This window comes from Streptomyces sp. S.PB5 (genome assembly GCF_030403745.1).
Classification (GTDB): Bacteria; Actinomycetota; Actinomycetes; order Streptomycetales; family Streptomycetaceae; genus Streptomyces.
Genome location: NZ_JAQMWP010000038.1, coordinates 1 through 45,361, shown reverse-complemented (window position 1 = coordinate 45,361; position 45,361 = coordinate 1). Strand labels below are relative to the sequence as shown.

The window sequence follows — 45,361 nt, the reverse complement described above, 5'->3', positions numbered from 1 at the left end:
CAAGAGCCCGATCGACTACGAACGTGACTACCGAGCCACCCTCACCGAGGGACTGGCCGCATAGATCGTCTCCACGCTGCGAGGGGATTGACATGCCGTACCGTTCGCTCCACGGTAGAGATCGTCGGGCTCATGTGCGGCCGCAGAGACGAGTGGGTCACTCTCGGACCCATGTACCTCCTGAACGAAGCGCAAGGCCACGGCACCGGTAGCCAGCTGATGAGCGAGTTTCTCGACTGGGCAGGGGACGCACCCATACGCCTGTGGGTGACGGCCTACAACGAGCGGGCCATCCGCTTCTACGAACGCTACGGCTTCACGCCCACCGGCGAGCAAGAGCTCTGGAAAGGAAGATTGCCGAACATACGCATGGCCCGCATCGACACCGCGATCGGGAAGATCACGGACCGCTCGCCCGCCTGAAGATCACGGTTTCGGCCATCGGGGCGGTGGAACCACATCCGCCAGGGCCATGGGGACGGCGGAGCGGCTCCGCCGTCCCCATGGCCCTCAAGACTCTCGGGACACCCCGCCGTGGCGGAGACGGTGGTCAAGTTCCCACAACGCTGTCCGGTTGGAATCCCAACGCACCGCCGACATGGCCGAGTCGACGGAGAACCAGCCGTACTCGGTGTGCTCGCTGGACAACACCAACTCCATCGAGTCGGCTCGGACACCGAACGCGTACTCGGGAATCACCAGGACGTCAGGCCCCCATGTGAACCCACCCGTGACGTGCAGCACCGGGACTGTCGCCCGCGAGTCAAGCGAGATGAACTCTCGGGCGCCGGCCAGGCCTGTCTCCTCGGACAACTCTCGCCTGGCAGCCTGCAATGGTGCTTCTCCCGCTTCACCACCACCAGCCACGCCCTGCCAGTAGGCGCCGTCCAGGCGACGGAACAAGGCGTAGAGCAGCCCTCCCTCAGTCTGCCGGTACGGCAACACCAACACCTGGAACGCAGCGCGACCCTGCACAACAGCTTCAGCCATCGCTCCACGGTAGAGCCGACGAGCCGCCTATGGCGTCGATCGGGGTCACCGCAGCCCGTCCCCGCCAGTCACCCAGTTCCACTGCGCCGATACCCGATCCACAGTCGCCCGCCAGCAGGGGCCAGGACGTCTTCAACGACGCCAGCAAGGGCTTCGGTCTGCCCGTTCAACGCCTCACGGACAGCGTGGTGCAGGCGCGCATTGAGGCCAGGTGCCGTGTCATCGAGGCGACGTGCCAGCCACTTCCCGCCACCACCCCATGACCCGCCAAGCGCCAGCGCCAGTTCGCCTGTCCGTCTCGCCAGCTCTGAGGCGATAAACAGCCGCTCACCCTGATCGGTACACCCAGCGAGATCGTCCAGGAGATCCGTGATCCCATAGCGGAAGTCCTCGATCTCCTCCGCTGTCGCCGCAGGCGGACCCGCGAGGGCCAGCTTCCTGGCCTCGGCAGCCACACTCGCGCCGAGCCCATCCACGTCGAAGAGCAACTCGCCGTCCGCGCACATCCACAGCAGCGGGGACCGGCGCTTGCGGATTTCCCGGTCCACGAATTCGTGCCAGGACTCTTCGGTGTGCACGAAGAGCTCCACGGGCCAGTCGCCGTACTGAAGGCTCTCTCTGTACGGAGCCGGCGGACCATGCAACAGCACCACGATGTCCAAGTCGGACAAGGCCGTGCGGTGCGCCGTCAGCACGCTGCCGCCCAGAAACGCCGCACGAGCGGCAGGATGACGTTCCTCTACAACGGCGCGGGCAACGACAATCGGATCCATGCAGCCACTATCCGTATCCGGGACGTCTCACGCATGTGGTTTGTTCCATCGCTCGTGTGACAGTCGTGCGCCATGTCCGATGTGCGCAGGGGTTGGTCGCCGAAGTTTTTCCACAGGGTGTGGATGGCTGCTGGCCCACCCTCGCATTCGACTGCACCCTGTGCGGGCGCGCTGTTGTCCATTGCCTCCTGTGACCGTTGATCGCGGTCAAGCTCTCTCGCGCAGGCACGGCAGACAAGGCGCTGTTCCGTCTCACCACGACAGTAGAGAGATCAACAGCGCCCACTGCATGCGCCACGCCAGGCCCGAACGAGAGCCGCAATCGACGCGAACCGGTCAGCAGGATTGCTCGCAGTGGCACGCTCGATGACCTTCAGCTGAGACGGCGAACCGCGCCACTTCCGCTCGTCATCTCCTGCATCCAGCAGCAGGCGCAGGACCCTGCCGAGTACGAACACCGTCGTGCGGATATCGATGGCCGAGCCTTTTGAGAACTCCTCCGGAGCCATGAAACGTCGTGAGCCCGGCAGCCGATCGGCCTCCAGGATGAACGGCCCCGGCCTGTACTCATCCAAATCGCACAAGGCCATGCGCTGCGCCTCAAAGTCGTAGAGGAGGCAGCCGTCGTACAGGTCGACCGCGACGAACCCGGCCTTCTCCACGGCCAGGTGCGCGTCGAGGATCGCGTTCAGGGATTGCAGAATCTCGGCGACAGGCAGACTGCGGAACCGAGCCATCGGACTCTCCGGAGCAGAGCGACCGCCGTGGTGGGCGACCGTGGGGTGGTACAGGAGCTTGCCCTCAACCCACGGATAGATCAGCGCCAAGCCGTCCTTGATCGGAAAGTGGTGGCGCAGAGGCACGATCGCCGGATGCCGTACGGCGCCGTGCACATCCAGAGCGCGACGCAGTGAAACTACTCCGGCCGAAGTGGCCGCACTCTTCACGAACCACTGCTCGCTCCCGAGCGCGACGCCGTACGACACGCAGCCCGAATCCTGCTCCCGGAATACCTGGAAGACGTGGCCCACGTCTTCCAGGTACGGCTCCAGCAGTTCGACGAAATCAACGTCCAGCAGCGGATGCGTCGGCATGGTGGACGATCCTGCCAGCGCACATGCGTAGCTGTGCCGGCATTGCTCGTTCGGCTTCCGACTACATCTGGTCGGGAGACTCGATGCCGAGCAGCCCCAGCCCGAGCTCGAGAGTCCGTGCCGTCAGATCACACAGGACCAGGCGGCACTGCTGGGTCTCGCCCTCCGAGCGAAGTACTGGGCACTTCTCGTAGAAGGTGGTGAACGCGCTGGCCAGGGAGTACAGATACGTGGCGAGTTTGTGGAACTCAAGCGTCTCGGCGACCGCGGTGACCACGCTGCCGAAGGCAAGCAACTCCAGTGCCAGTGCCCGCTCCGCGGGCTCGGTGATGACCAACTCCGCGATGTCCTGCGGCGGCTCAGCCCCAGAGCGCCGGAAGATGGAGCAGATACGGGCCCGCGCGTACTGCAGGTAGGGGGCGGTGTTGCCCTCGAACGCCAGCATCCGGTCGTAGTCGAAGACGTAGTCCTTGAGCCGGTCGGTCGACAGGTCCGCATACTTGACCGCCCCGATGCCCACGGCCCTCGCGACAGCGGCACGCGTCTCCTCATCGAGCCGCGGGTTTTTCACGGCGATGACCGCGGCCGCCCTGCTGACCGCTTCCTCGAGCAGATCGACCAGCTTCACCGAGGCGCCGGCGCGGGTGCGCAGCATCTTGCCGTCATCGCCGAGGATCGATCCGTGGCCCACATGCTCAGCCCGCGCCGGGAAGCCGAGCCATCCAGCATCCCGGGCCACGGCGTGGATCATTTCGAGGTGCTGGCTCTGCGGCAGGCCGACGACGTACAGCAGTCGGATCGCCTTCAGGTTCCGCAGGCGGTGACAGATCGTAGCGAGATCCGTCGCGCCGTACCCAAATCCGCCGTCGCTCTTCTTCACGATGATCGGCAGCGGGTCACCGTTGCGGTTCGTATAGCCCTCGGGGAACACACATTGAGCGCCATTGCTCTCCCGCAACAGTCCGAGCCCATCGAGCTCGTCCACGACCGACTGAAGGTGATCGTTGTAGTAGCTCTCGCCGAAGAAGTCGTCCTCGGTGAGCCGCACGCCAAGCATGCCGTAGACGATCATGAAGTACTTCTTCGACTCATCGACCAGCGTGTGCCAGAGACGCAGCGTTGTCTCGTCGCCGCTCTGGAGTAACACCACCCGCCTACGAGCGCGATCCTTGAACTGCTCGTCGGCATCGAACTTGCGCCGGGCCGCCTGGTAGAAGCCGTTCAAGTCACCGACGGACAGTTCGTGGGCAGCCTCGGACTCGCCGACGTCCAGAAGGTGCTCGACGAGCATGCCGAAGGGCGTGCCCCACTCGCCGATGTGGTTCTGCCGAATGACGGTGTGCCCCAGCCACTCCAGCAGACGCACCGCCGCATCACCGATGATCGTCGACCGAAGGTGCCCGACGTGCATCTCCTTAGCGGCATTCGGCGCGGAGTAGTCGACCGTGATCCTCTCCGGCACTCCGGTCTGAGGAACCCCGATCCGCTCGTCGCTACAGCTCACGGCCAGCAGCCGGCCCAGGGCTGTGTCCGCGATCGTCAGGTTGATGAAGCCGGGGCCGGAGACCTCCACCGCCGAGCAGAGGTCATCGAGTTGAGCAGCCTTCACCACCTGGGCGGCGATGTCTTGGGGGTTGCCACCGAACTTGCCGACGAGAGCGAGAACCGCGTCTGACTGGAAGTGTGCTCGTGGGGATCGGCGGATGGCCGGATCGACGGGGATACCCGCCACCGATTCGAACGCCGGAGCCAGCCTTTGATGCAGCAACTCTTCCAGATTCGCCATCCGGAGAAGCTATTGGGCCTGAACCGTGGCCGTCCATGGAATTTAGCCACCGACGCACTCCTAGACGCTGTGGACACACAGCCCACAACTCATCAGACACGGTGAGCGGCAACGACCACCGCTGTCTCCGCGAAGAAGAATCGTCCCTCAATTGCTGCCTGTTGAATCGCGGAGAACCACTCCTCGACCTCCACGGTGTCCACCCGCCCGAGGCCCCTCCTGGCGGTGGCCCGCAAAGCTCCCCGAATGTCGCCCACCCGACGGGCCGCGTGGCCAGCGAGCTCTGTCGACTGCGTTACCAGCGTCTCCACATGCGTCCGCTCCAGTGGAGAAGTCTGCACAAGCCCAGGTAGCTTTCGGCCTATCCGGCCGTCCGAGCTGTCCATCCACGGTGGTGCATCATCCGCGAATGCGTGGACGATCTTCCTGTCCAGGGTGATGGGGGCACCCGAGATCACCAGCGCGTCGAAGTCTGAGTGGGACAGCACGGCACGGCCACCGGGCCGCAACACTCGCCACACCTCGCGCAGCAGCGCATCAGGGTCGGGTAGGCACTCCAGGAGGTTCGAGGAAATGACCGCATCCACACTCGCGTCATCAAGCGGCAGCTTCTCGCGCAGGTCAGCGGACGCCAACTGAACGGATCCGCTGTGGTTGCGAAGCCGCTCCCGAGCCTTTGCCAGTGACTCGGCTTGCCGGTCGAAGCCGATGACCCGTGCTTTGGGATGCCGCTGCGCGAAGGCGGCCAGAGCAGGGCCGGCACCGCAGCCAAGGTCTACGACGGAGCCCTCCGCGGGGAGATCCGCCAATTCGATGAACCGGTCGTGCAGCGTCTCGTTCGTCTCGGACACGACCGCCTCCCCGACGCACCACGCGGTGCATGCCTCATAAAGCACACACCATAGGGCGTATCCGCTCCGGATGGCTGTAGGCCGACACCCCGCGTACGTAAGGAAGTTGGCTGGTAGGAGCGCGGCCGACGGTGCTGCGAGACGGAGTCTTCACCGCCTGGGCCGGGCACTCAACTGCACAGTCGTCAGAAGGCCATGCCGTGCGACGGGTGCCTCGTCAGGGGCTGTCTCGTCGAGCATCTGCGCAGCGCGGCGTTCCAGAGCAGAAACGTTGGCGGAGTTGTCGATGGTGGCGACGCCGTTGACGGTGACCTTGAGCGGCTCGGCGACGAGTGCGGCCAGGCGTTCGTGGAGCACCTCCAGGGCGACAGCCTTGGCGGAGTTCAGCCGCTCGTATCGGCTAGTGAGGTCGCGGGCATCGGTGTCGGGCCCGAGCTGGGCTTGGAGCCAGCGCAGTACATCGCTGTTCACACAGTTCCTCGAAGAGGCGGCGGGGAGGAGACACGGCATCTGTTCCTCCCCGCCGCGCGGGACGGCCCTAGGCGGGCTTCGCCTTCCGGGCAGACGGCTTATCGGGTGCGGCGTCACGCGAGGGCGGCTGTCCGCCCTCCCAGCAGCGCGGGTTGGTGATCTGCTCGGCCACCGCCGGGTCCGTCACAGGCTCGCCTGTGAGCAGCACCACCGGGATGCGATCGGCCGGGTCGAGAACATGGACGCTCGCGGCGAGCACGCCGAGCGACTTCACGGCGGCGCTCACAGGACGGTGGCGGTGATGTGGCAGTCAGGCGAGTACAGGACCGGCATCGCCGCGGCGGCACCCTTGGTCCAAATCTGCACCGGATCATCCTCGACATCACGGGTGATGACGATGCCCGGGGCGTCCTCCCGCTCGATCTGCGGGTTCGTCCCGCGGGACAGGGCCAGGGACTCGGTGGTGGTGCCGTACTGGGTCTGGCCCCACTTCGCACGGTCCGGCGGAAGCATGATCCACCGGTCCTCCGGCAGCACCCGCTTGGACACGTCGTCCTGCCATACCTGCGCCTTGTAGAACGTGACCGGCGGCAGACCGTAGTTGCCGCGCACCGAGTTGATCTGCTGCGGGTTCAGCGTCGCAGTCGGCGTCTGCCCGCCTGCCGGGGTGCCGTAGTAGGCCGCCCTGTACGCGCCGTTCGACGCCAGGTGCGACCACGCCTTTCGGGACGTGAGCACCATCTCCGGGGCCGGTGCGCCGATGGAGTCGAGATAGTCGATCCACCGCAGCTCATCCGCGATCGGGTCCGCCGCAGGGTCAGACCACGGCTTCGGCGCCGTCGGCATGTTGGCCTGCGGTACGCCGTAGTCGGCCTCGACCGTGAGGCCGTTCTCCCCGGTGAGGGTGAACTTGCCGTCAAGAAGGACATCGCCGGCGGCGAGTTCGAGACGGGAGCGGATTGCTTCGACGTGTCGCTCCACGTCGTCGTACAGCAGCTCCACCAGACGGTCCTCGTCAGCGCCGCGGGAGGCATCGAGGAGGAGCTGCTCCATCTCGCCGACGAGGAGCTTCTGACCGAGCGCCGGCAGGGTGCCTTCGGTCTGCGTGGACTCGGCCTGCCGCTTCGCGAACGGCACGCTCGTGTCGTACGCCCGGTACGAGGCGGCGTTCACGCGACGCTTGCTCTGCCGGATGCGCCACTTCACGTCCTGCACCTTGGTCTCGGCGAACACCGTCTGGGTGAGCAGGAAGTCGCTCGGATTCGGGATGGTGCGTGCGTAGACCGTGAGGTCGGCGACGGACACGTTCTTCAGAAGGTCGGCGACACTCACACGCTCACCGCCCCGAGGAAGCGGATCTGGGCCCCGGCCGGGCTCGGAGCGATCTTGGCCGGGTCAATACCGCCCGGGATCTTCGCTGTGTTCACGGTGCCGTGCCAGAACAGTGCGGCCGGGACCTTGGTGACGCCGGGAGTGAACGGCGCCTCGGCGTACACGAGGCCGGCGAACACCTCGCGGCCGTCCTTCGCCGCGGGATCGTAAGTGCCGAAGAGCCCGGAGGCCGCGATGCGGCCGACGGGGACACCTGAGCGGATGTAGCCGTGCGGCTGGGTGGCGGTCGGCTCGACGTAGTGGGTGTTCTTGGTGAGCTTCGTCAGATCGAGGGTGATGGTTTCCGTGGAGTCGGTGCCGTGCCGGGACGCAAGCCAGTCCCGATTGGCGGTGACGGTCACGGAGGTGGTGTACGGCTGGATACTCAAGCCGTCCTCCTGGTGATGCGGTGCGGTCGCGCACTCACCGGATGGTGGAGCCGTCCACGAGGAGATGGGGCGTGGTCCCCAAGAGCGCGGCTTGTCAGGCCAACTGGATCATTCGGCTGCCGAGAGCAGTCCACGCCGGCGGGCCATCTCCAGACCCGCCGCGCCTGCCTTGCGTTCCACGGTTCCGGGACGGGCAGGAGGGACTGATGCAGGGGCACCACCAGGTGCGGCCGCAGCTGTTCCGGGCCTCGTGTGGGGCGTCGGGCGGGCGAACAGTTCGGGCCGGCGGTCCTGCAGTGCCTGGACCGCATCGTTGAGGACAGCATCATCGGCGCCCTCTGGTACGCGCAGCAGAGCCACAGCGTCATCGAGGTCATGCCCGGCGACACCGGCGCTGGCCAGAACTGTCCGACGAGTTGCTTCCTGCTCCCGTGCCAGCGCCGCGGCCTCCCGAGCGGCTGCAGCTTCTTCGCGCTCCACGAGCAACTGCTCACGCCGCTGTGCCTCAGTGAGTCGCTCCTGCTCCGACTCGCGGGCGCCAATGATGAACTCTTCCAGCGCCGATGAACTCGAGAAGCCCAGCTTGTCGACCAGAGCACGGACAGCAGCCCGCCCACCCTGGTCCTTCTCCCGGGCCATCAGTGTGCTCAGGTGCTTCTGGCTGAGGCTGACAGCGGTCTCATCGTTCGAAGAGTCATCGGCGGAAGCACCGAGCACGGGATAAATCGGGCGGCCATCTCGGCGGTAGCCGAGCACAGTTGACGGTGCGGGCAGGCTACGGGTCATCAAGAGTGCTGCTCCCCAGACGGCCCCGCGCCAAGATCGAGTCTACGGAACGCAAGCCGATACTCCCCAGCACGGGCGTTCAGGACCGCAGGGCGCACGAAAACTGGCCCGGCCCTCGTGCGGTGCACGGGGGCCGGGCCAGAGGGAGCCAGCGCGCTAGATGCCGTGGGCTTGGTGGCTAGCCAGCGATGAAGGCGATGGCGTCGTGGCTGTGGATGCTCTCCAGGTTGCGGATGCTCACCGCGTGTCGAAGGCCCCGATCCCGGCAGGAGGCGCTGACCGTGCGGGCCATGTCCTCGACGAACACCGGATTGTCGTACGCCTGCATGGTCAGGACGCGCTCATCGGTGCGCTTCACCAACGGCACCACCGGAGCCGAAGCGCAGTACGAAAGCAACCGCACGGCGCTCTGAACCGGTAGAGGGTACGGGGTGTCGCCCTGGCCGGTCACGGTGAGCGTGACCTGGCTGCGCTGATTGTGCGCGCCATAGTCGGAGATGGCCTTCGAGCACGGGCAGAGGCTGGTCACCTCCGTGGTGACGGCCGTCTTCACCGTCACATCGCCGTTGTCCCAATGCCCTTCGATGCGGATGTCGTGAACCTGCTTCGATTCACGGCCACTCGCCGGGGCGACCACGGTCGTGCTGATGGGCATCGCCATCGCCACTGTGATGGCGGGCGCATCCAGGAGATCCGCACCGGTTTTGAGGACAGTCGGCAACTTGCGAGGATCGAACCGCTGCAGGTGCTCGTGCACGAGAGCAACCATGCGGCTCATGTGCGTGCCACGCCGATCGTGCTGGAGCCTCACCGTCACTTCGAAGTCGGCGATGCCCTCCTGACGGAGGTAGCCGTCCTCGAAGCTCACGGGGTAACGGACACCGTCGATACCGACCTTGTCGAGTTCGATACCCCGAGCGTCGGTCTCGTTCTGGATGTCGTGCATGCTCACTCGCCCCGGTACGTGCAGCCCGACGTGCACGTTTCCCGGACCGTCAGAGCCGAGAGGCCCGGCAGATTGGGCTGGAGGCGCTCCCAGATCCAGCGGGCCAGGACCTCGCTGGTCGGGTTCTCCAGGCCCTCGATGTCGTTGAGGTAGTAGTGGTCAAGCTGTGCCTCGATCGGCTTGAACGTCCGCTTGAGGTCGCCGAAGTCCATGACCCAGCCAGCCTCGGGGTCAACGGGCGCCTCGACGTGCACGATCACCTTGTAGGAGTGGCCGTGCAGCCGGGAGCACTTGTGGCCCTCCGGGACGTTCGGCAGACGGTGTGCCGCTTCGAACTTGAACTCGCGAAAGATTTCCATTTACTGAATTCCCAGATACTTGTGCGTCTGGAGAGAGAGGATCCAGCGCGGGTTCTTCATGCAGTAGTCGACCACTGCACGGGTGTTGGCCTCCAGGTGGGGGCCGTCCATTGCTTGAAGGCGGAAGAACCTGAAGTCCAGTTCCTCAAACTGGGCTGGGTCTCCGCCCAGTTGGGGGTAGACGAGCTTCAGCTCGTCGCCCTTGGTGACTACGAGTTCGGAGCCGATCTTGGGGCTTACGCACAGCCAGTCGATGCCCTTTGGCGGCACGCGCGTGCCGTTCGTCTCGACAGCAACCTCAAAGCCCCTGGCATGTAGGGCTTCGATGGCTGCTTCATCGAGTTGAAGGAGCGGCTCGCCTCCCGTGCACACGACGAAGCGATACTTGGCGGACTCCGAAGGCCAGGCTTTCTCAACGGCGTCAGCGAGGTCCTCGGGCGTGGCGAACCTGCCGCCGCCTACGCCGTCGGTGCCCACGAAGTCGGTGTCGCAGAACTGGCAGATGGCGCGGTGGCGGTCCTTCTCCAGTCCCGTCCACAGGTTGCACCGTGAGAAGCGGCAGAAGACCGCTGGGCGGCCCGCGTGGCTGCCCTCGCCTTGGAGGGTGTAGAAGATCTCCTTGACCAGATAGGCCATTCTCAGGAGTCCTGGTACTGCACGGGGTCGGTGGTACCAGCCTCGGCGAAGCCCTTCAGGCGCAGCAGGCAAGTCTCGCAGTGACCGCAAGCACGCCCCTGCTCGTCGGGGTCGTAGCAGCTAGAGGTGATGGAGTAATCCACGCCCAGACGCAGGCCCTCGCGCACGATGTCCGCCTTCGACATCTCCATGAGCGGCGAGTGGATGGTGAGCTTCTGCGTGCCTTCGACGCCGGCGCGGGTCGCCAGGTTGGCCATCTTGGTGTACGCGTCCATGTACTCGGGGCGGCAGTCCGGGTAACCGCTGTAGTCGACCGCAGTTACACCGGTGAAGATGTCACTGGCGTTGACGGTTTCGGCGAACGCCAGAGCGAACGAGAGGAAGATCGTGTTGCGTGCAGGCACGTAGGTGATCGGCACGCCGCCTCCCTCAGTGTGGTCCAGGGAGTCGTGCTTGGGCACGTCAATGTCGGAGGTCAGTGCGGACCCACCGAAAACGCGCAGGTCAATGTCAGCAATGACGTGCCGGGCCACACCCTGGGCCGCGACCACGCGCTTCGCAGCCTCAAGCTCCACGCTGTGGCGCTGGCCGTACCGGAAGCTGAGGGCATACGGCGTGTAGCCCTGGTCCTTCGCGATGGCCAGAACCGTGGTCGAGTCCAGACCGCCGCTCAGCAAAACGATCGCAGGACGTCCCATGCCTTACTCCCTAGTTAGACCGTCGTGTACGCGTGCAGCCTAGCGTGATAACTGGCAGGTAGAGTAACCGCCATCAGGTACTAGTTATGGCTGTCAGGAGTCGAGCTGCGTGAGGCAACTATCGCTGGTGGTTACGTGTACCGACCGCAAGGTCGATACGCCGGACGCAGCTCTGTACGCCAGGAACCTGCCGAAGGGCAGCGTGAAGGAACGCTCCAGTAACTGGCAGAAGCGCATCCAGACAGCGACCGCACGCGGCGGAGCCTCCCTGCCCTCGCTCACGGACCTCTACCGCGGTGATCACTGGACCCGATCTCGCCGACTGACGGTGGCTGCCTCGGCTGCAGGTTTCGAGACGCAACTGTGGGTGGCATCGGCCGGACTGGGCCTGCAGCCGGTGGAGCCGAAGACGCAGACTGCGCCTGCTTACGCGGCGACGTTCAGCACGCGGCACGCAGACTCCGTAGCCACATCTGCAGCGGAGAACGCCCAGTGGTGGGGCCACCTTCAAGCGGGATCCGGCCAAGCCAAACTCCAGGAACTCGGCCAGCGGGGGCCGGTGCTCATGGCGCTCTCCGAAGTCTATGCAAGCGCGATGGAGGAGGAACTCCTAGCTCTTGGAGCCCTCGAGGGTGAGGCGCTTCTCATTGGTGGCTTGCGCGAGATCCCTGGAATCCATCGAGTTCGTTCCGACGCTGGGCTGCGCCATGCGCTGGGGGGCACGTTGACGAGCCTGAATGTGCGCATGGCCGAGTCGTGGCTCCAGCACTCCAAGGACGGCACTCTCATCTCGCCGGCCACGCAGAAGGCGTGGAACGAGTGGGCGGCAGCCACCAGGAAGCCAGAGCAGTACAACCGACAGCCCATGTCGGATGAAGACGTGATCGTCTTCATCAAGCGGGAGACAGCGAAGCTGCCAGGCGTTTCCCGCACACGGCTATTGCGAGCCTTGCGCGATGACGGCAAAGCCTGCGAGCAAAGCAGATTTGCGAATCTATACAAGAGGACTATGGGGGAACGGTGACAGATAACGTCATCCGCCGCAGGGCACTTCGGATCGAGCAAAATCCGGGCATCCCGCTGTATGTTTTTGCGCTCGAAGCGGGAGAGATTGACCGCGTAGCCGACGTGGCCCGGATCTCTCGGGACGAGGCAGGCAGACTGTTCGGGTACCAGAGGGCGGAAAAGAAGCAGCATGTGCAGCAGATCCTGGAATACCTTGACAGCGAGAACGTGCTGTTCCCTAACGGCCTCATCCTTGCTCTGCCCACCTCGGTACGGTTCCGGGGGAGCCGCGGGCCGAACAGTACAGACGGCCTGTCCACGATCGGGACGTTGGAGATTCCTTTGCCGGAGTCGTCAACCGCGCCCAGGCCTGCCTTCATTGTGGACGGTCAGCAGCGAAGCCTTGCCCTCGCACGTACTCGGCGGGCCAAGCTGCCTGTCACGGTGGCTGGCTTCGTGGCTGAGGACATTCAGGTGCAGCGTGATCAGTTCCTTCGCGTCAACACCGTGTCACCCCTGCCCGGCAGCCTGGTGACGGAACTCCTCCCCGAGGTGCATACCAAACTCCCGACGAAGCTGTCCGCGAAGAAGCTGCCTTCCGTCTTGGTGAGTGCTCTGAATCAGGACGACGATTCCCCCTTCAAGGGACTGATCAAGCAGGCGTCAACCATCACAGATAAACGGTCCAACGCTGTGGTGAAGGACAATAGCCTGATCTCGGCTATTGAGGAGTCCCTAAAACCATCGGGCGCATTGTTCCCGTACAAGAATCTCTCGAACAATACGGTCGACACTGACGCAATGCGCAACATTCTTGTCACATACTGGAGTGCTGTGCGAGACACCTTCCCTGACGCCTGGGGCGTGTCTCCTACCAAGAGCCGCCTCATGGGCGGTGTCGGCATCCGCTCGATGGGGCGACTGATGGACCGAGTTATGGACCGCGTGCTAGCCGACGCAGAACCAGGTTCGCCGGAAGCCTATGAGAGGGCTAAGGCCGAGCTGGCGTTCATCGCGCCACACTGCCGATGGACCAAGGGGCGCTGGCCGGAACTCAACACCCCGTGGAATGAACTCCAGAACTTGCCGCGCCATATCAGCAATCTATCGAACCTTTTGATTCGCATCTACCTCCAGTCAAGGACGAGCGCGTCGTGAAGTTCTACTTCCCTGATAGTCAAGACCAGATTTATCCCAGGTATGACTTTATCCACGATGAGTACCCCGATGAGCGCCATCGTCAGCGGGACGACTTGTATGCCCATCAGGCGGTGAAGCCGGCCCCCTACGACGGGATACTGGTCAGCAAGGCCATCGTAGATGGGTCGATTAAGGGAGCGGGGAAGTACAGTGCTCCTCAGAGGGCACGGCTTTATCGCGACGGTGTGAGAACCTTTTTCGGGCTGCCTGAACCGATGGAGAGCCTAGGCGACTGCGGATCCTTCAATTACATCAATGAAGAGCGCCCACCTTACGAGACTCCTGAAGTTCTCCACTACTACACTGAGTGTCGATTCAATGCGGGAATCAGTATCGACCACGTGATCTTCGGGTACCGGCCCGACGCTCCCGACGAGGAGGTCGATGAGGCATGGGTAACGCGTCGCGACATGTCACTCGATTATGCGCAGAAGTTCTTCAAAGCCACTAAAAGTCACAATAGACTGATCGCTGACGGGAAACTGCATCTGGAGCCAGTCGGCGCAGCGCAGGGCTGGAGCCCGGCCAGCTACGCGGATAGTGTCGTGCAACTCCAGAAAATGGGCTACAAGCGCATCGCCTTGGGGGGCATGGTTCCGCTGAAGACGCCGGAAATCATTGCTTGCCTTAAGGAAATTTCCAAGATTCGCAAGCATGATGTCGGGTTCCATCTTCTCGGAATTACCCGCATCGACAGCATGGAACGCTTCGCCGATTATTACGTCACTAGCTTCGATAGCACATCGGCATTCCGGCAAGCCTTCATGGATGAGAAGAACAACTATCACACCGCCGATGGTTCGTACGTTGCGATTAGGGTTCCCCAAGTTGATGGAAACCCTACTCTAAAGCGGCTGATCTTGGCGGGTGTGGTTTCGCAGTCGGCGGCAATCAAAGCTGAACGTGAATGCCTCAAACTGCTGCGCCAATATAGAGACGATGAGGATTTCGACGTGCAGGAGGTCATCGATGCTTTGCGCGCCTATCACGCCCTCATCGGTGACCCCAAGAAACTAAAGAAGGTCGACGACTACAGGGAAACTCTTGTCGACCGCCCTTGGGATCGCTGCCGGTGTGACCTTTGCAAGAAGCACAAGATCGACATGGTCATCTTCCGCGGAACAGAGAGAAACAAACGTCGCGGGTTCCATAACATGACTGTGCTCGAAGCTAAGATGCGCAAGCTGCCGCTCACATAATCGCCCAGACCGCGCACAGCACTCAAAGTAACTCAAACAGGAGATGATGTGGCCGACCGCTACGTTCTGAAGGTTCCCGCCCTCAAGGTGCTCCAAGGCGACAAGGAGATCTACTGCTTCGCTGTCGATGGCAAGAAGTTGGAAGACTTTGCAGCCGTCTCGCGCATCCGCCGCGACAGCCAGAGGAAGCTGCAGGGGTACCAGCGGCCTGAGGTCCTGAGCCACATCCGCTCGATCCGCCGCTACCTTGAGTCCGAGGGCGCGATGCTCCCCAACGCCTTGGTTCTCGGCTTCGATGATCGCGTCACGTTCGAACCCGCGGTTCGCGGCGGCAGCGTGAGCTACTCAATCCCCGGCGAGTTGATCATCCCGGTCGACGAGTCACTGGCTGACGACGAGAAGCCGGCCTGGCTCGTGGACGGTCAACAGCGCAGCGCAGCGATCAGGGACGCCGACCTGGCAGAGTTCCCCGTCGCGGCTGTGGGCTTCATTGCGTCTCAGGAAGAGCAGCGGTCGCAGTTCATCTTGGTCAACTCGACCAAGCCACTGCCCAAGGGGCTCGTGTACGAACTCCTGCCAGAGACCACCGCCAAGTTGCCGCGCTCGTACGCGCGCCGCCAGCTCGCCGCGAAGATCATGGTCATGTTGAACATGGGAGACGGCCCCTTCTGCGGAAGGATCAGCAGCCCCACGTCGCCTACCGGCAATATCAAGGACAACAGCATTCTGAGCATGCTGGAGCACAGCATCTACGAGGGCGCACTCTTCCAGTACCGGAATGCCGAGGACGGCTCCGCGGACGAGGAGGCGATGCTGGCGCACCTTCTTGGCTTCTGGACAGCAGTCGAGAACGTCTTCGAGGGTGCGTGGAACAAGCCTCCCAAGGATTCCAGGCTGACTCATGGCGTGGGCATCCAGGCCATGGGCTATGTAATGGATCAGCTCACCACAGGCGTCCACTACGACAAGGTCAACTGGGACAAGATTCGCATCAGCCTGCGCCGACTCGAGAAGCACGTCGCCTGGACTCCCGGCGGCACGTGGAAGTTCTCGAATGGCGAGGAACGCAACTGGAACGGCCTCCAGAACACGGCCAAAGACGTACGGCTGCTCAGCACTCACCTGCAGACCCTGGTCAGCAAGTAGCCGAAGCCTTGCCCTTGGTGGTCTCCCCGGAAAGATCAGGGAGACCACCAGTGCGTTAGTGGTCTACTGCGGCTGCTCGGAGACCGGCCACTGCTGCTCGCAGCATGGACGCCGATCCGCTGCCGTCCGCGTAGTGGATGTGCTCGGTACGGGCGTGCTGCGTAATGAAGCCCGTCGCCGCGTGCTTCGCGCAGCGCGTCGCGATAACGACCAAGTCAGCGGAGCGTGCCTTCTGTCGAAGCTGAGCACTGCCGACGTGATCGCTAGCCTTTGCGGCGTCCACTGCGGGGGCAAGCTGCTTGATCTCCTCGGCGCAGCGCGAGAGCACAGCGTCGTCCAGGGAGTACAGCAGCACTTTCATGGGCGGAAGGTCTGAGAGCGACAGCTCACGCTCATCGTCGTCGGAGCCGACCCGGTCCTGCCAAGAGAAATCGACACCAAGCTCCCTTGAGAGACGCTTGGCGAACGCCAAATCAGCTTCGTTGAGGCGCCCTTGGTGCCGCCAGAGCGGCTCCAGCAGGTTGTATGCGAGCTTGCTGCGAGCGTCCACGTCTGGGCAGGCGACCAAGAACAGCCGGTCGACGAAGTCCAGCGCAATTGATGCCCGTTCAGGTGAGACCCATCGACTGCTGTAGGCGCCGATCTCGTCGAGAAGTTCGGCGTAGGTGTGCGCCGAAGGGCCACTTCGGAGTGCGATCTCTGTGAGGGCCTGGAGCGCGGCGAGGTCGCCGGGGCCGAACCGGTCGAAGGCGACCGCGTTCCGAATGAATGCATGGGCGGTGAGACCAGCCGGAGCAACATATCCGTCGGCGTCAATGAACGCTCCAACAGCCCGCCAAGCCTCCTCGGCAGCTTGATTCTCTAGCCCGTCCAGGAATCCGGCGAGGGACGCATCATGGACTGCGGGTGGAGCCCACGCAGTCCAACTGCGCTGTTCAACTGCTGACTTGCCTGCACAGCTGCCCGCGGCTACGGCAGCGAGGAAGGCCGGCCAGGAGTCGATCGGCGGAATCGTTTTCGACACATCGTCTTCAGGAACTTGTGGCACGGGCTCTGCCACGACGGGAGGCACTGCCTCGCCAACGCCTTCAGCAAGAACGCGTTGAGCGTCCTCCCAGACCAGCGGGGGCAGTTCGCCGATGCGATCTGCGTTCCGAACGGCTTTCACGAGACGACGCAGAGCAGGCAGGTCCTCAAGGATGGTGGCCGCCATCAGAAGTACAGCGACGGCCTGTGCGCCGAGCTTGCCAGCATCCGTATCCAGCAGGGCAGGGACGAAGCGGCCTCGTTCTTGGAGCTTCGCCCGTGCCGATGAGAGGTCGCCCTCTGTGAGAGGTTCCTCCAGCGCCGCGTACACGGCGGTCAAGATTGCTTCCTTGACCGGGAGGGGAGGGTCCTGCCGGATGGCGTCAGGCAGCTCAGGGAGTTGGAGAATCTCCTCACTGCGGCCGAGCCGGTCAAGCCGCTTGATCCTCAGGTTGGTGAGGTTGGCTGCGGTGACACCACCAGCAGCCGCTAGATGCTCAAGGACCACGTTCGAGGCGGCCTCAGCGCCCGCGGAGAGCGACGCGTCGAACTCGGCGAGGAGTCGGCCGATCGGTTTGGCCACCCGCCACATCCTGGGAGGACGTCGAGCCTCGGTCCTCTGCATCAACTCCAGGGCCCCGGCCAGGTTCCGGCGGTGCTCAAGCGTGCGCCCCGTCTCCAGACGGAAAGTAGTCCGCTCACCAGCGAATTCGCGGATGGCCTGCTCGATGGGATCATCAGGGTCCAGCCAGGCGGGCTGGATGCCAACCTGCTCGTCATAGGCGATGTACGTCGGGCCAGCGAAGGCGCGGATCAACTCGGCTGTTTTGGCACGCTCGCCAGGTTCGCGGGCAATGACGTACACGACGAAACGATCGCGGTCCGTATAGACGCGCGGAAGGACTACGGGCGCGTCGTCGCCGCGTCGAATGGCTTCGACGAACGGCAGCGTGCGGTCCTTGTGGCGGTAGTCCGCATCGAGGTTCGGCCAGACGCCGTTTCCTGGGCCGAAGAATCGGTGCAAGAACCCTTCGAGGGCCTCTCGCTGCTGATTCTGGGTCTGGGTCACGAGCCACTCCTCCACCGCTGAGCCAGGTCCAGCCGCGCCTGACCGGCATCTGGCCCGCCCACCTTGTAGGTGACCAACTCATCGTTCTTCGCCATACCGCGCACCGTGTAGTTCATCGACCCGGTGAGAATCCATTCCTGCCCGCACAGGGTCTTCTCGTGGACGTCGGGGTCGCGCTGGACATGCACTCGGTCCAGTTCTGGGGCCTCGATCCGACGCAGGAACGCATCGTTGTGAGGGTCCGGGCGCGTGACCACATGGATGTGGGCCCCGGCTCCAGCGATGCGTAGAAGGGCGTCTGAAAGCCGCCAACTGCTCGGCGGGATGTCGCCAAAGAAGGCGTCGTAGGTGCCGTGGCTGTTGTCGATGACCTGCACATCCGTGATCCACGGCGAGACCAACCACAAGTCGTGGCTCGGGCTGAGCATCTCTGCCATCAGCGCCGCGGACAGCATCGAGTCGATGCGCAGCCCTGTACGTGCACCTGTGCGCACGGTTCTGGTCAGATCCTTCACTGGGTTGCCTCCCGCAACTCCACCCGTACACGGAGCTCATCTCGATGCCTGGTGTAGCCACGGACCTCCCCGTGGACGCGCAGGACATCCCGGTCCACCGGCAGCGCCGGCACGCGGACCAGGGCTTCCGCCAGGGCCTGCGACTCGCCTGCTGGACAGACGAGCTCTGCGGCACCGTTGTCGGTCATGGCCTTCTGATAGGCAAAGACCCAGTCGCTCGCCGTGACGTCCACCTCGGGCAGACGGTCGTTGTGAGCCTCGCGCACGAGGAGGCGATCCAGCACTGGGGTGTCGGCATAGGGCTGGTAGTGCTGGAGGTCCTGCGTACGAGCCTGTCGTCCGCGAGGCCAAAGCATGCTGAAGGCTTGGTCGGCTGTCAGCTGCTTGGTCCCGCCGACGTTCAGTTGTTTGTCGCCGACCGCGAAGGCAATGACGTTCGCGTCGACCTCAACACCGAGCCTCTGCTCCAGTTCCGCCCACGCGTCCACCATGGTGAGAGCCTGCGCGTCAGTGTCGGGTCCGGACCCTGGCCGAAGAAGGCGGGTCGACAACGCTGAGACCGCAGTGACACGCGGACGGCCGTCCAACTGTTCCCACGCGGATAGGAGAGTGTTCAGGGCCTCCTGGGCCGCTTCGGCATCCTCGGCTCCTCGCAGTGCGCGCATGGCTTCTGCGGCACCTCCCCCCGGCTCGTCGGACAGGTGACGGAGCAACTGGGTGAGCGTGGCGTCTACATACTCGTAGTCGCTTGGGGCCAACGCACTGGTGACAAGCGCCCAGAAGCGGCGAGGGTCTTCCCCGTAGAAGCGCACCAGGCTTTCTACAACACCCAGTCCCCCTACAGAGGTTTCACTGAGCCAAACGACAGAAGGGTCGCTGCTGGTGGCACCAGGCGCCACGTCGACGATCAAGTCCCCGTCCTGTGAGTCGGGGCAGGCTCGCTGCGCGGCAGCGAGGATCGCCGCGGCCACCGTGTCGCGATAGGCGCGCTGAGCCAGGTCCTCAGTCCGGGCAGCAATATCCGGGTCGACGAGGTGTTCGGCCGCACGGTCGACGGCGGCGAGAACCCGTGCGTCGCGCAGCAAGTCCGTGAGCCCTTGAACCAGTCGCGCATTCTCGACAGCGTGGTCGGGGTCGCTGTTGTCGCGGTAGAGGACGCTCAGGATGCGAGGCAGCTCCCCAGTCCACGCTCCGTTAGCGAGTGCTGCTCGGATCTCCCCAGGAGTACGAGACCCCTTGAGGCCTTCGAGCGCGAAGGCGGTGAGATAGACCTGGCTGAGCCACGCACGCTGGAACTTGTTCGCGACATCCTCGAGAGCAGGATCCTCGGCGAAGGTGTACGAGAACGCGAGTGACCGCCACTGCGGAGACGACAGGTACTCCCTGACCGCAGCTTCCGAGGTGTTCAGGGGCCTGAGCAGGATCTGTGCAGCGTCGACACCCAGCCGGAAGCCGAGCGCAGCCGGCTTGCCGTGTAGTTCGTAGTAGACCTTGCGTGTCTCGACTTCTCCGCGTTCGAGCGCCACCTGACAATCGGCGCCGATGGTCATGCGCCGCATCTCGATGGGATTGCCGGCAGCGTGTGTGGCGAAGCGGACGGCCTGCACGCGCTCGTACCAGAGAGACGGGTTAGGAATGTCTGCCGGGGCCGGAGGCGCCTCCTCGGACACAACGATTTGAGTACCCCAAATGGGGAGGCCCTGCGATCGGTCGGAGATTTCCTGGCCTGGCTGCTCCAGTTTCAACTGTGTGGGCCGGAAGACCTGAAGTCCCTCCGGTCCATGCCCATCGGGATGCCAGGTTCCCTCGGGATCAGCGTGCTGCACGATTTGGGGGAGTGGCAGAGTGCTGCTGCCGGCGGGTGGAACTGGGAGCCATGTGCGGTGTTCATCACGGCGGTGCCCGAATCGTCGGCTGACGCGCCCTGGTACGGCCTCGCGTAGCGCCCTGGCGATCGGCAGTTGCTCCAACGTGTCGTTCGTATTGAACGGCAGGAGCAGTTCGACTTCCGGCAGATTCAGCGGATCGAAGAGTGAGCGCGTGATGAACTCGGGGAGCAGAGTACCTTCCTTTGCGCCCGGATCGATGCGCTGGAATGACCAGTCGCTGCGAAGGCGTCGCAGCGCCGTGGGAACGACAGACAGCAGGAGTGATCGGGGCTGCTCCCACAGCAGCGCCTGTACCTCGTCTGCGCTGACCTGCAGAGCTCTCCCCAGGTGCTGGGCAAGCTCGTCCTGGAGATCAGGTTTGTCGAGGATCGCCTGCAGCAGGGATGCCAGCATGTCGTGGCCCGGCCGGTCCTCGTTGCGCACGACGTGGCCCGGAGGGGCCTTGAGGATCTTTCGGGGGTTGGCCCACAGTTTCTTGGAACGGAGCTTCCGGCTTGCCCAGTCCAACAGGGCCTGGGTGGCTTGGATCTTGAGTACGAAGCGGTTGCCGATCGGCAGGCTTCGTGCAGGCACCTGAGGCGCGAACAGGGTCTCGTACGCCTGGTATGCGAGTCGGTCCCGTCCGTAGTCCGAGAGGGTAACCACGGTCATTGGCCTTGTGCCGCGCTCTCGGCCAGCGCGCCCTCGGCGCTGGATGAACGCTGCTGCATCACGGGGCGCTTTGTGCTGGAGCACCAGGCCCACTCGTGGGTCGTTGAAGCCGACTTCTAGGGAGGCCGTCGCTACGGTCAGGTTCGCGTCATGGTCGACCCCGACGTCCTGAGAGGACGTACGGCCAACATGCAGGTGGTGCAGTTGCAGGGTGGGGTCTAGGTCATGCCCGATCTTCTCGGCAATGTCCCACGACTGACCGTCCAGGTAGCGCGCAGCATGCTCGTCACGTTCAGAGGAACGCAGGCCCGCAAGCACGGGCCTGCGGCCGTTACGGCGGCCGGCGCGGTTCTGCCCGCCTTCCGCATCGCGAAGATCGTTGTAGAAGCGGTTGGTGACGTCCAGATCGTCCGTGAACAGGAAGCCCGTAGAGCCGTACAGATATTGCCTCTTGTCCAGGTCGAGCAAGCGGCCATGGAGCATGGCCGTTTGGATCGACGTAGACAGCAAGCTTGTTCCCGACACGGGGTCGCCGCGGAGTGCCACGGCGTACTCACGGCCCTCGAACGTCATGTCCTGGTCGGCCGGTTCAATCGGGTCGACATCGACCGGACGAAGACCGACGAGTTGAGCGAAGAACTTGTCCGCGTCACGAAGAGTCGCGGAGAGACCGACGAACGTCATGGGACGGCGGGCTGCCTCACGCCAGCGGCGCAACAGCAGTGCTACCTGCGCGCCGTGAAGCCCGCTGTAGGTGTGGACCTCATCGAGGAGCACGAGGGAGGGAGCAGAGTCGCTGCCGCGCCAGCCGAGCAACCACTCCAGATAGCTGTCCCCGCTACAGAGGTTCAGCATCTCCGTCGTGGTGAACAGCAAATCGGGAGGGTTCTTCTTGAGGGATTCCCGGGTGAGAGCGAGACGCCCGTCCTTCAGGACGTAGCCGCACTTAGTGCAGTTCAGTTGCTCACGGCCACGCTGGCGGTCCTCGTCTGTCCACTGGAGTTCCCCAGTGCCGCAGTCAGGGGTGGGGCATGGCAGAAACGGGCACACGACGCCCCGGGGAGTGCGCTTCCAGGCAGTGGCGTGACGTGAGTTCGGTTCCAGCCTCTGATCCTGAGCATTCCACGGGGTATCACCGTAGAGCGCACCGACTCGGATAGGACGTCGCCTGCTCTCGTGCAACGCCTGCTCGATGTCGTCAACAGACCGGATTGACTCTCGTAGTTGGTCGCGCAGGAGCTCCTTGCGCGGATAGAGCGCCAGTGTGTGAACGCGCTTTGCCACCCCAGGGCGCGCGTGTTCCGCTATCGCTGCGAAGGCCGGCAGGTAGAACGCGAGCGTCTTACCGCTACCCGTACCAGCTCCGACGATGATCCCCTTGGACCGCTCAGAGCTGAGCGAGGCAAATACGGAACGGGTGGCATCCAACTGGAAGCGTGCCAGTTCGCGACCCTTCAATTGGGCTGCCGCTACGTACTCTTGTACCTCACCCCAACGCGGAAGCTGTGCGAGGACGCGGAGTGCTTCGGATGCCGGGATGTTTCGGCGCGGGTAGCGTCGCGGCGCGACGTGCAGCCGATAGTCAGCGACGAGGCGCCGCTGATGCTGCCACCAACCAGGACGCTCCTCCTGCGCCCACCCACCTCGGGCAAAGAGCTGCCGAAGACCAGTCGTGAGCCTGAGTGACTCCGCCAGCCGGGTGCGATACCGCGGCGGCGACGTCACAGGCACCGGCACCTCGAACAGCAAGGCACGGAGCAGGAACTCCTCCAGCACAGAATCAGCGGACATGCCGGCAGGGGCATCCTCGTGACTGTGCAAGAGACTGTCGATGGTCTCTATCACCTCGGCTTGGGAGAGCGCAGTCTCCGTGACGCCCCAGGACAGCAGCGGCAGTTCGCGGTTTTCCAGGTGATTCAGGAGTTCGTTCGCAAAGCGAACGTCGAGTTGCTCTGTCACGCTCCGGTCCTCTGCAGGGTGATGTGGATGTCCATCTCGAACTGGCGCAGCAGCGCAATGTCGCCATCTGTGATGTCGCGGAGGGTGGGGCTGGGGCGCTTCTCAAGCCGCTCCAGGAGATCCAATAGCTCGCTGGGGGGATCACTCTGGTCATGCAGGGATTCGGCGAGGAGGGCATACGTGCCGGTGAAGAGGGTGACATCTGTCTTGGACAGGCTCTTGGGCGCCACCGCCTGCCGAAGCTCCCTCTCCCGGTTGCGTGCAGCCTCACGTTCGTCACGCGCGAGCATGGGGATCCGGGCCAAGGGAAGGACGGCGATCTGTGCCGTTGCCCAGGTGACCCATGCCGTGTTGCTCTCACCCCTAAGCTTTCCCGCGAGGTCTTGAACCTTCTTCCTGGCCGTGTTGAAGACCGCATCACTGGGCAGCCCATTGAGAGCCTTCCGCTCGAAGGCTGTACGCGCCGTGTCGATGCCGGATAGGTCGGGCTTGTGTGCCGCCCCCAAGGTCGCAAGCGTATGGCTCAGCTCAACTTGGGTTCTGAGTTCGGCCAGAGCCGCGCGGAGTTCCTTCGAGCGGCTCAGAACTCGAGCGGCCTCTTTCTCCCCGACGGCACCTGCAGCAATCTGGCGGGCCCGGTTCTGCAGCTGTACGGCCTTCTCGTACACAGACAAGTTGGTCACCAGTCCTCCCCGTCGTCTTCGGCGGACGGGACAGCGGTGAGCGCCTGCCACTCCACACAGATTTGCCCCACGTCTTCCGCGGCACTGTCTCCTGCGGAGCCACTAGACCGTGACTCGGCACTGGCAAGAGCAGCGTCTAGCCAGTCGTTACTGACAATGAGTAGTTGTTGAATCAGCTTGAGCGAATCGCCGCGGTCCTTGATAGCGGCAACCAGTTGGGCGTCGTGACGATCTGAGGCATCACGGCTGGCGTCGCTGGCCTTGGCCAGGTCATCTTCGAGCGCAGAGATGGTCTTCCAATCTGCGTTTTGGGCACCTTGAAGTAGGGCATCGAACTGACGCGTTTGCACGGCCGTCAGTGGCAGTCCCACTTCTCGCGCGGCTCCGAGAGCGTCACGGATAGCTGCCATGGCCTGGACGCCAGTGGTGCCCCGAGGTTGACAGCTTCGAATCGAGTTGAGTAGTTCTTCGTGGCGGCTGAGCTGGTCCTCGAGGGTGGTTGTCCACGACGCGAACCCAGTGATGGATGGCTTCACCCATTTAGGGATTTCCAGTGTCTCGGCATCCCAGTTCCACGATGACGCAGCCTTGTCGAGTAGAGGAAGAACGCGTGCGGCATCAATCATGTTCACCGCACCCATGCCCTGGGCGATTCCGACGGCGTGACGGAGCTGCTTCACAAGATCGGGACGCGCTCTGAGGTGCGCTCGGAGCAAATCCATCCACTTCTCGGAGCGGGTTCCACTGTCCTCGCGACGCCACTCCTGCCCATCATCAAGCGCCGCAGCGACAAGCTGCGAGGTAGGCATTCCGGGCCATGCCCGGCCGGCGAGTGCCGCTCCGATCAACGATGCACGGAACCCCGCGACGAGGTGATCATCAGTGACCTCCATGTGCTGCTGCAGCCGTGCAGTGAGGTCTCGGCCGTGCTCTTCGGCCAAGAACGCCAGGCGTCGGATGTCTTCGGCTCGCGCTGGAAGATCCCGATCAGCTTTCAGCAGGCTGTCGAAGAACCAACTGTCCTTCGGACGGCGAGAGAAGGTGATGGGGGCATTCTCGACGCCGACCAAGTTCTCCTTCGCACCCTCGATGGACACGACGGTCGCCTTGCTTGGCCAGGCAGCCTTTCGGAGTTCGGTACTCCCCACCGCCCGCATCAGAGGTGAGTTCCATTGGTACCGCTGGACGACTGCGGTGGAGACGATGCCTCGGATCCGTGTCGCGGTGGCGGTATCTAGGCCGCCTTCGCGCGTGAGCCATTCGTCCACGGTCTCCAGCATGCGCTGAAGTTCTCTGGGGAACTCGCTGTGTTTGCCGCTGGCTCCTGCCTCGGACTTCGCCCCTCCGGGATTGGACTGCCCTGGCACCGCCACAGATGCAGGTGAACGACTTTGCCCTCCTTCGTTGCCTAGCGGCTCTAGGGAGAAAGCCTCCAAGATGGTGGGGTGGAGGCTGTTGGCATGCTCGGGGGCGTCTCCCCAAAACTCGAGCACCAGGTTGCGTCGCTCCGCAGAGGCGGGGTCGTGATCATTCGCTGCTACGAAGCCGAGTACGTCACGGCTGACAGGCCTGTCGAGTTTGGTTGGCCGAAACCGTTGCCGGAACATGGGGTCGGGGAATTCGCCTTGCCGCATGGCGGTGGCGTGTTCAACCAAGACCGGTCGTACGACGCTTCCCAGCACGGCACGGGGGTTGAAGGACCAAGGCTTGGTCTGGTCTGCCGTTGAGTGGACGGCTCTTACGAGAGACGACTCGTTGAACGGGTACAAACCGTAGCCGTCTGCTGTTGCTCCGAAAGCCGCGTGACACTCCGTTCGTAGCGGACAGGCCGCGCACTTATTGGGAACCTCGTCGCGTGCGCGCTCGAGTTCGTCGCGGCCCGAACGTGCAGCATTCAGGTACCGGCCGACGAACGAGGCAATCTCTGTACGTCCTGTCTCCTCCGGGCTGAAAGGAACATCCAGGTGGTAGACGTAGCCCGTGGCGGCCTGGATGCGGGTTAGGACTGTCTCTTCCAATGATTGGAAATAGCCCGTCGTCACGGCCATGAGCGTGCGGATGGGGGCGAGAGTCGTCTCGCCCTCACGGTTTGCTGCTTCTACCACGGCATCTAGGAGGTCTCGCTGGACACCTTGGATGAGGGCGAAGTCCTCGATGAGTAGGACGATCTCTTTGCCCTGCCGGTGATACTCCTCGCGTACTTGCTTCATCGCATCGAGTAGCCGACCTGCCCCGAGGTTGGCGGCGCTCTTGATGGCAGCTTCGAGGTGCCTATTGAGTAGGTCTACCGCGATGCCCTGAAGATCACCGCGTGTACTGATCGTACCGAGCAGCCTCTGCGCCATTCCTGACGCGGATTGGATGTCTCGAATGTCGAGGGGAAGGTCGCTGACGCTGAAGCCTTCAGGGCGGTCTGCCTGGCCGTCCCGGCGATTGTGAATCAGTTGATGGGCCAGTTCGGGGACAAATTTTCCAGGGGCGAGCAGCTCCGCACGAACATGGGGGTCGAGGAGTACCGCGGCCAGTTTGCCGGGGCCAACAAGCATTCGAGCCAGAGGGAGTGACTCTGAACTCGGGGACGTGGCCTCGAGTGCCTCGCTCAGTTCATTGAGGATGCGCCGTGCTAGGGACTCCTCGTCGATGTCCTCAGTGAACCTGTCGATGTCCTCTTTGAGTTGGGCCAGTTCCTTGCTCTGCACCTGCGCGATGAGTGTGCTGACGACAGCCTTGAGGCTGGTCTTGGACTTCTCGAGGTAGATGACCTCCCTCTTGTCCGATCCCTCTACGTCAGCAAGTTGCTCGCGGACCCATCGGACAAGATGCGACTTACCTGAGCCGGACTCACCCACGACAGGCATGAGCAACGTCCCGCTGTCCGCCCGGAGAGCCAGGAAGTCTTCGAGGACCGCCCGCTCACCGATCGGGTCGCCTCCGATGACGAGTTCTCTCCCGTCCATGATCCGCGCGCGCTTGATACGCAATGGCGCATGAGTGGCCAAAAAGACCGCACGCGAGGGGCTGACCGCCTCAGTGTTGATCGTGGAGGCTGCCACTGCTGGTTCCCAGCAGAGCATCCTGCGGAAGTCAGCCATCGGTGGGCTCCAGGATCGTGATGTCGCTAACAGGGCGTGGGCTGGCGGGCCTTTCAGGATCGTTCAGGAGCAGAATCTTCCGAGCATCGTCGTCGTGCTCCAGGCGAAGCCACTTTTCGTCGTGGCCACGCAGGAGAGCAAAAGAGAGGGCGGCGCCAGCCACACCGTCGCCCGGGCTCGGGATCCCCACTGCGAGCGAGTGTGCGCCGCCAGGCAGCACCGGTAGGTGCTCTCGCAGAACCTGTAGTGCCTCAAGGGATTTGATGCGTTGGGCTGGCTGCCACAACTCAAGCATTGTCTGTTTGACGGCCAAGGTGCAGTCCGGAACTAGTGGGCCACGGCCTTCAGTGCGGATGACAGGGGCTGCGGCGAGGCCGAGAGCGGGCGCCCAGTAGCCGAAGCGAAGCCAACGGGTGGGGTTAGCGAAGATAGGAAGCACTTCGGGCCTCAGCGCCTTACGGTCCTTGCTGTCCTTGTAGTCCAGAAGTTTCTCTGCGGCGACGCTGTCGATTGGTTGCTCCATCGGGTCGTGCATGAGGAACCAAGCGAGCGCGCGAGTGAGGTCTCGGGGGCCTGTCGCGTCGTTGTTAGTGCCCAGGTCTTTGTTGTAGTCCGTCTCAAGGACTGCGCGACGCAGTATGCGGGTGTACGTCTCTAGATCGTCGCTGTTGGGGAGAGCCTTAGCCGGCCCGGCTAGCGAGAGTTCCTGTCGCTCGTCATCGACGTGAACCAAACCCAGGGTCTGGAGGGAACTGATAGCGCAGTCGAAGGGGGGCTTGGTCGTTGTGTCCTCTGTACGCAATGAGGAGGGACTGACCAGAGCCCGTGCTTCGTCCAAGGCGATGCTCTTCCCCAAGTAGGCGAGGAGGCGTACCACAGCCCAGGTCTGGGAGGGAATGGCTGCGTCTACGTTCAGGAGAGTCATCAGAGTTCCTCCAATGCCCGGCGGATCGACAAGTTCGCCGGGTGGACATCGACGAGAGGTGTACCTCGGCGGTCTGGGTGAAGCATGGCCCGGGGGTGGATCAGGTAGGTCGGTGCATCCCAGGTGAAGCGTCGAGCGATCTGAGGCCCTGGAGGGGCTGCGTTCGGGTCCGCCATCCAGATAACAGGGCCAGCCCAGTCCGACAGGAGAACGCCGTCATCATCAATGATCACGGTGCGGGTGCGTGCCGTCGCTTGTAGCTGACTCCTGAGACGACTGTCCAGGCCCGGCCCTCCGACCACGCAAATCCTGCGGCGGACAAGGCTCTCCACGAGCCGTGCCGCCAAGGCATGGTCGTCGGTGTCTTCCCACCACAGGCTCAGGCATTGATGGTCCCCGAAGTACGGCGTCAAGGGCAGATGCCCGTGGTCCTCGGGCCTAGGGAGTAGGGGGTTCGGTTCTCCGGCAAGTCGGTAGAAGCCCGCAGGAAGCAGCGTGGCCGTGCCCCTGCAGTGAGGGCAGCCACGGCAGGTGATCCCGGTGCGGCGATAGCCGGCGCCGTGCGGGATGCGGTAGTACGCGCCCAGTACGTCGCCGATGCACTGATCACCCCGCAGAGTGGCTTTCAGTTCACGGAGTGCGGAAGCTCGACTATGCAGCAGTTTTTGCCGCTCGCCTTCGAAGCGGTCATGAAACTTCTCAGGGTTCCTAGCGTCGGAGTCGAGGAGCTCCACGTCTGCGTAGCCATCAGCCGTGGTATAGAACTGGTCTAGTCGTGCCTTCCAAAAGACGTCTGACTCCCCCTCAGCCCTTTCGGGCGCTTGCGGTGGATGGACTGCCACGATTCCCGATCGCATCATGAGGTTCAGGATCCGAATGTTCCACTGCCGGTTCCGTTGAAAGCCCTCGTTCATGTCAGGGGGGTAGGAATCCAAACTCACTCGGTGACGGTCCTGGACAGGAGTCCGGCTGTGGAACATTGCTTCCCACCGCTGCCACGCGCGCAGGGCACCGATGACCACCTCGTCGCTCATCTTGTTGGCGATGGTTTCGTCATGGCGTGTGGTGGCCAGGTACGCGATGGATGGGCTTCCGTCACGCCCAGATCGGCCGATCTCTTGGTAGTAGCGGTCCACGGTTTCCGGCAGGCAGGCGTGGACAATCGTCTTGACGTCTTCGAGATCCACGCCCAGGCCGAAGGCAGAGGTGCCCACCACGACGTCGTACCGTGACTCCACCTCGCTTTCAGCGGTCCTACCGGTCCATCCTTCCAATGCGTCCCGACGTTCTGGGTCGGTGGAGTCACCAGTAACGCTAGCTACGCGTCGAAGACCGTGGTCGCGTAGCCGACTCGCCCACTCCTGCGCATCTACGACCTTGGTGGTGTAGAGAATCATCGGTTTCGGCAAGTACGAGACGGCATTGAGGACGGCGGCCTCACGGTCGGTCTCGTTCCGGAAGCTGTCGATGTAGTAGCTCGGCTCGTGACGGAGTTGGGATGCCCAGACGATCCTCGCCTGTTGCGGCGAAGCGAACAGTGCGTCGAGCGTCTCGACTTGTTGTCCAGTGAGTGTCGCGCTCATCGCAACAGTCACTGGTTGCCGACCCTCTGGGGCCTTGCTGAGCCAAATACGGCGGTAGCTCGACATCGTCTGGAACGCAGTGCGGAAGCTGTTGCCCCACTGCTCGACCAGGTGTGCCTCGTCGATCACGAAGTAGTTGAGCAAGCCGGCCTCAGCCGCGTCCTCCAAAGGCTGCTTCAAGCTTTTCACTAGAGCCTCAGGCGATGTGAATACCAGCCGCTGACGGCCGGCCGCGATGTCGTCCCGCATCTGTTGCCGGTCTTCGTCTGACAGCCCGCTGGTGTAGGCGTACCGGCGCGTGGGGCTGTGATGGCCGTACCGTTCAAGGATCTTGAAGGCGCGCCGTTCCAGGTCTGCTGCGAGAACACTCGTAGGTACCACAACGACCGATACGCCGCTGCTCATGCTCGCCAGGAGCACGGGAGCCATCGCAACGGCGGTCTTTCCGTGTCCCGTGGGGAGACAGATGATCGTGGTGCTCCCCGGTTCGGCAAGCGCGATGGCTCTGGCTGCCTGCCGCTGGCCGCTCGACACATAGTGATTGTGATCGTCACCGAGGGTGGTCGTGAAGAACGGGTCAGCCGGATACGACTCCAGCTTGCGACGGTGCGGTGAGTCCTCGCCGAGATGGATCTGGCGAAGATCCTCTTGAGCCGCCTGGCGGGAGACGTCATCTGGCACGGGTGGGTGCCACGGCAGCGCGGTCACCCACAGGTTGGCGCCACGATCGCGAATTGCGGTTTGGCAGCGCATTTCTTCCCACTGCTCGCGACTAGGCAGCCGCGGAAGTAGCGGGATCGTGAATCCAGTTGTGTTCTCACGTGCTTGAGCTTCGAGCAGGATCTGTCGAGTCAGCGAGGCAATGTCCCTCCACCCGCTGGCCGTATTGGCCAGAGCATCGCGGAGCCTGCGCAACGTCCCCTTTGCTTCAGTGAGTTCGGGGAGTTGCTGGAGGTCTCGGTGCTTGGACAGGTGGTCGAAGAGCGTCTTGGCGCCGGTCCAGTTGTCAGTTGCCACGACGGACCCTCCTGAGCCCCGTCTTCACCAAGCAGGTTGCGGACACGAGCCGAACCGTCGGTTCGCTCAGTGCCTGCACGAGGGCATCGGTGATGGCGACATCAAGCAGGTAGCTCTCTTCGCCTCCCAGGAGGCGGCCAGCTGCTTGTCGGGCTTCCGCCTGCGCTTTCGCGACGGCGAGGCGCTCCTGCCCCTGTTGCTGGGCCAGGTCGGACCGTTCGGCCAAGTTGGTCACTCGCCTGAGTTCGGCTCGGGCGACCTTCTCAGCGGCACGTGCGGAGGCTTCGTACCCGGGCTGGCCGTCGAACAGGTCCAGCAACTCGTGGATGTTGCCAGAGTTGTAGTTGTGGTCGGTGGTCCTGTAAGGAGCATCCAGCCATTTCTGGGTGTTCTTGTCGGTCAGGGCCTCGGCTGCTCCTGCCGGCACCCACACCTTCAGCGTGAAGGGCGGGAGGAGCTGTTCAGCTTGGCGCCGCAATGCTGCTTCAGCGTCGCGGGGCCTCCGCACGAGGGGCAGTGCCAGTTCGAGTGCCGAGGAGATGTCGGCTTCGACGAGGAAGTCGAAGCCGAAGTGGGGCTCCGGCTCGCCCCGGTGGCTGGGGTCTGCACGCCAGAAGGCCGTGGCCTGGCCGCGGTCGTCGCACCACACAACGTTGGCGAGCATGTCGACGAGCGGACTCCCGATACGGAACAGGCGTGTTCCGGGGGCTTTGAGCGCCTCGGACCTACTGAACGTGCCCTTGGCCGCGTCCTCGGTGAGGTTCCGTCGGTCGTAGAGGTGCGGGGAGATGAGGGTGCGCGATTTGAGGTCGAAGACCTCGCACATGCAGTCCTTGATCTTACGGGTGGTGTGGCGAAGTTTGATTCCGTCAGAACTGTCTTCGCCGGTGTATCCCAGCATGGCTTTGCGGGTGGCGTCCCAGCCAGCTTCGAACGTTGCCAGCCGCTCGGCGAAGTCGATGTCGTGAGGGGACGTGCTGAAGATCGCCTCAAGGGTGTCCATGGTGTTGATCTCGTGGAGGGCCTTGGCGAGCGTCTCCTGCACAGTCTCGGAATAGCCGGGCAGGCCTTCTGGCCCGTGCTCGAGTGCCTCTGCCCAGACGTCAGGGAGACCTTCCGCGATGGCGTCCTGGAGTGTGGACACCGAGTCGCCGAAGATGCGGTATCCATCGGTGAGCAGCGACAGCCACGCTTCGGTGTGCGCTTCAGCATCCGTGAGCACGAACTGGAGTGGTGCCTGGCGCTGCCGGTGGGACTCGACGTAGCGGTCGGTGCGGCCGAGACGCTGCTCGAGTTGGTTGGGCGACCACGGCAACCGCACATGGATTACCGTCTGGGCGGTCTGGAGGTTCAGCCCGTCCTCGGCAGAGTCATCCGCAATGAGAACGGCAGCCTTCTCGCTGGCTTGCCGCCATGCAGTAGTGGCCGACTCTGATGCGTCAGGGCCCGCGCTGCGGGTGTGCTCAAAGAAGCCGACCTTGTTGAACCGTGCGCGCAGACGCGCGGTGAGCGTCGAAGCGAGTGAGCCTGGTCCGCAGAAGACGATGATGTGTCCTCCCTTGCGCAGGGCAGGGAGGAGATCGTTGATGAGGTCGTCGACTTCAGACGCGTGGGCCTCTTCTGTGATCTCTGATTCGAGGCTGTCCAGATTCTCTGCTTCGTGGGGTGCCACTGGCACGTTAGAGAGGTGGTCCCGCTCGCGGGCACTCAGGCCGGCACGCTGAGCGGCGGCTTCGTCACCGCGGACCCGCCAGCGAAGGGCGTCGAGATGGTCGGCGGACGGGCCACCCAGACGGGACGCGAGCACGGCCAGGGCCAGGGCGTAGTCGGCGCGTTTGCCCTCAAGCTCTTCATCAAGGAGATGTCCCCACAGTCGGGTCTGCCATTCCAAGAGGCTGTCCGCGGCCGGGGAGTGGGACTTGGCCGTCAGTTTTGTCGGCTCCGCGCGACCGCGCACCTCGTAGGGGACGGCCGCTGAGTTCTCGTCTTGGTGGCGTACTTTCAACCGGCGGTTCCTGATCACGCGCCGGTGCAGTCGGTACGTCTCGCTAATGTGTGCCCGAAGAGTAGCGACGCGCGCTGTGAGATCCCGCAACCCCGCCTCCGACTCGTCGAGGAGGTTCTCCTCCTCGCCGAAGAGGGCGCGCACTTGGTCCGCCAACTGCTTGAAGCGGGCGTCTTCTGGGGGCAACAGCGTCTCGATGATGCCGATCGTGGACGGCAGCAGCGGATAGAAGTCTGCGTTCAAGCCGAGGACGTGGTTGGCCAACTCAGCCCGGTCGTTGTACCGCTGCTCGAACGCTTCCCGCTCGCTCCACTTGTATACGTCGGGATCGAGTAGATGCAGGAGCCCCAGATGTGTGGTGTGACGGGAGGTGACCGGCGTCGCGGACAGGAGCAAGAGCTTCGACGCAGAGTGCGCGAGATCGCGCAGTGCGCAGTAGGTGGGGTCAGTGTCATCACGGTCTTGGACCAACTGGTGGGCTTCGTCGACCACAAGGAGATCACGTCCCAGGTGCTGCTCCCACACCTCGGGAGAGTCGTGGGTGATGACCTTTACGCGACTCGGGAAGTCATCGGTAAAGAATTTCGTGCGCAGTTCGGCTTCCCACTGCCGGTGCAGAGACTCGGGAACGAGGAACGTCACACGTGCCTGCGGATTGTCGATCAGGGTCTGCAGGGCCACGTATGCAGCCTCGATGGTCTTGCCGAGCCCGACTTCATCAGCGAGTAGGTACCGCTGGACGGGGTCCGAGAGCACGGTCAGCGCGGCGCGGACCTGATGTGGGTAGATTTCGGCGGCAGCGGCCAGGAGGGCCGGTGTGCTCGCGCTCGCTGCGCGTTGAGCGACCAGGTTGTGCAGCATCGGAATGCGCGCGTTGTAGAGGTGCCCGGATTCGTTGCCGCCGGACACGAGAACCTCAAGAGGGTCACGTACGGGCTTGTTCCAGCGCACACGGAGTTCGGATTCTCGGACCGGCATGTCGTAGCCGGCGTTAGGGAACCGGACGAAGTAGCCCTCAGAAGTCGCGTCCAGGACGCGACCGGGCATCCACTCGTCGGTGCTGGGGTTGTGGCGAAACACGCGTGTTTGAGGTTTCAACCGCACTCGCGCACATGCGGCAGCGGGGACGGTCTGGGATTCGATCTTGGGCTCGGCCGTGGACTCGAAGAAGTCCACGCGCAGCGAGCCGTCGGTGATCGCGCCGACTCGTCCGATTCCAGGGGCCCCCTGGAACTCGACGAGGTGTCCGACTGCGAAGCCCGAAGACATCTTCTGGTCGCCCCCACCTGCTCGTATGACAGTGCTCATGAGCCTAAACGGAGGCACTGACAACAACGTCAAAGATGGCAGACCTGGATTCGCATAAGCATTCGAAAATGCTGTGAGGCACTGCGCTAGTCGGCCAGTTGATATATGGCATAACCGTGCAAGCTCACTCAAACAGGCAGGTGGAAGGTGTGAGGAAACCGGGACTGCACACGATGATGGCTGAAACCCTCCATGTTCTTGGCTGAACCCGGCCCTCGCGCCGAGGCCGACGAGTCCGCTGACCGCTCCCACAAGGTCTCGATCTAGACGATCCCGGCCGTCTGGCCCAGCCCGAGCCGAATCCGGAGAGGCGCTGACCTGCGGTTTGTCAGTTATCCCGGCAAGTGTCAGTGGCGTGAGTTGTACTGTCTGGGCGCCTCCCGCCTTCGTTCCGCTCAACGCAGGCCGGCGAGTTCCTGCCACACCAAGACAGAAAGAAGATCGTGAAGGTCCCCGCTCCAACCGGTATAGCCACGCTCGTCGCCTACATCGCCACCATCCCGGCTGCCAACCTGGCCGTCACGCACATCGGGGCCCTGCCCGTCGGCTTCGGCTATGACGCGCCAGCAGGCGTCTACATGGTCGGCCTGGCCCTCGTGCTCCGCGACCTCGCCCGTGAGGCCGCGGGCCGCAAGGCAATCCTCGCCGCGATCGCCGTCGGCACCGTCGTCTCCTACTTCCTCGCCGACCCGGCCCTGGCCTTCGCGTCGGCCGCTGCGTTCGCCGTCGCCGAACTGATGGACTTCGCCGTTTACGAGCCGCTCCGCACACGAGGGCTCCTTGTCGCCATGCTCGCCTCGAACGCGGTAGGCCTGATCGCCGACAGCCTGATCTTCCTCAGGATGGCCTTCGGCTCCTTCGACTACCTGCCAGGCCAGATCCTCGGAAAGGCGTGGATGACGCTCGGGGCCGTCGCGGTCCTCGCCTTCCTGCGCCGCCGCAAGCTCGCCGCCGCAGAACCCCTGCCTCGCGCATAGGGCTGCAAGATCGACAACTCTGGGCGGTTCGTTACCCTTTGATCAAAGGATCATGGGGGAACCGTGGGTAATCTGCAGAACAAGAAGCTGATCGTCAGCGTCGGCGCGGTGTGCGCCGCCGCACTGGCCTCGGGTGGCTGGTGGATGGTGTCCCAGAACCACTCCACCAGCACCTGGGACCGCTCTCTCACCTACGCCGAGCAGACGACGGTCCCCGTCGACGGCGGCCGCATCGACATCGCCTACCGAGCAGTCGACAAAGCATCGTCGAACATCCCGAATTTCGGTGACCGCACCTACACGCCCCATGTCTCAGTGACGGCGTACAACGACTCCGACGACGCCAAGGACTACACGATCACGTTCAAGGTGATGCGCGGCGGCAAGGACGTGAAACCGCACTCCGCATCCGTGACCATCACCGGAGTACAGCCGAATAGCAAGGCCCCGGCCCAGTACGAGATCACGCAGACGAAGCGGGACCCGGACGTCAACTCCGAGCCCGACCAGTCCGATGCCGAGCAGGAGACCTACATCGACAGCCCCACCGGCAAGGACTTCACCCTGGAGATCCAGTCGGTGAAGACGGCGAAGCACTACACCCTCTCAGGGCAACGCTGACACCGCCACGTCCGTCTCGTGCATCGGAAGCCCGGACTGAACGCTGTGCGGGAAGGCCCCGGGCGTCGGCCAGTTGGCTTCCGTGAGCAGGTCGTCCTGCGCTTGTCCGGGTACATCGATTCTCAGGCGTGCTCGTCGGCCCTTTGCGTGCAGGGCCGCCAACGTAGAGGGGAACTCGATGAGGATCTGGCGCACCCGCTCCCGACCTCGTAATTGAGGCTGTGTCGCTTGGCCAGCAGCAGGCGACGGTCGGTTCGCAACTGGTCGCCAGCCGGGCTCCCACTCTCCGTGTCTATCAAGTGCTGTGAGCGGCGATCACGGTACGCAGCAGCTTCCGGGCTCAGCCGCACTCTTCCAGCGCAGTGCCCTCGGGTAAGCCTGCATCACTGTGGTGATCGTCGGCGGCCATGCTCCCGCCTTGACCGCTCAACTCCTCGGCTAACCCACCCGTGTTCTTGAGCCAGCCGCGCCTCCTAGGGTGTCGCCTCACGCATGGGGTGCGTGGCGTGCGAGTTCGGCACCACAGCGTGGGTCTGGACCTCGCGGGGTGCCGCGCGATCCTGGATACGACGAACCTCTTCACGCGCGTCCTCGATCGGATATCCGGCGTCCTGAAGCATCCGGACCCCGGTCTCCAGCGAGAGCACGTTGGCCGTCACACCCTTGACGACCTCGTCCAGGATCCCCGTCCTGTCGGTCGGGGTATGCGGGCCGAAGACCAGTTGCGCGGCCAGGGTCTCGCCCACCGGCCATCCCTCAGCCTGCCCAGCTTGATGGAGCCGTTGGACGAGCTTGAGGAGCAGCACGTACTTGTGGGCACGCGCCAGCCGCATCGAGTCGACGAGTGAGTCCAAAGGCCCCAAGGAGAGTTGCAGGGCATAGCCGCTCGGAACATCGGACGGATCCACGGTGCCCAGGCTCACTGCGGGAAGACGGGCGTTGACCGCTGCCCGGTCCCGAACTTCCTCAGTTCGGGCCCGAAGCTCAGCGAGTTGCCCCGACGTGTCCAGCACATCCATCCGGCCCCCATCGCTGAGCTGGAACACGGTGCCGGGCTGAACGGCCAGAGGCCTCGGCCGTCCAGTGACGCGATCGACTTCCGCCCGAGCGCCGGCCAGACCGATGATTGGTGCCCCGGTTGTCGCGGAGGCCTTCGCGGAGTCTGTGTCTGTCTCTGCGAGCTCGTCCAGGACCTGCATGACCTTGGCCAGTGAGGACTGACCGAAGTGCTCACCGTCGGCGACGCTGTTGCTGATGTGGACGATCGGCAGGAAGTCGATCTGCAGGTCCAGCTTGTGCAGGGTCGCTCCGTCGGCGCGTGTACGGAACGTGGCCCTGTCCAGTGGCAGGTCATCCAGGGACTGTCCGTGTCGCAGATCCTCCAGCAGCCACTCGGCATCCGTCAGGTAGCAGGTGACGGCAGATGGTCTGTCCGGCGCCCATGGATAGATCCGCTCGATCACGCCAGTCTCCAGCAGAGACATGTTGCCGCGGCCGGGCAGGAGATCTTCCGCGCCGTCTTCGTCAGGCTCCCGCCCATCCCATCCGCCCGGAGCGGTGACGCTGCGAGTGGGCGAGATGATCGGCCCCAACTCATAGGTGATCCTGCGCAGCTTTGCCTTGACGCCTCGCTTCGGGTCCTCGGGGGTCTCCCAGGCCAGGTGCACTCTGGTCGGGAAATCGCCGGGGTCAGCGTCGTCCTCAAGGACAGGAAAGTAGAAGCCGGGATCGTACGTCTTCAGGCGCACCCGATTCTTCGAGGGATCCCACGCCAGTAGGTAGATACCGTCGCCAAGCAGCACCGCCTTGCGCTCCGCGGCCTGCATCCGCAAGGGAAGCAACTCCGCTTCCGCCCAGTCGCGTAGACGCTGCTGCACTTCCGCCGCCGCGATTGCTTCAGGTGCAGGATCGTCATCGCTGGCATGCTCAGCGCCAGGCACAATGATCTGCTGATTCTTGCCGAGCATGTGAGCCAGCGCGGTGTCGACGAAGGCCGAGGGCTCCCCGAACTCGCGGCGCTCGGCCGCTGATTCGTTCCCGGCCAGGGCGGCGAGTTCACCGGCCTGATTCGAGTCGTAAGCCGCCAGGAGCTTGTACGCGGCCAGGCGACGTACCGCGTCATCCGGGAGCCAACTGGCCCCCAGCTCAGGGGCGAGGGCGCGGTGAGGGCGCCCATCGTGCGTGCCGGCCATGACGGGCTTGTAGTTCAGCCACGACCAGGCGTCGGTGAGGAAGCTGCGCAGGCCCACAGGACAGGTCCGTAACGTCGGCCCCGCGCCACCTTCAGGGTAGGTGAGCGAACGCCGCCAAGATCGACGCCCGGTCCGAAAGCGGGTCACTGGACGGGCACACGGATTGCGGCGCCAGCACCGTGGCGCCCATGAGGAAGGTGGAATTGCACCACAGTCCCCATGCGCATGACGAACAAGGTGACGCCACACGTTACTGCTCAGCGCCGTCCGGACAGACGACCGTCCTGGTAGGCCGAGGTCATCACCGCGCTCTCGGCCGGGTCTGCGAGCTGCGTCAACGCATGCACGGCCGCGTCCATCCGGTCAGGGCTGTCCATACCAGCAACCCAGGTCACCATCTGCTGTTCCAGCTTCGGCCACTCGCCGACATGGTGAACACGGCCCTGCTCGTAGAGTTGAGCGATCGGCTCAGCCCGCAGACGCTTGCCGTGCTTGGCCGTGACGGACAGGACGGCGGGCATGAGCATGTTCTCGGTGCGCTGTTCACGCTCGAGTTCCTCCCAGGCCTGGTTGAGGATCTGGCGGCTCATGTCCCCGCCGTAGTTGGACTCGATGACGATGGCGTCAGCACGGAGTTCGACGGCGAGGAGGCAGGTCTCGCGGCCCCACGCGTCGGCGCCCCGGTTGCCAGAGCGGTCGTCGAGGACGTACAAGTGCCCGTCACGGTCACGGGCGGCAGCGACGATGCCGGTCTCGTCACCGACGGCGGACTCGCCACCGGCAGGGTCCACGGCGACGACGATCCGAGTGAGGTCGATGCCGCGGAACTGTGCGGCACTGACGCGGTTGTTGGTTATCCAGGGCCACTGCCACACCCCGCCGTCCTGCGGTCGCGGCTGCTGCATGTACAGCGACCACCACACCCGCTCGCCGACCGAGCGGCGGATCTCGGTGAGTGCTTCGGTGTCATACCGCTCAGGCCACAGAGGTGCACCGATCGCACGGTTGAGCGCGTCGTCCTCGGACAGAGCGAGAGCTGGGAGGTCAATGACCGTCCACCGGTCGCCCTCATCTGCCAGGACACGGCCGGCGAGGTCATCTTCGTCCCAGCGCGTTTGAATCAGGATCACCGAGCCGCCCGGCTCGATGCGGGTCAGGAGGACGGCCTGCCACCACTCCCACAGGCGCTTGCGCATCGTGGGCGAGGACGCCTCCTGAGCGTCCTTGATCGGGTCGTCCACCACGGCCAGGTGGGCACCCTTGCCTGTGAGCCCGCCGCCGACACCGGCCATGACCGCGCCGCCCTCGGTGCCGGCCAGGTCGAAACGATTCGCCGCGCTGGAGCCGGGGCGCAGGCTGACGCCGAGCTGCGGACCGTACGTGAGGATCGCGTCCCTGATCCACCGACCGTGATCGTCTGCGAGGTCGGAGGAGTAGGAGGCGATCATCACCCGGTGCTCCGGGCGCCGCCGCAGATACCAGAGCGGTGCCCATCTCGCGGCCCTGCGGCTCTTGCCGTGCCGGGGTGGCATGGTCAGCAGCAGCCGAGTCGGCTTCCCAGCCGCGACCTGCTCAAAGGCAGCGTCGATCAGCCCCAGGTGGGGGGCCTGCATCTCCCGGCCGTCGGTGAGCACCGAGGCCATCGCACCCGGCGAACGGTCCATCGCCAGTTCGCGCTCGATCCGCACAAGCCGGCCACGCAGTTCAGGGGTTGAGGCTGCGGCAATCTCACGGCGTCGCGGCGCGGGAAGCGACCGGTAGAGCTGGAGGACCGCGGCCTCGTCAGCCCTTGCCATCCTTGCCCGAATCGCCCCCGGCAAGGGTGATCAGCCGTTCCAGTTCGTCCAGGCCTGCCGTCTCCACCTGGACCGCGCTGCCGTCCGGGCCGGACAGTTCGGTGCGGGCAGGTCGGTCCAGGCCGAGGAGGCGGCTGCTGCGCTCGATGATCCGTACCGCCCGGTCAACGGCCTGGTAGTCGCCGTTACGGATCGCGGCGCGGTAGACGCCGAAGAAGAGTCGCTCGAGTCGCTCCACCATGAGCTGCCGCAGCTCATCGGCGTTGGTGTCCAAGGCGGTGGTGCGCTCGACGAGGGCCTTGGAGACGTCCTTGCAGGCGAGCTCGATCAGCCGTTTGTCGGTGGGAGGTTCCAGCCCGCGTTTGTACTTGTCGATGCCGTAGCCCTGCGGGTATGCGACACCGTCAGAGTTGATGGCCGGGTCGGCGGCCAGTTTGCGGCCGATGGTCAGCCAGTCGACGCCGGCGAGCTTGAGGTCGATCGCGTCAGCGCGGCGCTGGGTGATGGCAGCCCGGGTGGCGCGGTTGGGGCGGCCCATGACACAACTCCCTGGGCCCCGCGCCTATAGTCCATGATCCCTGACTCAGCCGCGAACCGTGGTGACCTGCGCGTTCACAAAATCACGATCCGGGACACAGGGACACCCGCAGCGACACGAGCGGCGGTGGCGCTCCAAAGGGCACTTCCCAGTCGCACGCCGCCCCAGCGGTGGACGACAGCAGACCTTCCAGGGGCTCTCACCCCTTGATCAAGTCGAGCACATCCAGGGTGGGACGCACGTCGCCGAACGTTCTGTAGACGGTGTGCAGCGTGGCGTTGTGATCCTGATCGCGACCTGCCGCGTTCGCGTCGGCCACCATGATGACCCGAAAGCCGAGGGTGCTGGCATCACGGGCCGACGACTCGCAGCACACGTTGGTGACAGTGCCTGTGATCAGGACCGTTTCCACGTCGCGCTGCTCCAACAGCTCAGGAAGGCGGCAGCGGCCGGGGAAGAACGCGCTGGGCGCGGACTTCTCCACCAACAAGTCGTCGCGGTGGACCAGGAAGTCTTGCCAGAGACGGTCAGCCAGAGGCCCGGTGCCACCAGAGGTGCGGAAGAGTTCGGCGATCTCCGGGCCGAAGAACTCGTCGCCCACCGCCGTACGCTCACCCACCGCCGGCAGGACCCAGGCGACCGTGCCGCCCGCTGCTCGAAGGCTGTCCGCGAGACGGCTGATGTTCGGCACGATGCCTCGGCAGTACGGGTTCTGCGAGACGAAGAAGGCACCATGTCGATCACCGCCAAGGCGGTGCGGGCTGGGTCAAGGTGCGTGAACGCGAACCGGCGGCCCCGACGTTCCTCCTGCCGGGCGTACTCCCGGTCTGCGATCCGCCATTCATGCTGCTTCACGTCGATCTCCGGCAGCATGGCTCCCCGATCCTCAGCACCAACACGATGACGACGTGAGGGGCCAACTTACCGGCTGTACAGGGGCGGTGCGGCGGGGGTGGCGGAGAAGCCACTCCCGCCGGAAGCGTCGCGAGGCGAGGTCGAGCTTCGCCCTACGCTGTCACAGAGGGTGCTGAGGTGTCCGGCATCGCTCCTGCCCCTCCGTTTTCCAGGACGGGCTGTGCTGCGGCGATGAACTTCCTTTCGGCTTCAGTCAGTTCAGTGAGGGCCTCGCCAGCCCTCTGCAAGAAGTCCTGGCGAGCTGCGGCGCCGGCATTGATCAAGGACGGTTGCACGTACTCCCACAGCTGTACGAAGATCCGTGTGAAGTCTCTCGCAGCGTCGGCCACGCTGGCTGGCCCTTCCAGAGCGACGATCATGCCGACGGGCCGTATCCCCTGGACGGCCTGCGGGAACGCCTCCACCGCAGCCCGAACGGAGGCTTCCTCATATGGCTCGACCAGCAGTGCACCCCGCAGGCTGACGAACGTACGACGAGCTTCGTTGGCCGCGACGAGATAGGCCACGTAGGCGTCCCGTCGACGCTCCAGCCTCCACCGGTGATGCTCGGCTCCCAAGGCCCGGACCTGCGTTCGCTCGTGGACCTCCTGTTGACGCCTGGCTTGGCGGGCGCCGACGAAGCCGGTGAGCCCTCCTCCTGCCAGAGTGCCGAACACGCCAAAGGCTGCAGTGATCCACGCATCAGACATGGCTCCATCTTGGCCGCGCCCTACTCAGCGGATGTCGCGGCCCCCTACCCCGCGCCGACCGCGGCCTGCTCCGCCTGGCCCGGGGCCGCATCACCGTCCTGGACCCGACCCGCCTGCGCGACGAAGCCGGATAACCCCCACGGCGCGACAGGCGCTCCTGACCACGGCACAGCATGGTTCAGGGCGAACCACGCCCCGGTGGTACGGGGGAGGCCACCGGGGCGGGCTGCCTAGAATCGTAGTGGCCCGCTGCCCCTGCCGGACACCTACTCGGTCTGCTTGACCATGGTCTTGCCGCAGCAGGACGTCGGGCTTTGCTGCACCGTACACGTCGGCGGAGCCGCATTCGTCACGGTCAGCTCGCACCCACAGTCCATATCCGGACAGCGGAAGACCTCGCCCTCACGGAACGCTGGCTGTCCGGATCGCCCTCGAGGATCTCGGCGATAACCTCCCCGACCGGCGCTGGGCCTCCTTCACCAAGGCCCGGTGACATTGGCAGGTCAGGGATATGCGAGGGTCCCGGAGCACCCCGCATCCTTCACAGACCGCAGGCCCTGCCTCCACTGGCCCTGCCGGAGACGGAGAACCGCACGGTGGACTCGGTAGGCGGTCCACGAGGGCTGGCCATCGGGTCCACCGTGCGGACGGTCAGGCGAACGTCAGTTGCTCCGGGCCGTTCTCGTCTGCATCACCTCCGGGCAGCGGTGGCGCGTCTGGTACGTCGCGGTTGAGGCGCAGCCACCAGGCGAACTGCCAGTTCCTGCAGGTCCGGTACAGCCGGGAGTTCCTCTTGTCTGCGTCGAGGGGAACAGAGTGCTCGCCCCAACCGAGGATGGGGCGAGCGTTGGCCAGTCGAACTCCGAGGCCAGGAACGAGGGCGTTGCCCTCCCAGGTCTCGCCGGGCGTATGCTCGAACGCCAAGTGCGCGTTGCGGGACCAGTCCCAGGGGATCGGTAGCGCACACAGGTACCAGGCGACTGGCGGGTTTGCCGCAGGTAGGTGAAGTGTCTGCCGGCGTTGATGGGTGTTGATGTGTGGTCGGTCAGATTCCCCGAACGTCTTCAGACAGTGCTGTGTCAGGTCGAGTTCACGGATGCCCGCCAGCCACATGATGCGGTAGCTGGCCCTGGCTTCGATATCTATGCGGACTCTTTCTGAGTCCGCCTTCAAATGCATTTCCTCTACCCCTCCAACTTGGAATTCCTATCCTCGATCAATTCTATCAAAATGTCCAGAATTCCGCCGTGCTTGTTGTGTCGGAATTCGTTAGGGTAGGGCATATTGAATTCCTCCGAGAATGCCTGACGGTATTCCTCGATCGGTAGGACTCGGGGGCGCTTGCAGACGGCCTTGACGGTGGCCCTGGTGGTGTCGCTGATCTGTACGTCCTCGAAGTAGCGAGACAGCAGACCGAGGAGGGACTCGGGCGTGTGGTAGCGGATCCGCTGCCATTTGCCGCGCACAAACCGCATGTCGACGTTCTCGCTGTCGAGGAAGGACAGGCGGGTGGAGTCACGGCTGATGGAGTGCTCGGAGTTCTCGTACGCCAGCTCCCGCTCCAAGTTGCGTGTGCCGATGCAGACTTGCCCGTCCGCTGCGCAGAGCGCGTTGACGGTGGTGAGCACCCAGTGCTGGTAGTCGAGGGATGTGGTGGCGTTGATGACCGAGTCGAGGACCACCACCTCGTAGAGGCCGTTCTGCCTCAACTCGCGTTCGATCGTGCGGATCTGGCCGACGATCGTGCGGATGTCGACGGCGTACTTGCCCCTCAAGGTGCGATAGGGCTCGTAGTCGTGGATCTTGTAGCCCTTGCCGCGGAGGTGCCGGGCGTAGTCTCCGTGCCCGGCGCCGAAGTCCACCACCCGATGGGAGGTGGTCAGCCACGGCAGGACAAGGCGCTCCCACACTTCGGACTTGTAGCGGACCTTGTCCGCCTTGGCCTTCGAGGAGTGCTCTCGCAGCCGGTTGGGCTGCACGATGTGCTGGTTCCACACCGGTGCCTGCTCTTCGAGGCCGGTCCAGTCGTAGACGCCGTACTCGCCGGTGAGGTCCTCAACGAGCTGGCCAGCATCGAAGGAGGCGCAGGTCCAAGCGAGGATGTCGAAGCGTTGGGCCTTGGCGACGGCCGCGTACTCGGCGTTCAGCACGATGCGGCCCTGGTCGTCGATGACCACCGACCCCCACGGCCCGTGGGCGGCGGTCATGAACCCGATCGCCTGCTGGAAGGGTAGGTTCTTCGACTCCTCAACTTCGATGGTCTGCCACGGAATCCAGCACCACTGGCCGATCGGCCCCGGCTCCGCGTACACGACGGACGACTCGGTCTCGACCCGGTTGTGCAGGAGGTTGAACTTGATCTCGTCCTGCAGTCGCACTTTCTGCGGCAAGATCATCGCCGGCGTCGTCGTCTCGCCGATCGCCTTCAAGCCCTTGGTCCTCTGGTGGCCCGCGACCAGCGTCCCGTCGGCATTCAGGATCACGGGCTTCACCACGCCGTGGCGGCGTAGCGAGCCCTGCAGCCGGACGAACGACTCCTCGGACAGGCGGCGCGGGTTGTAGTCCGCGGGCCGCAGCTTGGACAGCGGGTAGGCGGGGTCGAAGCGAACGTCGAGCGGGTTCATGCGACCGCTCCCTCTTCGGCACGGTGCTCCTCGTTGAGGACGTGCCAGCCGAACCCGAGGTCGGAGTCGTGGTCGCCGACGAACTGCTTGTACAGCGCGTCGAGCAACTCGACTTCGGCCTGCGTGATCCGTACACGGGTCGATGACCACTGCATGTACCCCCACTGCAGGTAGTCCACCGTCGCCGCGGTCCCGGTGTCTGCCCCATCGGTCGGGAGCTCGATGGGGGCCGGGAGTGCGGTCTCGTCCAGGAGTTGGTCGAGCTGCTCTTGGTCGTAGCCGGTGCCCTGGAGGTCGGGGAGATCGGTGAGGATGTCCGCGAGGAGCACCGTGTCGTACCCGGCGAGATCGCTGGTGCGGTTGTCGACGATGACAATCTTCGCTGCGGCGTCGTCGTCTACGTCGAGCCAGGTCACGGCGATGGTGTCCCAGCCGAGCTGCTTGGCTGCCTTGAAGGTGTGGTTGCCAGCGAGGATCTCGTTGGGGCGCCCTGTCTGGGTTCCGCGGTTGACGACGATCGGCCGGTACTGGCCATTGACGGCCAGGGATTCGGCGATGGAGTCGAGATCACCAGCGCGCGGATTGCGGTGATACGGGGCCAGTTCGTCGACCGGAACGGCGAGCTCCGCGAGCGAGGCCGGTATGCGGGAGGCGGCAGAGGACACGGGTCTCCAGCCCCACGCCCACCATCGAGCCTAGGTGATCGCCCGCGACGCCCTGCCAAACTGATCGCGGGGCGATGACGCTGAGCCGGGGAGGACGTATGGATCTCGCTGCGAAGCACGCAGCTCTGTGCCAAGGCACGCTGCTCGTAGCGGAGGCCGCCGAGGACGCGTACGGGTGGGGGGCCTTGATCGCTTCCTGTCGCATTGCGATCTGCAGGACCTGATAATCCGACAGAACCTTGAAGCAGGGCGGCCGTAGATCCACAGTTCTGCATGATCGGCTTGTCCTGCCCGGCTTACGTTCGGTAGCGTCTCCGACATCAAAGTGGGCCCCACCGTGCCGTGCACGGTGGGGCCCTTTTGTGTCTCCTCGCCCCCGGGGAGACCTGCGTCACGCCGCCGTCTTCAGGTTCCTAGGCCAGCGAAGCGGCGGCTACACCCAGCGAAGGGAACAGACATGAGCTCCAACCATGGCACACGCGACGGTGGCCAGTCACCCTCCATCGGCCCCACCCCCGCCGACCGGGGCGCGGAAGCGGCCCGGGAGCCCGCGGCGCCGGTCCCGCGCCGCGGGCTGCAGATCCAGTTCGGCCACGGCCTGCACGTCGAACTCGGCGGACGCACGCTGCTCTCGGTGTACGTCTCGCCGCTGGTTGCGACGGGTGTATCTATCGTGACCGGACTGGCCAGTTGGGGTTTCGGCCCCTGGCAGCAGTAGCCGCCTGATTCGGCTGCGGGCGGCCGGCGCCCGGCCGCCCGCAGCCGGGGCGCGCAGTCCTCAAGGGCAGGGCGTGACTCCAAGGCGGGCCAAGACCGACCCTTATAGAGGGCGGTTGCGTCCAGGGAAGTGGTGTACGGGTTCGACCTGATCCGGGGGTTTGCTCCGGCATCGGGATGGTGCCCGCATAGTTGAACGGCCACC

The 45,361-nt window shown here is 64.3% G+C and carries 38 protein-coding genes; 8 read left to right on the top strand and 30 right to left on the bottom strand.

The window, feature by feature from the left end:
- Window positions 1–87: 87 nt before the first annotated feature.
- Window positions 88–423 carry a GNAT family N-acetyltransferase gene (locus PH203_RS48000; protein ID WP_289929114.1) on the top strand — a complete coding sequence of 112 codons (336 nt, stop codon included), beginning with the start codon at window positions 88–90 and terminating at the stop codon, window positions 421–423.
- A gap of 87 nt (window positions 424–510) precedes the next feature.
- Here PH203_RS48000 and PH203_RS47995 read toward each other — a convergent pair whose 3' ends face one another.
- From PH203_RS47995 to queC, 14 genes are all read right to left on the bottom strand, one after another.
- Window positions 511–990 carry an NUDIX domain-containing protein gene (locus PH203_RS47995; protein ID WP_289929113.1) on the bottom strand — a complete coding sequence of 160 codons (480 nt, stop codon included), beginning with the start codon at window positions 988–990 and terminating at the stop codon, window positions 511–513.
- A gap of 68 nt (window positions 991–1,058) precedes the next feature.
- Entirely contained in the window at window positions 1,059–1,763 is a 705-nt protein-coding gene (locus PH203_RS47990) for a nucleotidyltransferase domain-containing protein (RefSeq protein ID WP_289929111.1), read from the bottom strand.
- A gap of 272 nt (window positions 1,764–2,035) precedes the next feature.
- Entirely contained in the window at window positions 2,036–2,857 is an 822-nt protein-coding gene (locus tag PH203_RS47985) for a serine/threonine protein kinase (RefSeq protein ID WP_289929109.1), read from the bottom strand.
- A 61-nt stretch (window positions 2,858–2,918) separates the two neighbouring features.
- On the bottom strand, window positions 2,919–4,643 hold the full coding sequence (gene argS / locus PH203_RS47980; RefSeq protein ID WP_289929108.1) for an arginine--tRNA ligase: 1,725 nt from the start codon (window positions 4,641–4,643) through the stop codon (window positions 2,919–2,921).
- Window positions 4,644–4,735: 92 nt separating this feature from the next.
- Complete coding sequence (locus PH203_RS47975; RefSeq protein WP_289929107.1) at window positions 4,736–5,494, bottom strand: methyltransferase domain-containing protein; 759 nt, start codon at window positions 5,492–5,494, stop codon at window positions 4,736–4,738.
- A gap of 150 nt (window positions 5,495–5,644) precedes the next feature.
- Window positions 5,645–5,965, bottom strand: coding sequence for a hypothetical protein (locus PH203_RS47970; RefSeq protein WP_289929106.1), 321 nt, complete (start codon window positions 5,963–5,965; stop codon window positions 5,645–5,647).
- A gap of 67 nt (window positions 5,966–6,032) precedes the next feature.
- On the bottom strand, window positions 6,033–6,251 hold the full coding sequence (locus PH203_RS47965) for a hypothetical protein (protein ID WP_289929105.1): 219 nt from the start codon (window positions 6,249–6,251) through the stop codon (window positions 6,033–6,035).
- Window positions 6,248–7,297, bottom strand: coding sequence for a major capsid protein (locus PH203_RS47960; RefSeq protein ID WP_289929103.1), 1,050 nt, complete (start codon window positions 7,295–7,297; stop codon window positions 6,248–6,250). The genes PH203_RS47965 and PH203_RS47960 overlap by 4 nt, the downstream gene beginning before the upstream one ends.
- Window positions 7,294–7,725, bottom strand: a complete 432-nt coding sequence (locus tag PH203_RS47955) for a head decoration protein (protein WP_289929102.1) — start codon at window positions 7,723–7,725, stop codon at window positions 7,294–7,296. The genes PH203_RS47960 and PH203_RS47955 overlap by 4 nt, the downstream gene beginning before the upstream one ends.
- Window positions 7,726–7,833: 108 nt before the next feature.
- Window positions 7,834–8,511: a hypothetical protein gene (locus tag PH203_RS47950; protein WP_289929100.1), complete on the bottom strand. Its 678-nt coding sequence runs from the start codon at window positions 8,509–8,511 to the stop codon at window positions 7,834–7,836.
- A 178-nt stretch (window positions 8,512–8,689) separates the two neighbouring features.
- A complete protein-coding gene (locus PH203_RS47945) occupies window positions 8,690–9,457 on the bottom strand; it encodes a GTP cyclohydrolase I FolE2 (RefSeq protein WP_289929099.1) in 768 nt (255 codons plus the stop codon).
- A 2-nt stretch (window positions 9,458–9,459) separates the two neighbouring features.
- A complete protein-coding gene (gene queD / locus PH203_RS47940) occupies window positions 9,460–9,816 on the bottom strand; it encodes a 6-carboxytetrahydropterin synthase QueD (protein ID WP_289929097.1) in 357 nt (118 codons plus the stop codon).
- The gene (gene queE, locus PH203_RS47935; protein WP_289929096.1) at window positions 9,817–10,452 is read right to left on the bottom strand and encodes a 7-carboxy-7-deazaguanine synthase; all 636 of its coding nucleotides are present in this window, start codon (window positions 10,450–10,452) and stop codon (window positions 9,817–9,819) included.
- 2 nt (window positions 10,453–10,454) lie between these two features.
- A complete protein-coding gene (gene queC / locus PH203_RS47930) occupies window positions 10,455–11,150 on the bottom strand; it encodes a 7-cyano-7-deazaguanine synthase QueC (RefSeq protein WP_289929094.1) in 696 nt (231 codons plus the stop codon).
- 109 nt (window positions 11,151–11,259) lie between these two features.
- Between queC and PH203_RS47925 the strand changes: the two genes are divergently transcribed.
- Genes PH203_RS47925 through dbpB (PH203_RS47910) form a run of 4 tightly spaced genes read left to right on the top strand, consistent with a single transcriptional unit; the run spans window position 11,260 to window position 15,700 of the window.
- On the top strand, window positions 11,260–12,174 hold the full coding sequence (locus PH203_RS47925; RefSeq protein WP_289929093.1) for a hypothetical protein: 915 nt from the start codon (window positions 11,260–11,262) through the stop codon (window positions 12,172–12,174).
- Entirely contained in the window at window positions 12,171–13,313 is a 1,143-nt protein-coding gene (dbpB, locus tag PH203_RS47920; protein ID WP_289929091.1) for a DGQHR domain-containing protein DpdB, read from the top strand. The genes PH203_RS47925 and dbpB (PH203_RS47920) overlap by 4 nt, the downstream gene beginning before the upstream one ends.
- Window positions 13,310–14,554: a tRNA-guanine transglycosylase DpdA gene (gene dpdA / locus PH203_RS47915; protein WP_289929090.1), complete on the top strand. Its 1,245-nt coding sequence runs from the start codon at window positions 13,310–13,312 to the stop codon at window positions 14,552–14,554. The genes dbpB (PH203_RS47920) and dpdA overlap by 4 nt, the downstream gene beginning before the upstream one ends.
- 48 nt (window positions 14,555–14,602) lie before the next feature.
- On the top strand, window positions 14,603–15,700 hold the full coding sequence (gene dbpB / locus PH203_RS47910) for a DGQHR domain-containing protein DpdB (RefSeq protein ID WP_289929089.1): 1,098 nt from the start codon (window positions 14,603–14,605) through the stop codon (window positions 15,698–15,700).
- Between the two features lie 55 nt (window positions 15,701–15,755).
- Here dbpB (PH203_RS47910) and dpdD read toward each other — a convergent pair whose 3' ends face one another.
- From dpdD to dpdE, 8 genes are read right to left on the bottom strand one after another with little or no spacing between them, the layout of a single operon-like run.
- Window positions 15,756–17,795 carry a protein DpdD gene (gene dpdD / locus PH203_RS47905; RefSeq protein WP_289929087.1) on the bottom strand — a complete coding sequence of 680 codons (2,040 nt, stop codon included), beginning with the start codon at window positions 17,793–17,795 and terminating at the stop codon, window positions 15,756–15,758.
- Entirely contained in the window at window positions 17,792–18,310 is a 519-nt protein-coding gene (gene dpdK, locus PH203_RS47900) for a phospholipase D-like domain-containing protein DpdK (RefSeq protein ID WP_289929086.1), read from the bottom strand. The genes dpdD and dpdK overlap by 4 nt, the downstream gene beginning before the upstream one ends.
- Window positions 18,307–22,809, bottom strand: coding sequence for a protein DpdJ (gene dpdJ, locus PH203_RS47895; protein WP_289929084.1), 4,503 nt, complete (start codon window positions 22,807–22,809; stop codon window positions 18,307–18,309). The genes dpdK and dpdJ overlap by 4 nt, the downstream gene beginning before the upstream one ends.
- Window positions 22,806–23,492, bottom strand: a complete 687-nt coding sequence (locus tag PH203_RS47890) for a hypothetical protein (RefSeq protein WP_289929083.1) — start codon at window positions 23,490–23,492, stop codon at window positions 22,806–22,808. The genes dpdJ and PH203_RS47890 overlap by 4 nt, the downstream gene beginning before the upstream one ends.
- The gene (gene dpdH / locus PH203_RS47885; protein ID WP_289929082.1) at window positions 23,489–26,584 is read right to left on the bottom strand and encodes a protein DpdH; all 3,096 of its coding nucleotides are present in this window, start codon (window positions 26,582–26,584) and stop codon (window positions 23,489–23,491) included. Before dpdH ends, PH203_RS47890 begins: the two co-directional genes overlap by 4 nt.
- A complete protein-coding gene (dpdG, locus tag PH203_RS47880) occupies window positions 26,577–27,509 on the bottom strand; it encodes a protein DpdG (protein ID WP_289929080.1) in 933 nt (310 codons plus the stop codon). Before dpdG ends, dpdH begins: the two co-directional genes overlap by 8 nt.
- Entirely contained in the window at window positions 27,509–30,109 is a 2,601-nt protein-coding gene (dpdF, locus tag PH203_RS47875; RefSeq protein WP_289929079.1) for a protein DpdF, read from the bottom strand. Before dpdF ends, dpdG begins: the two co-directional genes overlap by 1 nt.
- Complete coding sequence (dpdE, locus tag PH203_RS47870; protein ID WP_289929078.1) at window positions 30,099–33,422, bottom strand: protein DpdE; 3,324 nt, start codon at window positions 33,420–33,422, stop codon at window positions 30,099–30,101. The genes dpdF and dpdE overlap by 11 nt, the downstream gene beginning before the upstream one ends.
- Window positions 33,423–33,865: 443 nt before the next feature.
- On the opposite strand from dpdE, the gene PH203_RS47865 reads away from it, so the two are divergent.
- Both PH203_RS47865 and PH203_RS47860 read left to right on the top strand, forming a co-directional pair.
- Complete coding sequence (locus PH203_RS47865) at window positions 33,866–34,399, top strand: VUT family protein (RefSeq protein ID WP_289929076.1); 534 nt, start codon at window positions 33,866–33,868, stop codon at window positions 34,397–34,399.
- 63 nt (window positions 34,400–34,462) lie between these two features.
- Window positions 34,463–35,020: a hypothetical protein gene (locus tag PH203_RS47860; RefSeq protein WP_289929074.1), complete on the top strand. Its 558-nt coding sequence runs from the start codon at window positions 34,463–34,465 to the stop codon at window positions 35,018–35,020.
- Between the two features lie 473 nt (window positions 35,021–35,493).
- On the opposite strand, the gene PH203_RS47855 is transcribed toward PH203_RS47860, so the two are convergent.
- From PH203_RS47855 to PH203_RS47820, 8 genes are all read right to left on the bottom strand, one after another.
- Window positions 35,494–37,269, bottom strand: a complete 1,776-nt coding sequence (locus PH203_RS47855) for a hypothetical protein (protein WP_289929072.1) — start codon at window positions 37,267–37,269, stop codon at window positions 35,494–35,496.
- Window positions 37,270–37,469: 200 nt separating this feature from the next.
- The gene (locus tag PH203_RS47850; RefSeq protein WP_289929070.1) at window positions 37,470–39,008 is read right to left on the bottom strand and encodes a terminase family protein; all 1,539 of its coding nucleotides are present in this window, start codon (window positions 39,006–39,008) and stop codon (window positions 37,470–37,472) included.
- On the bottom strand, window positions 38,995–39,546 hold the full coding sequence (locus PH203_RS47845) for a hypothetical protein (protein ID WP_289929069.1): 552 nt from the start codon (window positions 39,544–39,546) through the stop codon (window positions 38,995–38,997). The genes PH203_RS47850 and PH203_RS47845 overlap by 14 nt, the downstream gene beginning before the upstream one ends.
- Before the next feature lie 199 nt (window positions 39,547–39,745).
- Window positions 39,746–40,237, bottom strand: a complete 492-nt coding sequence (locus tag PH203_RS47840; protein ID WP_289929068.1) for an isochorismatase family cysteine hydrolase — start codon at window positions 40,235–40,237, stop codon at window positions 39,746–39,748.
- 316 nt (window positions 40,238–40,553) lie between these two features.
- On the bottom strand, window positions 40,554–41,150 hold the full coding sequence (locus PH203_RS47835) for a hypothetical protein (protein ID WP_289929067.1): 597 nt from the start codon (window positions 41,148–41,150) through the stop codon (window positions 40,554–40,556).
- A 651-nt stretch (window positions 41,151–41,801) separates the two neighbouring features.
- Window positions 41,802–42,329, bottom strand: coding sequence for a hypothetical protein (locus tag PH203_RS47830; RefSeq protein ID WP_289929066.1), 528 nt, complete (start codon window positions 42,327–42,329; stop codon window positions 41,802–41,804).
- A 5-nt stretch (window positions 42,330–42,334) separates the two neighbouring features.
- Window positions 42,335–43,774 carry a ParB N-terminal domain-containing protein gene (locus tag PH203_RS47825; RefSeq protein ID WP_289929065.1) on the bottom strand — a complete coding sequence of 480 codons (1,440 nt, stop codon included), beginning with the start codon at window positions 43,772–43,774 and terminating at the stop codon, window positions 42,335–42,337.
- Window positions 43,771–44,439, bottom strand: a complete 669-nt coding sequence (locus PH203_RS47820; protein WP_289929064.1) for a ParB/RepB/Spo0J family partition protein — start codon at window positions 44,437–44,439, stop codon at window positions 43,771–43,773. The genes PH203_RS47825 and PH203_RS47820 overlap by 4 nt, the downstream gene beginning before the upstream one ends.
- 457 nt (window positions 44,440–44,896) lie before the next feature.
- Here PH203_RS47820 and PH203_RS47815 point away from each other — a divergent pair, with 457 nt between their 5' ends.
- Window positions 44,897–45,157, top strand: a complete 261-nt coding sequence (locus PH203_RS47815; RefSeq protein WP_289929063.1) for a hypothetical protein — start codon at window positions 44,897–44,899, stop codon at window positions 45,155–45,157.
- Window positions 45,158–45,361: the final 204 nt, after the last annotated feature.

What these genes read in the sequence shown, in the direction of transcription:
- PH203_RS47995 (WP_289929113.1), bottom strand. Translation starts at nt 990, where the DNA reads ATGGCTGAAGCTGTTGTGCAGGGTCGCGCTGCGTTCCAGGTGTTGGTG.
- PH203_RS47990 (WP_289929111.1), bottom strand. Translation starts at nt 1,763, where the DNA reads ATGGATCCGATTGTCGTTGCCCGCGCCGTTGTAGAGGAACGTCATCCT.
- PH203_RS47985 (WP_289929109.1), bottom strand. Translation starts at nt 2,857, where the DNA reads ATGCCGACGCATCCGCTGCTGGACGTTGATTTCGTCGAACTGCTGGAG.
- argS (WP_289929108.1), bottom strand. Translation starts at nt 4,643, where the DNA reads ATGGCGAATCTGGAAGAGTTGCTGCATCAAAGGCTGGCTCCGGCGTTC.
- PH203_RS47950 (WP_289929100.1), bottom strand. Translation starts at nt 8,511, where the DNA reads ATGACCCGTAGCCTGCCCGCACCGTCAACTGTGCTCGGCTACCGCCGA.
- PH203_RS47945 (WP_289929099.1), bottom strand. Translation starts at nt 9,457, where the DNA reads ATGCACGACATCCAGAACGAGACCGACGCTCGGGGTATCGAACTCGAC.
- queD (WP_289929097.1), bottom strand. Translation starts at nt 9,816, where the DNA reads ATGGAAATCTTTCGCGAGTTCAAGTTCGAAGCGGCACACCGTCTGCCG.
- queE (WP_289929096.1), bottom strand. Translation starts at nt 10,452, where the DNA reads ATGGCCTATCTGGTCAAGGAGATCTTCTACACCCTCCAAGGCGAGGGC.
- queC (WP_289929094.1), bottom strand. Translation starts at nt 11,150, where the DNA reads ATGGGACGTCCTGCGATCGTTTTGCTGAGCGGCGGTCTGGACTCGACC.
- dpdH (WP_289929082.1), bottom strand. Translation starts at nt 26,584, where the DNA reads ATGGCTGACTTCCGCAGGATGCTCTGCTGGGAACCAGCAGTGGCAGCC.
- dpdG (WP_289929080.1), bottom strand. Translation starts at nt 27,509, where the DNA reads ATGACTCTCCTGAACGTAGACGCAGCCATTCCCTCCCAGACCTGGGCT.
- dpdE (WP_289929078.1), bottom strand. Translation starts at nt 33,422, where the DNA reads ATGAGCACTGTCATACGAGCAGGTGGGGGCGACCAGAAGATGTCTTCG.
- PH203_RS47850 (WP_289929070.1), bottom strand. Translation starts at nt 39,008, where the DNA reads ATGGCAAGGGCTGACGAGGCCGCGGTCCTCCAGCTCTACCGGTCGCTT.
- PH203_RS47845 (WP_289929069.1), bottom strand. Translation starts at nt 39,546, where the DNA reads ATGGGCCGCCCCAACCGCGCCACCCGGGCTGCCATCACCCAGCGCCGC.
- PH203_RS47835 (WP_289929067.1), bottom strand. Translation starts at nt 41,150, where the DNA reads ATGTCTGATGCGTGGATCACTGCAGCCTTTGGCGTGTTCGGCACTCTG.
- PH203_RS47830 (WP_289929066.1), bottom strand. Translation starts at nt 42,329, where the DNA reads ATGCATTTGAAGGCGGACTCAGAAAGAGTCCGCATAGATATCGAAGCC.
- PH203_RS47825 (WP_289929065.1), bottom strand. Translation starts at nt 43,774, where the DNA reads ATGAACCCGCTCGACGTTCGCTTCGACCCCGCCTACCCGCTGTCCAAG.
- PH203_RS47815 (WP_289929063.1), top strand. Translation starts at nt 44,897, where the DNA reads ATGAGCTCCAACCATGGCACACGCGACGGTGGCCAGTCACCCTCCATC.